The 55,184-nt window shown below is 70.1% G+C and carries 57 protein-coding genes, 1 other RNA gene and 1 pseudogene (2 of these 59 cut by a window edge); 28 read left to right on the top strand and 31 right to left on the bottom strand.

Going from position 1 to position 55,184, the window contains the following annotated elements:
- Both MFF58_RS14215 and MFF58_RS14210 read right to left on the bottom strand, forming a co-directional pair.
- A protein-coding gene (locus MFF58_RS14215) for a glutamate--cysteine ligase (RefSeq protein ID WP_238289014.1) crosses the window boundary here: on the bottom strand, positions 1–494 show its 5' end (the start). 874 nt of this gene lie to the left of the window's left edge; the window shows 494 of its 1,368 coding nt (coding positions 1–494); it begins with the start codon at positions 492–494; its stop codon lies beyond the left edge, outside the window.
- A gap of 293 nt (positions 495–787) precedes the next feature.
- The gene (locus tag MFF58_RS14210) at positions 788–1,540 is read right to left on the bottom strand and encodes a 16S rRNA (uracil(1498)-N(3))-methyltransferase (RefSeq protein WP_238289064.1); all 753 of its coding nucleotides are present in this window, start codon (positions 1,538–1,540) and stop codon (positions 788–790) included.
- A gap of 231 nt (positions 1,541–1,771) precedes the next feature.
- Here MFF58_RS14210 and MFF58_RS14205 point away from each other — a divergent pair, with 231 nt between their 5' ends.
- Positions 1,772–2,245, top strand: coding sequence for a hypothetical protein (locus MFF58_RS14205; RefSeq protein WP_238289013.1), 474 nt, complete (start codon positions 1,772–1,774; stop codon positions 2,243–2,245).
- An 88-nt stretch (positions 2,246–2,333) separates the two neighbouring features.
- Positions 2,334–3,281, top strand: coding sequence for a 4-hydroxybenzoate octaprenyltransferase (ubiA, locus tag MFF58_RS14200; RefSeq protein WP_238289011.1), 948 nt, complete (start codon positions 2,334–2,336; stop codon positions 3,279–3,281).
- A gap of 14 nt (positions 3,282–3,295) precedes the next feature.
- On the opposite strand, the gene MFF58_RS14195 is transcribed toward ubiA, so the two are convergent.
- Positions 3,296–3,751 (bottom strand): DUF6101 family protein, encoded by a 456-nt coding sequence (locus MFF58_RS14195; RefSeq protein WP_238289009.1) that lies wholly within the window; start codon positions 3,749–3,751, stop codon positions 3,296–3,298.
- 407 nt (positions 3,752–4,158) lie between these two features.
- On the opposite strand from MFF58_RS14195, the gene MFF58_RS14190 reads away from it, so the two are divergent.
- A complete protein-coding gene (locus MFF58_RS14190) occupies positions 4,159–4,974 on the top strand; it encodes an inositol monophosphatase family protein (protein ID WP_238289007.1) in 816 nt (271 codons plus the stop codon).
- A 31-nt stretch (positions 4,975–5,005) separates the two neighbouring features.
- Here the strand turns inward: MFF58_RS14190 and MFF58_RS14185 are convergent, their stop codons facing one another.
- Both MFF58_RS14185 and MFF58_RS14180 read right to left on the bottom strand, forming a co-directional pair.
- Complete coding sequence (locus tag MFF58_RS14185) at positions 5,006–5,242, bottom strand: AsnC family transcriptional regulator (RefSeq protein ID WP_238289005.1); 237 nt, start codon at positions 5,240–5,242, stop codon at positions 5,006–5,008.
- Between the two features lie 230 nt (positions 5,243–5,472).
- Positions 5,473–5,682, bottom strand: coding sequence for a cold-shock protein (locus tag MFF58_RS14180; protein ID WP_238289003.1), 210 nt, complete (start codon positions 5,680–5,682; stop codon positions 5,473–5,475).
- A gap of 316 nt (positions 5,683–5,998) precedes the next feature.
- On the opposite strand from MFF58_RS14180, the gene MFF58_RS14175 reads away from it, so the two are divergent.
- Positions 5,999–6,388: a hypothetical protein gene (locus MFF58_RS14175; RefSeq protein ID WP_238289001.1), complete on the top strand. Its 390-nt coding sequence runs from the start codon at positions 5,999–6,001 to the stop codon at positions 6,386–6,388.
- Positions 6,389–6,398: 10 nt separating this feature from the next.
- Here MFF58_RS14175 and MFF58_RS32465 read toward each other — a convergent pair whose 3' ends face one another.
- The 3 genes from MFF58_RS32465 to MFF58_RS14160 all read right to left on the bottom strand — a co-directional run bounded on the left by MFF58_RS32465 (position 6,399) and on the right by MFF58_RS14160 (position 10,339).
- On the bottom strand, positions 6,399–6,602 hold the full coding sequence (locus MFF58_RS32465; RefSeq protein WP_012322267.1) for a hypothetical protein: 204 nt from the start codon (positions 6,600–6,602) through the stop codon (positions 6,399–6,401).
- Between the two features lie 582 nt (positions 6,603–7,184).
- Positions 7,185–8,696, bottom strand: coding sequence for a calcineurin-like phosphoesterase C-terminal domain-containing protein (locus MFF58_RS14165; RefSeq protein ID WP_238288997.1), 1,512 nt, complete (start codon positions 8,694–8,696; stop codon positions 7,185–7,187).
- 344 nt (positions 8,697–9,040) lie between these two features.
- Entirely contained in the window at positions 9,041–10,339 is a 1,299-nt protein-coding gene (locus MFF58_RS14160; RefSeq protein ID WP_238288994.1) for a L,D-transpeptidase family protein, read from the bottom strand.
- 461 nt (positions 10,340–10,800) lie between these two features.
- Between MFF58_RS14160 and rcdA the strand changes: the two genes are divergently transcribed.
- Positions 10,801–11,331, top strand: a complete 531-nt coding sequence (rcdA, locus tag MFF58_RS14155) for a protease adaptor protein RcdA (RefSeq protein WP_238288991.1) — start codon at positions 10,801–10,803, stop codon at positions 11,329–11,331.
- 135 nt (positions 11,332–11,466) lie between these two features.
- Here rcdA and rpmE read toward each other — a convergent pair whose 3' ends face one another.
- Complete coding sequence (rpmE, locus tag MFF58_RS14150; RefSeq protein ID WP_012322259.1) at positions 11,467–11,715, bottom strand: 50S ribosomal protein L31; 249 nt, start codon at positions 11,713–11,715, stop codon at positions 11,467–11,469.
- A gap of 244 nt (positions 11,716–11,959) precedes the next feature.
- Between rpmE and MFF58_RS14145 the strand changes: the two genes are divergently transcribed.
- Entirely contained in the window at positions 11,960–13,801 is a 1,842-nt protein-coding gene (locus MFF58_RS14145) for an ABC transporter transmembrane domain-containing protein (RefSeq protein ID WP_238288976.1), read from the top strand.
- Positions 13,802–13,840: 39 nt separating this feature from the next.
- A complete protein-coding gene (locus MFF58_RS14140; RefSeq protein ID WP_238288974.1) occupies positions 13,841–14,863 on the top strand; it encodes a D-cysteine desulfhydrase family protein in 1,023 nt (340 codons plus the stop codon).
- 44 nt (positions 14,864–14,907) lie between these two features.
- Here the strand turns inward: MFF58_RS14140 and MFF58_RS14135 are convergent, their stop codons facing one another.
- From MFF58_RS14135 to MFF58_RS14105, 7 genes are all read right to left on the bottom strand, one after another.
- On the bottom strand, positions 14,908–15,219 hold the full coding sequence (locus MFF58_RS14135) for a methyl-accepting chemotaxis protein (protein WP_238288972.1): 312 nt from the start codon (positions 15,217–15,219) through the stop codon (positions 14,908–14,910).
- A 452-nt stretch (positions 15,220–15,671) separates the two neighbouring features.
- On the bottom strand, positions 15,672–16,685 hold the full coding sequence (locus MFF58_RS14130; RefSeq protein ID WP_238288969.1) for a peptidoglycan -binding protein: 1,014 nt from the start codon (positions 16,683–16,685) through the stop codon (positions 15,672–15,674).
- Complete coding sequence (locus tag MFF58_RS14125) at positions 16,685–17,659, bottom strand: MotA/TolQ/ExbB proton channel family protein (protein WP_238288967.1); 975 nt, start codon at positions 17,657–17,659, stop codon at positions 16,685–16,687. Before MFF58_RS14125 ends, MFF58_RS14130 begins: the two co-directional genes overlap by 1 nt.
- A gap of 201 nt (positions 17,660–17,860) precedes the next feature.
- On the bottom strand, positions 17,861–18,679 hold the full coding sequence (locus MFF58_RS14120) for a TIGR00282 family metallophosphoesterase (RefSeq protein WP_238288955.1): 819 nt from the start codon (positions 18,677–18,679) through the stop codon (positions 17,861–17,863).
- Between the two features lie 3 nt (positions 18,680–18,682).
- Positions 18,683–19,294: a 5-formyltetrahydrofolate cyclo-ligase gene (locus tag MFF58_RS14115; RefSeq protein ID WP_238288947.1), complete on the bottom strand. Its 612-nt coding sequence runs from the start codon at positions 19,292–19,294 to the stop codon at positions 18,683–18,685.
- Positions 19,284–19,440: non-coding RNA, 6S RNA (gene ssrS, locus MFF58_RS14110), on the bottom strand. Before ssrS ends, MFF58_RS14115 begins: the two co-directional genes overlap by 11 nt.
- 105 nt (positions 19,441–19,545) lie before the next feature.
- Positions 19,546–21,132, bottom strand: coding sequence for a glucosamine inositolphosphorylceramide transferase family protein (locus MFF58_RS14105; RefSeq protein ID WP_238288937.1), 1,587 nt, complete (start codon positions 21,130–21,132; stop codon positions 19,546–19,548).
- A gap of 306 nt (positions 21,133–21,438) precedes the next feature.
- On the opposite strand from MFF58_RS14105, the gene MFF58_RS14100 reads away from it, so the two are divergent.
- Both MFF58_RS14100 and MFF58_RS14095 read left to right on the top strand, forming a co-directional pair.
- Complete coding sequence (locus MFF58_RS14100; protein WP_238288935.1) at positions 21,439–23,496, top strand: GumC family protein; 2,058 nt, start codon at positions 21,439–21,441, stop codon at positions 23,494–23,496.
- Positions 23,493–24,797, top strand: a complete 1,305-nt coding sequence (locus MFF58_RS14095) for a VpsF family polysaccharide biosynthesis protein (RefSeq protein ID WP_238288933.1) — start codon at positions 23,493–23,495, stop codon at positions 24,795–24,797. Before MFF58_RS14100 ends, MFF58_RS14095 begins: the two co-directional genes overlap by 4 nt.
- Positions 24,798–24,804: 7 nt before the next feature.
- On the opposite strand, the gene MFF58_RS14090 is transcribed toward MFF58_RS14095, so the two are convergent.
- Both MFF58_RS14090 and MFF58_RS14085 read right to left on the bottom strand, forming a co-directional pair.
- Entirely contained in the window at positions 24,805–26,049 is a 1,245-nt protein-coding gene (locus tag MFF58_RS14090) for a glycoside hydrolase family 5 protein (RefSeq protein ID WP_238288919.1), read from the bottom strand.
- Positions 26,046–27,236 (bottom strand): DUF1972 domain-containing protein, encoded by a 1,191-nt coding sequence (locus tag MFF58_RS14085; RefSeq protein ID WP_238288916.1) that lies wholly within the window; start codon positions 27,234–27,236, stop codon positions 26,046–26,048. The genes MFF58_RS14090 and MFF58_RS14085 overlap by 4 nt, the downstream gene beginning before the upstream one ends.
- Positions 27,237–27,423: 187 nt before the next feature.
- Between MFF58_RS14085 and MFF58_RS14080 the strand changes: the two genes are divergently transcribed.
- From MFF58_RS14080 to MFF58_RS14070, 3 genes are all read left to right on the top strand, one after another.
- Entirely contained in the window at positions 27,424–28,611 is a 1,188-nt protein-coding gene (locus tag MFF58_RS14080; RefSeq protein WP_238288914.1) for a glycosyltransferase family 4 protein, read from the top strand.
- 237 nt (positions 28,612–28,848) lie between these two features.
- A complete protein-coding gene (locus tag MFF58_RS14075) occupies positions 28,849–29,838 on the top strand; it encodes a sterol desaturase family protein (protein WP_238288912.1) in 990 nt (329 codons plus the stop codon).
- A 5-nt stretch (positions 29,839–29,843) separates the two neighbouring features.
- Positions 29,844–30,971, top strand: a complete 1,128-nt coding sequence (locus tag MFF58_RS14070) for a GNAT family N-acetyltransferase (RefSeq protein ID WP_238289063.1) — start codon at positions 29,844–29,846, stop codon at positions 30,969–30,971.
- Between the two features lie 16 nt (positions 30,972–30,987).
- Here MFF58_RS14070 and MFF58_RS14065 read toward each other — a convergent pair whose 3' ends face one another.
- Positions 30,988–32,223 (bottom strand): MATE family efflux transporter, encoded by a 1,236-nt coding sequence (locus tag MFF58_RS14065; RefSeq protein WP_238288910.1) that lies wholly within the window; start codon positions 32,221–32,223, stop codon positions 30,988–30,990.
- A 245-nt stretch (positions 32,224–32,468) separates the two neighbouring features.
- Positions 32,469–33,638, bottom strand: a complete 1,170-nt coding sequence (locus MFF58_RS14060) for an aminotransferase class V-fold PLP-dependent enzyme (RefSeq protein ID WP_238288908.1) — start codon at positions 33,636–33,638, stop codon at positions 32,469–32,471.
- A 164-nt stretch (positions 33,639–33,802) separates the two neighbouring features.
- Between MFF58_RS14060 and MFF58_RS32575 the strand changes: the two are divergent.
- Positions 33,803–34,018 (top strand): annotated as a pseudogene (locus MFF58_RS32575) (molybdopterin molybdotransferase MoeA); the annotation flags it as partial.
- A gap of 43 nt (positions 34,019–34,061) precedes the next feature.
- Here the strand turns inward: MFF58_RS32575 and MFF58_RS32570 are convergent.
- A complete protein-coding gene (locus MFF58_RS32570) occupies positions 34,062–34,244 on the bottom strand; it encodes a hypothetical protein (RefSeq protein WP_238288906.1) in 183 nt (60 codons plus the stop codon).
- Positions 34,245–34,473: 229 nt separating this feature from the next.
- Here MFF58_RS32570 and MFF58_RS14050 point away from each other — a divergent pair, with 229 nt between their 5' ends.
- The 3 genes from MFF58_RS14050 (at position 34,474) to MFF58_RS14040 (ending at position 35,909) form a co-directional block, all read left to right on the top strand.
- The gene (locus MFF58_RS14050; RefSeq protein ID WP_238288904.1) at positions 34,474–34,677 is read left to right on the top strand and encodes a molybdopterin-binding protein; all 204 of its coding nucleotides are present in this window, start codon (positions 34,474–34,476) and stop codon (positions 34,675–34,677) included.
- A 15-nt stretch (positions 34,678–34,692) separates the two neighbouring features.
- Positions 34,693–34,974: a MoeA family protein gene (locus MFF58_RS14045; protein WP_238288896.1), complete on the top strand. Its 282-nt coding sequence runs from the start codon at positions 34,693–34,695 to the stop codon at positions 34,972–34,974.
- A gap of 62 nt (positions 34,975–35,036) precedes the next feature.
- Positions 35,037–35,909, top strand: a complete 873-nt coding sequence (locus MFF58_RS14040) for a 4-(cytidine 5'-diphospho)-2-C-methyl-D-erythritol kinase (RefSeq protein ID WP_238288895.1) — start codon at positions 35,037–35,039, stop codon at positions 35,907–35,909.
- A gap of 17 nt (positions 35,910–35,926) precedes the next feature.
- Here MFF58_RS14040 and MFF58_RS14035 read toward each other — a convergent pair whose 3' ends face one another.
- Positions 35,927–36,400, bottom strand: a complete 474-nt coding sequence (locus tag MFF58_RS14035) for a hypothetical protein (RefSeq protein WP_238288878.1) — start codon at positions 36,398–36,400, stop codon at positions 35,927–35,929.
- 14 nt (positions 36,401–36,414) lie between these two features.
- Positions 36,415–38,220 (bottom strand): chloride channel protein, encoded by a 1,806-nt coding sequence (locus MFF58_RS14030; protein ID WP_238288869.1) that lies wholly within the window; start codon positions 38,218–38,220, stop codon positions 36,415–36,417.
- A 137-nt stretch (positions 38,221–38,357) separates the two neighbouring features.
- On the opposite strand from MFF58_RS14030, the gene MFF58_RS14025 reads away from it, so the two are divergent.
- Positions 38,358–38,816 carry a MarR family winged helix-turn-helix transcriptional regulator gene (locus MFF58_RS14025; RefSeq protein ID WP_238289061.1) on the top strand — a complete coding sequence of 153 codons (459 nt, stop codon included), beginning with the start codon at positions 38,358–38,360 and terminating at the stop codon, positions 38,814–38,816.
- Between the two features lie 70 nt (positions 38,817–38,886).
- On the opposite strand, the gene MFF58_RS14020 is transcribed toward MFF58_RS14025, so the two are convergent.
- Positions 38,887–39,906, bottom strand: a complete 1,020-nt coding sequence (locus MFF58_RS14020; protein WP_238288868.1) for a polyprenyl synthetase family protein — start codon at positions 39,904–39,906, stop codon at positions 38,887–38,889.
- A 168-nt stretch (positions 39,907–40,074) separates the two neighbouring features.
- Here MFF58_RS14020 and MFF58_RS14015 point away from each other — a divergent pair, with 168 nt between their 5' ends.
- Positions 40,075–40,299: a putative signal transducing protein gene (locus tag MFF58_RS14015; RefSeq protein ID WP_238288866.1), complete on the top strand. Its 225-nt coding sequence runs from the start codon at positions 40,075–40,077 to the stop codon at positions 40,297–40,299.
- Positions 40,296–41,042 (top strand): tRNA1(Val) (adenine(37)-N6)-methyltransferase, encoded by a 747-nt coding sequence (locus MFF58_RS14010; protein ID WP_238288864.1) that lies wholly within the window; start codon positions 40,296–40,298, stop codon positions 41,040–41,042. Before MFF58_RS14015 ends, MFF58_RS14010 begins: the two co-directional genes overlap by 4 nt.
- Before the next feature lie 9 nt (positions 41,043–41,051).
- On the opposite strand, the gene MFF58_RS14005 is transcribed toward MFF58_RS14010, so the two are convergent.
- Positions 41,052–41,366: a hypothetical protein gene (locus MFF58_RS14005; RefSeq protein WP_238288863.1), complete on the bottom strand. Its 315-nt coding sequence runs from the start codon at positions 41,364–41,366 to the stop codon at positions 41,052–41,054.
- Positions 41,367–41,405: 39 nt separating this feature from the next.
- Entirely contained in the window at positions 41,406–42,077 is a 672-nt protein-coding gene (locus MFF58_RS14000; RefSeq protein ID WP_238288861.1) for a trna delta -isopentenylpyrophosphate transferase, read from the bottom strand.
- A 244-nt stretch (positions 42,078–42,321) separates the two neighbouring features.
- On the opposite strand from MFF58_RS14000, the gene MFF58_RS13995 reads away from it, so the two are divergent.
- The 3 genes from MFF58_RS13995 to MFF58_RS13985 are packed head-to-tail and all read left to right on the top strand — an operon-like array spanning position 42,322 to position 43,884.
- Positions 42,322–43,119, top strand: coding sequence for a heme ABC transporter permease (locus tag MFF58_RS13995; RefSeq protein ID WP_238288859.1), 798 nt, complete (start codon positions 42,322–42,324; stop codon positions 43,117–43,119).
- Between the two features lie 10 nt (positions 43,120–43,129).
- Positions 43,130–43,273 (top strand): heme exporter protein CcmD, encoded by a 144-nt coding sequence (gene ccmD / locus MFF58_RS13990; protein WP_238288857.1) that lies wholly within the window; start codon positions 43,130–43,132, stop codon positions 43,271–43,273.
- On the top strand, positions 43,270–43,884 hold the full coding sequence (locus MFF58_RS13985; protein WP_238288847.1) for a DsbE family thiol:disulfide interchange protein: 615 nt from the start codon (positions 43,270–43,272) through the stop codon (positions 43,882–43,884). Before ccmD ends, MFF58_RS13985 begins: the two co-directional genes overlap by 4 nt.
- Positions 43,885–43,970: 86 nt before the next feature.
- Here MFF58_RS13985 and MFF58_RS13980 read toward each other — a convergent pair whose 3' ends face one another.
- Positions 43,971–44,585, bottom strand: coding sequence for a septation protein A (locus MFF58_RS13980; RefSeq protein ID WP_238288844.1), 615 nt, complete (start codon positions 44,583–44,585; stop codon positions 43,971–43,973).
- 334 nt (positions 44,586–44,919) lie between these two features.
- A complete protein-coding gene (gene ftsY, locus MFF58_RS13975; RefSeq protein ID WP_238288842.1) occupies positions 44,920–46,320 on the bottom strand; it encodes a signal recognition particle-docking protein FtsY in 1,401 nt (466 codons plus the stop codon).
- Positions 46,321–46,377: 57 nt separating this feature from the next.
- Here ftsY and MFF58_RS13970 point away from each other — a divergent pair, with 57 nt between their 5' ends.
- Positions 46,378–47,052: an RluA family pseudouridine synthase gene (locus MFF58_RS13970; RefSeq protein ID WP_238288826.1), complete on the top strand. Its 675-nt coding sequence runs from the start codon at positions 46,378–46,380 to the stop codon at positions 47,050–47,052.
- Between the two features lie 264 nt (positions 47,053–47,316).
- Here MFF58_RS13970 and mtaB read toward each other — a convergent pair whose 3' ends face one another.
- On the bottom strand, positions 47,317–48,543 hold the full coding sequence (mtaB, locus tag MFF58_RS13965; RefSeq protein WP_238288823.1) for a tRNA (N(6)-L-threonylcarbamoyladenosine(37)-C(2))-methylthiotransferase MtaB: 1,227 nt from the start codon (positions 48,541–48,543) through the stop codon (positions 47,317–47,319).
- Entirely contained in the window at positions 48,543–49,430 is an 888-nt protein-coding gene (gene dapF / locus MFF58_RS13960) for a diaminopimelate epimerase (RefSeq protein WP_238288811.1), read from the bottom strand. The genes mtaB and dapF overlap by 1 nt, the downstream gene beginning before the upstream one ends.
- A gap of 197 nt (positions 49,431–49,627) precedes the next feature.
- Between dapF and MFF58_RS13955 the strand changes: the two genes are divergently transcribed.
- The gene (locus MFF58_RS13955; protein WP_238289059.1) at positions 49,628–50,371 is read left to right on the top strand and encodes a GyrI-like domain-containing protein; all 744 of its coding nucleotides are present in this window, start codon (positions 49,628–49,630) and stop codon (positions 50,369–50,371) included.
- Positions 50,372–50,571: 200 nt separating this feature from the next.
- Positions 50,572–51,333, top strand: coding sequence for an endonuclease III domain-containing protein (locus MFF58_RS13950; protein ID WP_238288795.1), 762 nt, complete (start codon positions 50,572–50,574; stop codon positions 51,331–51,333).
- A gap of 15 nt (positions 51,334–51,348) precedes the next feature.
- Here MFF58_RS13950 and MFF58_RS13945 read toward each other — a convergent pair whose 3' ends face one another.
- A complete protein-coding gene (locus MFF58_RS13945) occupies positions 51,349–53,100 on the bottom strand; it encodes a di-heme-cytochrome C peroxidase (RefSeq protein WP_283206437.1) in 1,752 nt (583 codons plus the stop codon).
- 276 nt (positions 53,101–53,376) lie between these two features.
- On the opposite strand from MFF58_RS13945, the gene trpS reads away from it, so the two are divergent.
- The 3 genes in view from trpS to tam are tightly spaced (at most 21 nt apart) and all read left to right on the top strand, a layout consistent with a single transcriptional unit that may run on beyond the window.
- The gene (trpS, locus tag MFF58_RS13940) at positions 53,377–54,441 is read left to right on the top strand and encodes a tryptophan--tRNA ligase (RefSeq protein WP_238288785.1); all 1,065 of its coding nucleotides are present in this window, start codon (positions 53,377–53,379) and stop codon (positions 54,439–54,441) included.
- Entirely contained in the window at positions 54,438–55,139 is a 702-nt protein-coding gene (locus MFF58_RS13935) for a haloacid dehalogenase type II (RefSeq protein WP_238288783.1), read from the top strand. Before trpS ends, MFF58_RS13935 begins: the two co-directional genes overlap by 4 nt.
- A 21-nt stretch (positions 55,140–55,160) precedes the next feature.
- Positions 55,161–55,184, top strand: partial view of a trans-aconitate 2-methyltransferase gene (gene tam, locus MFF58_RS13930; RefSeq protein ID WP_238288781.1) — the start only. Its footprint extends 756 nt past the window's final position; the window shows 24 of its 780 coding nt (coding positions 1–24); the start codon lies at positions 55,161–55,163; the stop codon falls past the right edge of the window.

Here is a 55,184-nt window from a genome sequence, read left to right as displayed (position 1 = left end):
TTCGGCATATAGCCCGCCATGATCCGGTAGCGGCTCTTGGGCATCACCGGAGTCTCGTCCCGGCGCCACCGGGGGCTCATGCCGAGAGTCAGGAAGCCGATGCCGAGCGGATCGGCCGCCCGCTTCGTCGCCGCCAAGTGGGTGGCGAGTTCGGCCGCCGTGGCGTGAACGTCCGGGAGCGCGGCGCCGGAGAGCTCGAACTGACCGCCCGGCTCGATCGAGATCGCCCCGCCCTCGTCCGCCGACAGGCCGATGATGTTGCCGAGATCGAGGATCGGCTCCCAGCCCGTCTCGCGGGCAAGTCCTTCGAGCAGGGCGCGGATGCCACGCTCGCCGTCATACGGCACGGGCGAGCGGTCGTCCCGGTAGAAGGGAATCTTCTCGTGCTCGGTGCCGATCGCGAAGCGTTCGCGCGGCTTCTCGCCTGCCGCGAACCACGCGATCAGTTCGGCGCGCGCGGTGAGCGGCGTGGAGTCGTTGCTGTCGCGCGCCATGCGCTGCCTGCCCGTGCGTCTGACCTAGAACCTGGAGTGAGAGCGCGCCGGATTGCTCCGGCGGATCCGTCCAGCCCCTCCCCGTCCTGCGAGCGGAGCCCGGACGGACACCCGCCCCCGACCCCGATCGGCGCGCGGCGCAGACGGCGTCCGTGCAGGGACATAATCGAGGCGCCCGGAACCCACAACGCGGCGCCGGCGGCCGGTACGCCGCATCACGTTCGATACCGGGCGACAATCGCCCGCGCCGGTACCTTCATGTGCGCGGGCACACATCGATCCGGGCGGCTCCATCAACGGCCGTCGCCCAGCACCGCCTGAACCAGAGCCAGCACCGCGACCGCCGCTGTGTCGGCCCGGAGGATCCGAGGCCCCAGGGAGATCGCCAGGGTGTTGGGCCGCGCCCGGATCAGCGCCCGCTCCTCCTCGGAGAAGCCGCCCTCCGGGCCGACCAGAACGGCGAGCGGCGGCGGCGCGCTCGGATCGGCCGCCTCACGCAGCGCCCGCACCGGATCGCGCACCGGCGCGTCCTCGTCGCAGAAGACGAGGACGCGCTCCGCGGTCAGACTCCCGAGGGCCCGGGGCAACCGCTCGGGTTCGGGACAATCCGGTATCGCCAGGATGCCGCATTGCTCGGCGGCCTCCACCGCGTTGGCGCGCAGGCGCTCCATGTTGACCCGCTCGCCTTGCGTGAACCGGGTGATCACCGGGCGGATCGTACCCGCGCCCATCTCCACCGCCTTCTGGGCGAGGTAATCCAGGCGTGCGCTCTTCAGGGGGGCGAACAGATAGTGCAGGTCGGGACGCGGGGTCTGCACCCGCATGCGTTCGGCAACCTGGAGGTCCGCGCTCTTTCGTCCGGTCTGGACGAGCCGGGCGCGCCACTCGCCGTCGCGGCCGTTGAACACCAGCACCGGATCGTCCGGCCCCTTCCGCAGAACGTTGAGGAGATAATTGGCCTGGGCACGGTCGAGCGGCAGGTTCACCCCGGCGGCGAGGTCGGCCGCGACGAACAGGCGTGGTGCGGTGAAGTCGTAGGCCGGCATGCCGGCGTGGTCGCGCGGGCGGGGCATCCTGTCAACGCGCCGCCGGCCGCGGGAAGTGTTGCCAAAAGATTACGATCCCGGGTTTTCCGCCGCGCAGGCATCACCGCTGCGCAGGCTCGGCCGGCTGCCGGCTTGCCGCTCGATTGACGCCACAATCCTGTGGCGAACCCAGCAGAACGGAATTGAGCCGGCCGCATGCGGATTCGGCAGGGGTGTCGAGGGAGTCGTGGAATGGCAAAGGTGAGCCTGGGTCTGGGGGCTGCGGTGCTGGTCGGCACCGTCCTGTTCGGGTCGGCGGCCTTCGCGCAGGGTGCAGCGCCGGAATGCGGCGCCATCCAGAAGACGCTGGCCGAGCGCAAGGCGCTGGTCGGCCGCGCCAATTCGGCCTCGCAGTCGAAGAAGAAGATGACGCCGCAGGAAGCCTGCGCCTTGTTCGGGAAGCTCCAGAGCAACGGGACCGAGGGCATCAAGTGGATCGCCGCCAACAAGGAATGGTGCTCGATCCCCGATTCGTTCGCGGAGGGCTTCAAGGCCGATCATCTGAAGGTCAGCGGCATCCGCACCAAGATCTGCAGCGTGGCGGCCCAGGCAACCAAGATGGAGGCGCAGGCCCGCGCCCAGGCGCAGAACGGCGGCGGCGGCGGTGGCCTGCTCGGCGGCCCGGGCTTGACGGGCAGCTTCAAGCTGCCGCAGGGCGCATTGTAAGCGCGTCCGGAAGGATCACGGATGCGGTGTGGCTCCCCTCTCCGCAGGGGAGCGGAATCCACGCGTGGGACGACCGGAACTCCGACCGATGGGCGGCACGGTGATCGATAACGGGCGACCCGCGGACGCGGTCACCGGGCACTGGGTCGACCGCCTCGCCCCGCGGAGCTGGCGCCCCTACCTGCGGCTCGCGCGCATCGACCGGCCGATCGGATGGTGGCTGCTGCTCCTGCCCTGCTGGTGGTCGGCGGCGCTCGCGGCGATCAAGGCTGACCAGCCCTTCCCCGACCCCTGGCACTGCCTCCTGTTCCTCATCGGGGCCGTCGCGATGCGGGGGGCGGGCTCCACCTACAACGACATCGCCGACCGTGACCTGGACGCGCAGGTCGAGCGCACACGGCTGCGGCCCCTGCCCTCCGGTCAGGTGCGACCGCGCCACGCGGCCCTCTTCCTGGTGGTTCAGGCCCTGATCGGGCTCACGGTGCTCCTGCAGTTCAATGGGGACGCGATCCTGATCGGGCTGTGCTCTCTGCTGCCGGTGGCGATCTACCCGTTCATGAAGCGCGTCATGCCGCTGCCGCAGGCCGTTCTCGGGCTGGCCTTCGCCTGGGGTGCGCTGATGGGCTGGGCGGCGGTGTTCGCCCGCCTCGACCCGCCGGCGCTGCTGCTCTACGCGGGCGCGCTCTGCTGGGTGATCGGGTACGACACGATCTACGCGGTACAGGACATCGAGGACGACGAGATCGCCGGCATCCGGTCCTCAGCCCGCCTGTTCGGCCGGAGCGTGCGGCCTGCCGTCGGCATCTGCTACGCCCTGGCGACGATCCTGATCGCGCTGGCGGCACGAGGCGCTGGGGCGGGGTTCGTGGGCTATCTCGGCGTTGCGGCCTTCGCGGCGCATCTCGCTTGGCAGACCCTGTCGCTGCGGGATCGCGACGGGCGCGGGGCGCTGGCCCTGTTCCGCTCGAATCGTGATGCCGGATTGATCCTGTTCGTCGGCCTGGCCGTGGACGCGGTGCTGCGTGGCCTGTCCTGAGATGCGATTGGGTTTCAGCTGCGCGCGATGATCTCGTTCTCGCCGCGGTGGATCTGCGGACGTGCCGGGAGACGGCCGGTCTTGCGGCGGGTGAGGAAGCGCGGACGCCGACGTCCGAGCCCGGCGTGACGCCGCCGCATGCGCACCTGCCCGAGGACGAGACGACCGATCTGCTGCGACACCGGGACGAGGACGCCGTCCTCCCGAACGATCATCCGCACCAGACCGGCGCGGGCCGCGATGTCGCGCCACACGGCCACCACGTCATCCTCGGGGAAGCTGCCGAGGCGATGCACTTCATCGCCCTCGGCATCGACGAGGATCAGGCTGAACCGGTCGGCCCCGGTGATCTCCGCATCCTCGGCCGCGTAGGCGAGCGCGATGCCGGCGGCCCGTCCTGCACCGGACATCCGGCCGATCACCGGCAGCGGAGAGGCGGTGAAGCAGAACGCGGCGTCGGCCCCATGCATCGGTCGTCCTGCGTGATCGTCGTCCGTGACCGGGTAAGTGTTCATCTGTCCGAGTCCCTGGAGCAAGTGGCAGCCCTTGTCGGGCCGTCCGTTATGCCAAGCAAAATCGCACCCGAACTCCTCCGCACCGCTTAAGAGCCGTCGTTAAGCGAATCTGGACAGCGCTGTCATTTGCGGAATGCTCAATGCTTCCTTGAATGCTCAACACTTCCTTGCGCAGACCGATCATTATCGATCGATCAACCAGGGCTCCTTGTGGCGCTGCGGGCGGCACCGTACAACGGGATGCCCGCGCGCGTTCCTCAAGCGCCCGGTTTCCCCAGCCCGAGGCGGTCCGGACGTCCGAGCGACCGGACGGTCGGCGCAACCAAGCCCTCACGGGCCTGACGGATCTCATGCGGAGCGCGATGCCAGAGCCTCTCACCGACGAAGCCGTGTCTGCCCTGATGCCGGAGCTGCGCGCCGTGATGCGCGAGGCGGCCGACATCGCGCGCCCGTTCTTCAGGCTCGGCGGACAGACCTCGGCGCGCATTTGGTCGAAGGCCGGCGGCTCGCCGGTGACCGAAGCGGACGTCGCGGTCGACGCCTTCCTCAAGGTCCGGCTGAGCGCCCTCGTGCCGAAGGCCGCGTGGTTGTCGGAGGAAACCGCCGATGATCCCGCGCGGATCGGCCACGATCTGGTCTGGATCGTCGACCCGATCGACGGCACTCGGGCTTTCCTGTCGGGCCACCCGGATTGGTCGATCGCGGTGGCGCTGCTGGCCGCCGGTCAGCCGCTGATCGGTTTCGTCCACGCACCCGTGGGCGACGCGGATTATGAGGCCGTCCGCGGTCGCGGAGCGACCCGGAACGGCAAGGCGATCCGGGTCGATGCGCGGGAGAAATTGGCCGGCGCCCGCATCACGGGGCCGAAGCCGATGCTCGACCGATTGGCCGAGGGCGTCGGGTCGGCCTCCGATTTCGAGGTGATCAAGCGGATACCATCCCTCGCCCTCCGGCTCGCCCGGGTCGCGGACGGCAGCGTCGATGTCGGGATGGTCTCCGGTCATGCCCGTGACTGGGATCTCGCCGCCGCGGACCTCGTCTTGCGCGAGGCCGGCGGCGTCGTATGCGGCTTCGACGGCGAGGCAACCCGCTACAATCGTGCCGACCCCGTACACGGCGAGCTGCTCGCCGCACCCTTGGCCCTGCGCGATCCCGTGCTCAAGGCCTGGGATCGCTGAGGACCGCTGTTCCGCTGATGAGCGGCGGCTCTCAGGCCGCCGTCGCGTCGTGGAGCTTCATCGCGGTGGGCGCGAGCCCGAGCCGCTCGGCGAGATGCCAGTGAAGCTCCCGCGGGGAGTGATAATTGTAGGACCGGTCGATCAGGTGACTGATGTCGGCCCGGGTCTGATCCCCGGTATTGGCCCGTGCCAGCTTGCCGACCCGGAAGGTCGGCGCATCGGTGACGGGCGAGCGGACGCCATGGCGCCGCGTGTATTCGAACAACATACGTAAGGTCTTTTCTTTTCTGAGCCGGACGTTGGCGCCGTCCGGTGTCGTTTCTGGAAATTGCCTCCGACGCTGTCACCGTGGACGATGTCGCCCGCCGGGAAGCGTCGGAAGGGGGAACCGCGTCACGCGGCCGGTTCAAAGTCCTTGTCGGCCTTCCCGTTGCGGGGGCGCCCGGTGCACGGTGGCACGGCGGGCGTTCAGCCAGGACCCTCAGCCTCGCAGGTCGATCAAGCCGCCTGTAGGTTGCCGGCGGCGTCCTTGCCGCTGCGCTTGTCGGTGAGGATCTCGTAAGTGACGCGCTGACCTTCGATCAGGTTGCGCATCCCGGCGCTCTCGACGGCCGAGATGTGAACGAACACGTCCTTGCCGCCGTCATCCGGCTGGATGAAGCCGTAGCCCTTGGTCTCGTTGAACCACTTCACAGTACCGGTATTCACGTAGTGTACCTCATTCGTCCATAGGCCATCCGCACGGCACGAGGGCCGCGTGATGCACCACGGTCTTTCTGGGTTGAGCCAGTGCGGCGGGGCGCGAGTCGCTGAACCTGAAGAGCGTCAGCCTCGGTGGGAAAGCCCCCCGAGGACGTATTTAAGCGTCGGCTGCGGCTGCAACAAGGCGCTGGCGGCGTATCTTCTGCGTCGCAGGTGGCCGGAGCCACACCGGCGGTGGGTCGCGCCCCCTGTGATTTCCGGCCGTCGCGATGCATATACGGAATGCGCTCAAGCGGTTAAGGCGTGTGGCTCTGGACGATACATGGCAGGCATCTCGGTCTCGCTGGACGGTGCGAACATCCAGCTCTCCTTCCAGAAGGATGATCAGGCGACGGCGGTGGTGATGGATGCCCGCGCCGCCCGCGCCCTGGTCCGCGCCGTCGGGCAGCTCCTCACCGCGATCGACGACACCGACGAGCCCGACATGGGCGAGGAGATGGGCGACGAGGAGGTGGCCATGCTCGACGTGACGTCGTCGGCCATCGAGATCGGCACCGACGACGAGGGGCAGGCCGTGGTCGCGCTTCAGGCCGGCGCGCTGCCGCCGTTCCAGCTGCGTCTCACCGACGAAGAGGCCCGCCACGTGGTGACGAGCCTCTCCGAAATCCTGAATGCGCCGCGCGACGTTCGCACGTCGCATGGCGGTCACTGATCGGCGCAGATTACATCCGCGTGCCGGGATCTGTCGGCGTACCCGGGAAGATGTCCGGCTCTGAACCGGGGCCGCCCGGCTCGCCGATCCCCGGATCGTTCACCGGATAGGGCGTGCGCGGGCCGGTGGGGCCGATATCCGGCTCTTCTTCGGGTGTCGGCGGCGGGGGCGGCAGATCGCCGGGCGTGGGCTCGGGAAGGCCGGGATTGGCCATGACGCGGCTCCTGATGGGTTGGGGATGGTGACCAACGGACCGCGCTTCCAGGGGTTCCGGGGCCGGCTCCCTGGCGTCTTCCCCGCCCCGGCCGCGGACGAAACGGCGCGTGTCGCCTCCCGCGGCCATGCTGGGCTCGGAGCTTGGCGGTACGCTTGGCCCGATCTCCCTGGAGCCACGATCCTGCCCCTCGCGATGGATGTCGTCTGAGAGGCCGGATCGATCCTCCCCCGCGCCACGCTGTCCGCGGATGGCGCAGGGGACACCGGCGCGGCACTGCTGCCACGCCGGAACAGGTTCCCGCTCCGGGATCAGGACCAGACCGGCAGGGGCGGGGAAACCGCCGTCGGTGCGGATCCGGAGGCCGAGGCAACCGAGGATCGTGCCCTGGCCTCGTTCAGTGCGATCCGCATCGAGGAGGTCAAGGCCGGCGGCCGCCGGCACGCCCGGACGGTCGCGGCCGACCAGAGCACCGTCACGCACCGCATATCCGACGACCGGGACGCCGTCCGCGCGAACGTCATCGAGGGGTTCGCGGAAGGCGGCCACGGTGTCCGCCTTCCGGCAGCCCGACCGGTTCCGTCAGCCGCGCCCCCGCTCGCCGGCGACCTCCAGCACGGCGCTGGCGCGGATCGGGCGGCCGTACTCGTCGACGCCTTCAACCGTGACGCGATGAACGCCCGGTGCGAGGTCGTCCGGCAGCCGCGCCGTCCAGATGTGGGACGACGGTATTGCCTGGACCCAGCCCTTCTTGGTCTCCGGGTAGCGCTGGAACAGCTCGGCGACGAACGGATCCAGGCGACGAGTCCGCGCCAGCGCCTGCGGGGCGCGGCCTCCGATCCGAAGCGTGAGGTGCGTTCGTGGACCGCCGTCGAAAACGTTGACCACCACAGTCGTATCGGCGAGCGCGTCCTGGGCGACCGACGGCCGCAGGCCCTGCAGGGGCCGGGTGTGACGGATCACCTCCACCGCGCCGGCGCGCGCCTCGCTCTCGAACAGGATGCGCATCGTCTCGTCCGGCTGACCCTGCGCCGGGACGTAGCGCGTGGTGTAGTCGTTGCCGCGGATCGACAGCACGTGGAAGCCGTTGGGCGTACCGTCGCGGCTGTCGGCCGATGGGATGCCGGTGCGCGTGTCCGGGCCGCTCCACCATGAGCCCGAGACGGCCGTGAGGACATGGTGGTGGTGGCCCTTGGCCGGATAGTGGTGCTCGGTGGTGTGGGTATGCCCGGCAAGGCTCAGGACCCTGCGCCCGCCCAGCAGATCGAGGAGCGCGGCCCGGTCGGTCGTCGTCCCGCGCGCGTCGTCCGGCGCCGTGTCGGTGAAGAGCGGGATGTGCATGGCGAGCACGATCAGGGCGTCCCGCGGGATCTCGGCCAGGAGGTTGCGGAGGAAGGCGAGGCCGCGCTCGCCGACCCGTCCGCGATAGGTGTTTGCGCCGAGGGGAACCGGCGGACCGAGCCACTCGACATTGTCGAGCAGGACGAACCACGCGCGCCCCTGCTGGAACGCGTAGGTCGGCGACCCGAACACCCGCTTCCAGGTCTCGCGGCTGTAGCGGGCATCCGGGGCCTGCATGTTGAGGTCGTGGTGGCCCGGCAGGCTGTACCAGGGCACGCCGATCTGGCCCACGATGCGGTTGGACCGGCCGTAGAGCGACAGGTCGTCGAACAAAACGTCGCCAGTGGTCAGGCCGAACGCCGCCGGGATCGCCATCGCGCGGGCGACGGCGGTATCCCGCACGTGGTCGAGCTCGGTGCGGCTCTCGGGCTGGGGATCGGTGAACAGGAGGACGTCGAACTCCGTCGGCTCCTCGGTCCGTGTCAGGGTGAAGTCGATCGAGGCCGGCAGCGGTCCGGTCGGGGCGACGCCCCGGTAGCGGAGACCCAGGTCGACCGGCGTTCCGCCGGGCTGATGGACGTAGGAGTGGCGCGGCACGTTGTCGACGTCGCGCGGCAGGGCGTAGTCCGGCGGCTTGATCACGAAGATCGCGCCGTCCCCCTCCAGCGGCAGGCGGTAGCGGCCCTGCGCGTCCGTGCGCACGACCTCGCGCCCGTTGGAGACCAGCACGCCGGGCAGCGGGACGCGGTCCACCCCGGCGAGGCCGGTCGCCCAGACGATCCCGGTGGCCTCCGCGGCCTCCTCCGCCGTCGCGCGCCCCGCGGGCCAGCCCTAGGCCGGCCAGGCCGGCTACGGTCTCCCGCCGGGTGAGGCGTCCGACTCCGGATGCGGTATCACGCGACATGGGCTGCTCCTGCAACGCAACGCAACGCGGCGTCCGGCTGGCGAGCCGATCGCGCTGTCGCCTGCGGCCAAGCAGATCTGTCTGACGGCCGGATGACAGAAGCGATCCGCAACGCGCGAGGCCCGCATCTCGGCGGAGATGCGGGCCTCGGAACGCTGCACCGGAGCGCGGCGCCGTCACGCGGCGGTGAGAATTACTCCTCGTCGCCGGGCTCGAAGCTCTGCGGCACAGGCTCGGCGCTCGCGACGGGAGTCGGGGCACCGATGGTCGACGGCACGTTCACGCCGTCGCGCTTGTAGATGTCGTCCCGGAACTGCACGAGGCCGTCCGGGGTCGACCACGCAGTGATGTAGGTCCAGTAGACTGGCACCGGCTGTGCGATGTTGGCGTCGATGCGCTTGCCGCTCTCGATCGCCTCCTCGACCTGCTGGCGACCCCAGCCGGGCGTGTCCTTGAGGAGCCAAGTGATGTACTCGCGCACGTTCTGGACGCGGACGCAGCCCGAGGAGATGAAGCGGAAATCGTCGCCGAACACACCCTTGGTGTTCGTGTCGTGCATGAACACGCCGTAGGGATTCGGGATGTTGATGCGCACGATGCCCATCGAATTGAAGTCGGCGCCCGAATCCTGCCGGTAGGTATAGCGCGTGCCCTCGTCGGAGAACCAGTTCACCGACTTCGGCGAGATCTCCTGGCCGTTCCCGAGAATGCGGATCTTGTTGTCCGTGAGGTAGTTCGGATCCTTCTGCATCTTCGGGATCAGGTCCTTCTTCACGATGGAAGCCGGGACCGTCCAGGTCGGGTTGAAATTGATCTGCGTCGCCTTGGTGTTCATGATTGGCGACTGGCGGTCGATTTTGCCTACGCCCGCGGCGTGGAGCGTGACGACCTGACCGTTCTCCACCGTCTCCACCAGCGCGGCGGGGATGTTGGTGATGACGAAGCGGCGGCCGAGATCACCCGAATAGGAGCGCAGGCGCACCACGTTGGTCTCCAGCTGACGCAGCCGCACGTCGGCGGTCACGTTCATGGCCTGCTGGGTGGCGAGGCTCATCGTACCGGTCTGGCTCAGGCCGTGGCGGGCCTGGAAGCGCTTCACGCCGGCTGCGACGTAGGAATCGTACACGCCCGAACCACCGGCCGCCTGATCGAGGTCGCCCGTAACGATGAGGCGCTGGCGGACGGCGGCCACGGCCGGGCCGCGTGAGCCGATCCGCAGATGCTCGGCACCGGAGACCGCGCGCCAGCCGCCGCGGGTGACGATGTCCTTGTAGCGATCGACCATCTGCTCGGTCGCCGTCACCGTCTGAGGCGAGAGGATCGGAACGGTCTCGCGCTGGACCTGCATGCCGGCGGGAGAGGCGTAGTCCTGCGCCCATTCGGCCTGGGCGTAATTGCCCTGGTCGCGCGCCTCGGCGGCGCCGAAGCCGAGCGTGCCGAGGGCGGCGACGCTCAACAGGGCGGTGAACCGGTTTTGTGCCTTCATGCGCATCGGTCGCTGGCTCTGGTCCGGAGTTCGTCAGATTGTGGCGGGGACGGCTTGTCTCCGCGCCACGGTGTCGGTCTGCCGTTAAGACTCCCTATCGAAGGGGCCGGAATATGGCACCGCGGTGCGCAAGCGCACGCGGCAGCGGGATCCGGCCGCTGGGCGACGGCCGCGCGCCACGACCTGTGGCAGGGATGCCATAGCGCGGCGGAGATCCCCCCGCGACGTGCCTCCCGCTCAGGACGGGCCGATGCGGCCAATCCAGCCCTATCGGGGCCTCGTCGCGGCGCAGTGGCATCCGCCTACAGCGGTCTTAAGTTGGCCGCAGGCGCGATATTAAGGTTAAAAAAGGATGAACCCTGATGTCGCCGCCGATCGGCGCTAGGATTGCTGCGTCGTCGGACAGCCAGGGACGCAGCGTCCCAGTTTCGCACGGACAGGGCCGTCGGACGGCACAGGAGAGGCAGATGAACGGCTTCGATGTCACGTTCCGGGACGACCGAGACTGGGTCGATTTCGGCAAGTCCTACGTCCACTCGGACGCCTTCAAGACGCTGTTCCGCGAAGGGATGACGCTCGTCGAAGAGACGGCCGCCTACCTCGACGGCGAAGGTCGCGACGAGTCCCGCCTCGTTTCCCGCGACGCGACGCTGAGCTACGCGACCGAGAGCATGCGCCTGACGACACTGCTGATGCAGATCGCCTCCTGGCTGCTCGTGCAGCGCGCCGTTGCCGAAGGCGAGATGACCCCGGCGGAGGCGCTCCTAGAGAAGCATCGCGTCAAGCTCGGCAGCTCCGAGCCGTCGAAGCCGCAGGATTTCAACCAGCTGCCGGTCCGCCTCCAGCAGTTGATCCAGCGGGCGAGGCGCCTTCACACCCGGATCCTGCACCTCGATTCGCTGATCACCGAGGATCGCCCGACGCCGGCGCCGGTGGAGAGCCCGGTGGCGCAGCAGCAGGGCCTGCTGCGGATGGCGTTCCGGATGGCCGACGGCTGAGGGCGCCGGCCCGGAAGCGAGCGGCCCGGAGGCGCGCCTCTCCGCCACACGGTGCCGCAACGAAAAACGGGCGGCCCCGGAGGGCCGCCCGTTCCGGCCGCGCCGTCCCGAGGGGCGGTGCGCTGTCTCGATCGCTCAGCGCTTGCCGAGGTTGCCGAACCGCGAGTTGAAGCGCGAGACGCGACCGCCGCGGTCCAGCATCTTCTGCTCACCGCCGGTCCAGGCCGGATGGGTCAGCGGGTCGATGTCGAGGTTGAGGGTATCGCCCTCTTTCCCATAGGTCGAACGGGTCTGGTACTCGGTACCGTCGGTCATCACGACCTTGATGAAGTGGTAGTCGGGGTGCTCGGTCCCCTTGGCCTTTGCGGCCGCGTCCTTCGCCATGACCTTTGGTCCCTGATCTGGCACGCCGGCGGGAAGCGCAGGAGGCGCCGCCCGGCCCGGAATGCGGAAGATATCACCGGTTGCACCGAACCGCTGGTTCGTGGCAACGGCACGTCCAAGCCGACCGTGGTGGCGGCCCGCGGCCATTGAACACACGCAATCGGATGAGCGGCGGCGTATACCGCAGGCTTTCTCCGGTCACAAGCGCCGCGGACCGGATGGGGGGACTGACACGTGAGGCGTGATGGCCCGTAAGACCAAGGCCGCCGAAGGTCGGCCCAAAGCCCCGCTGAGCGCGCTTCGGCCGCTGATGCCCTTTGCCCTGCGCTACCGGGGGCGGATCGCCGCCGGACTCGTCGCCCTCATCTGTGCCTCGGCCTCGACGCTGGTCGTGCCGATCGCCATGCGCCGCGTGATCGACCACGGCTTCACCGTCGACGGCTCGGAGGTGATCGACGCCTACTTCCTGGCCCTGCTCGGCGTGGTGGCGGCCTTCGCGCTGTCGAGCGCGGCGCGCGTCTACACGGTGGTGACGCTCGGCGAGCGCGTGGTGGCGGACCTGCGCAGCGCCGTCTTCGCCCGTCTGACGATCCTCGATCCCGCCTTCTTCGACCGCGCGCAGTCGGGGGAGATCGTCTCGCGTCTCACGGCCGACGCGACGCAGATCAAGTCGGCCTTCGGCGTCTCGGTCTCGATCCTGCTGCGGAACCTGTTCCTGTTCGTGGGCGCCACCGCCATGATGGTGATCACGAGCCCCCGCCTCTCCGTGATGGTGCTGGCGGCGATTCCGCTGATCGTGTTCCCGCTGATCATCTCGGGCCGGGGCGTGCGCCGGCGCTCCAGGGCCGCGCAGGACCGTCTGGCGGATGCGTCCGCCTACGCCGCCGAGGCGGTGGGAGCCGTGCGGATCATGCAGGCCTTCGGGCGCTCGGCCATGACGGAGGCCCGCTTCGCCGCGGCGTCCGAGGACGCCTACGCGGCGGCCCGCGATTCGATCCGGGCGCGGGCCCTGCTGACCGGCGTGGCGATCTTCCTGATCTCCGCCTCGGTGGTCGGGGTGATGTGGTACGGGGCGCAGGGCGTCCTCAACCACTCCATGAGCGGCGGCGAACTCTCGCAATTCGTGCTCTACGCCGTCTTCGGCGCCGGGGCGCTGGGCCAGCTCTCGGAGGTGTACGGCGACCTCGCGATGTCGGCCGGGGCCGCGGAGCGGCTCACCGAGATCCTCGCCACGGAGCCCGCGATCCGCGCGCCCTCCCCCGCGCTTCCGCTGCCGGTGCCCGCACGCGGCGCCGTGGAGTTCGAGGCCGTGCGCTTCGCCTATCCGACGCGACCCGGCCATGCCGCCCTGGACGGCCTGGCCTTCGCGGCGGCGCCCGGCGAGCGCATCGCCCTCGTCGGTCCCTCCGGGGCCGGCAAGACCACGGTCTTCCAGCTGCTGCTGCGTTTCTACGACCCGCAGGGCGGCCGGATCCGGGTGGATGGCGCCGACATCGCGCAGGTCGATCCGGAGGCCCTGCGCGCCCGCATCGCCCTGGTTCCGCAGGACCCGGTGGTGTTCTCCGGCAGCGTCACCGAGAACATCCGGTACGGGCGCCCCGACGCCGGCGAGGCGGAGGTGCGGCGCGCGGCCGAGCTTGCCAACGCGCACGGCTTCATCGCCGCCCTGCCGCAGGGTTACGCGACCCAGGTGGGTGAACGCGGCGTGACGCTGTCGGGCGGCCAGCGGCAGCGCATCGCCATCGCCCGCGCCATTCTGAAGGATGCACCGATCCTGCTGCTCGATGAGGCGACCTCGGCGCTCGACGCGGAATCCGAGCGCGCGGTGCAGGCCGCCCTCGACACGCTGATGCAGGGCCGCACCACTCTGGTGATCGCCCACCGCCTCGCCACGATCCGCGCGGCGGACCGGATCCTCGTCCTTGACGATGGTCGCATCGTCGAGACCGGGACCCACGAGAGCCTGCTGGCCCAGGGCGCGCTCTACGCGCAGCTCGCGAACCTGCAGTTCACCGACGCGCTGGACGAGACCGCGCGCGGGAAGGAGCCTCGTATCCGGGCCGAGCGGCTGCCGGCCGGGGAGTAGACCGGGACAGGGGCTCGGCCGCGGTGTAGAAGCGTCGGCATGCCGACCCTCGATCTCACGCGCTTCCCGCGCCTGCCGCTCCTGACGCTTCCGACACTGATCGAGCCGCTCGACGGGTTGACGCGCCACCTCGGTGGGGCGCTCAACGGCGTGCGGATCTTCGTGAAGCGCGACGACGTGGCGGGGATCGGGCTCGGCGGCAACAAGCTCCGCAAGCTGGAATACCTGCTGGGTGCAGCCCGCGCCGAGGGGGCCGACACGGTGGTAACCGTGGGAGCGATCCAGTCGAACCACGCCCGGCTCACCGCCGCGGCCGCGGCCCGGGCCGGTCTCGCCTGCGAGCTGTTCCTGACCCGGAGCGTTCCGCGCGAAGATCCGGACTACACCGGAAACGGCAACCGCCTGCTCGACGACGTGTTCGGCGCCAAGGTCCATGAACTGCCTGGAGATGCGGATTCCGTGGCTGCCGCCGAGGCGCGGGCGATCGAACTCCGCGGGACGGGCCGCGGCGTCTACGTCTTTCCGTCCGGCGGATCGAGCCCGACCGGCTGCCTCGGCTACGTGAATGCCGCGGCCGAGATCCTGGCGCAGGCGGAAGCGCTCGGCCTGGATTTCGCGCAGATCATCACCGCCAACGGCAGCGCCGGCACCCATGCCGGCTTGGTGGCGGGGCTCGCCGCCATGGACCTCGACCCCCGGCTCGCGAAGTCCTTCGCGGTGCTCGCCGAGGAGAGCCGCGCCCGGGCGGAGGTGCTGGAGAAGGCCAACGCCACCCTCGCGCTGATGGGGTTGGAGCGGCGCGTGACCCCGGACGACATCAACCTCGACGGGCGCCACCGCGGCTCCGGCTACGGCATTCCCACGGAGGGCATGCTGGAGGCGGTCCGCTTGATGGCCCGCCACGAGGGCCGGCTGCTCGATCCGGTCTACAGCGGCAAGGCCTTCGCGGGCCTGCTCCACGACGTGCGCGCCGGCCTCTATCCGAGCGGTGCGGCGGTGCTCTTCCTGATGACCGGGGGAACCCCGGGGGTGTTCGCCTACAAGGACGCCCTGGCGGGCTGACGCGCGGCCTTTCCGCAGGCGGCGCGCGCATCCGCGTCACGGCGTCAGGTCGTGGAGGCTTTCGCGCATTCTCCGGCGGCGGTGGCGTCCCGCGACCGCTCCGCGGCAGCCTGGATCAGACCGACCTGAGACACGAGCGTCTCCGTCGCACGCGACATCTGTCCGGCCAAGCTCCGCACCTCGGCGGCGGCGACTGCGAAGCCTCGTCCGGCCGCGTCGGCGCGGCTCGCCTTCATCGAGGCCCGAAGCGCCATCAGGCTCGTCTGCTCGGCGATCGAGGCCAGCAGGCCGGTCAGGTCCTCCCGCGTGCTGCGCTCCGGGACCGCCGCCGGCCCGAACGCCGTCAGCTGTCTCAACCCCTCCTCGAAAACCCGCATGGCCGCCGCGATCGCCTGCGCGTCTTCGGAGGCGTCCGCACGCGACCCGACGTATCGTTCCGGCTCACGATGCGCGGCTAGGCCGGCGTCAGGCGTCCACGGGCCCCTGGCGCTCTGGGACTGGTTGGATTTTGACATCGGCCGCATCCCTCTCAGAACGCCGGCACCATGCTTTCACAAAGATAATTCTTGGTTAATCCAGGCCCTCTCGGGCAATCCCTCAAGCTTGCGACGCGCCCGCGGATGATTTTCCAGACCAACCCCGCCTATTCCCGACCGTCATTTGCTCTGGACACCGTGATCTCAGAGCGAGATCCTGCACACCTTGAGGCCAAGCATCCCGATCATTCCGGAATACCTCGAAGCCATTCCGGCATCCGCGGCCTCGAGCTCGGGAGCCGCAATCCGCCGAGGGGCTGCCGTGGCTCGGCCTATCGTTCCGTGAGCTTCATCTCGATCCGCCGGTTGCGGCCATAGGCCTCCTCGGTGGCACCGGTATCCAGGGGCTGGAACTCGCCGAAGGCGCCGGCCAGGAGATGCTGCGGCGGGATGCCCTTCCCGGCGAGATACTGCACCACCGCGATGGCGCGGGCGGCCGAGAGCGCCCAGTTCGAGGGGAATTGCGGCGTGTTGATCGGGCGCGCGTCGGTGTGGCCGTCGACCCGCAGCACCCAGGGCAGATCCGCCGGGATCTCCCTGGCGAGATCGGAGATCGCGCCGGCAATCCGGTCGAGTTCAGGGCCGGCCTCGGGCTTCAGAGAGGCGGAGCCCCCCGGGAATAGGACCTCGGATTGCAGCACGAACCGATCGCCGACCACGCGGATGTCCGAGCGGTTGCCGAGGATCTGCCGGAGCCGTCCGAAGAAGTCCGAGCGGTACCGGGCGAGTTCCTGGACCTTCTGGGCCAGCGCCACGTTCAGACGGCTGCCGAGTTCCGCGATGCGCGCCTGGGACTCGCGATCACGGCTCTCGGAGGCGGCCAGCGCATCCTCCAGCGCCGCCAGTTGGCGGCGCATGGCGCTGATCTGCTCGTTCAGGAGATCGATCTGGGACAAAGCCCGCTTCGTGGCACCGCGCTCGACCTCCAGTTGCCTGTCGAGTGGGGCTGCCGCGCCCTGGCTGACGGTGGCGGCCTCGGCCTGGGACTTGGCCTGATCGCGCTCGCTCTCGACCCCGGCCAGCGTCGTGCGAAGGTTGCGAGCTTCATCCTCCTGGCTGCGGCGGTTCGAACGCTCCAGAGCCAGCAGATCGGTGAGGTCCGCGATCTGGCGATTGAGCTTGGCCAAGGTCTCGTCCCGACCGGTCAGCTCCTGGGACAGGAAGAACTGCCCGACGACGAACACCGTCAGGAGGAACACGACGGACAGCAGCAGCGTCGCCAGCGCGTCGACGTAGCCGGGCCAGACGTTGAGGCTGTGCCGGGAGCGCGCCGCCCTGGAAGCCATTAGACCCGCTCCCGCCCGAGCCGGTCGAGCACCTGTTTCAACTCGCGCTCGCGGCTCGCCTGCGCCTCGACCCAGTCGCGGATCATCTGCTGCTCGGCCCGCATGTGCTGGACGAGGCCCTGGATGCCCTCGGCGAGGTTGGTCATGGCCAGTGTGGCGGCGCGGCTGCTCCCGCCCTCCGCCACCATGGCGGTCAGGCGATCCACGGCCTCCTTCAACTCCATGGACCCGAGGCTCGGCCCGGCCGCCAGGGCCGGCGTCCCGGCGACGGTCTCGCCGGACATCAGCCAATCCTGGAGCTCGTTGTGGAACCGGGCATGGGCTTGGCCCGCCTGCAGTTCCAGGAAGCCGGTGATCAGAGACGAGGCGAGACCGAACAGGGAAGCCGAGAAGGCGAGGCCGATCCCCGACAACGGAACCGCCAAGCCGGATTTCAGCTCGTCGAACATCACGCCGGCATCGCCGCCGCCGCGCATGCCCTTGATCACGCCCCCCACCGCCGAGAGGGTGTCAATCAGGCCCCAGAAGGTGCCGAGGAGGCCGAGCAGGATGAGGATGCCGGCGATGTAGCGCAGGATCTCGCGCCCCTCGTCGAGGCGCGCCGCGATGGTGTCGAGATAGCCCGCGGTACCCGGCAGGGTCGCCCCGGCGGCGCGGGCGGTGATCATCGGTGCCATGGGCGCGAGCAGGGCCGGCGGCCGCTTGGCCTGAGCACCCCGCGCCACGGCGTTGACGTAGGTGGTTTCGCGGTAAAGCCGGATCACCTGTCCGAACGCGATCAGCACCGCGATCAGCAGCACGCCCAGGATGAGGCCGTTGAGCCCGGGATTGGCCAGGAAGGCCGGGGTGATCTGCTTGAACAGGATGAAGGCCAGGAAACCGACCAGGGTCAAAAAGACCAGCATCCGTCCGAGATAGATCCCGGGCCGTGCCAGCGGCGCTCTCCTGTCTTCGCCGGTATCGCGGGCGGCCATCGGTCGCTCTAGCCTGATCTCGAGGTGGGGTCGCCGGCGGCGCCCGTCGCGGTCACTGTGGGGTGGGGCCCGCACGCGATCAAGTCACGCACAGGCCACGGTGGAAGCGTTCCCCATCGCGTTGCGAACGGAAACGGGGCCAGCCCCGTCGACGACGCGTGCACCTCCACCGAACCCGCGTCCCCTGCGGTGGCGTGCGTGTCAGTCCCAGAAATGCGGCCGGCTCTCCTCGAGATGCGGCCCGAGACGGACCGCGGCGACCTGCGTGGCGAGGCCGCGCGCATCCAGCTCCACGGCGATACCGCTGAGGGTCCCCTCCCCGCCGGCAACCTCCCAGCGGGAGCCCGGCGTCTTCTGGATCATGCGGCGGATCGGCTCGTCCTTCTGCATGCCGATCACCGAATCGTAGTCGCCACACATGCCCGCATCCGACATGTAAGCGGTCCCACCCGGCAGGATCCGGTGGTCGGCGGTCGGGGTGTGCGTGTGGGTCCCGACCACGAGGCTCGCGCGACCGTCGAGGTAATGGCCGAAGGCCTGCTTCTCGCTGGTCGCCTCGGCGTGGACGTCGACCACCACGGCATCGGCGGCCGCGCCGAGGGGGCAGGCGTCGATCTCGCGCTCGACGGCGGCGAAGGGATCGTCCATGGCGTCGAGGAAGACCCGGCCCATCACGTTCACCACGAGCACGCGGGCGCCGTCCTGCGTCTCGATGACGGTCGCGCCGCGGCCGGGGGTTCCGGGCGGATAGTTCGCCGGCCGCACCAGCCGCGGCTGGCGCGCGATGAACACCAGAGCCTCGCGCTGGTCGAAGCTGTGGTTGCCGAGTGTCACGGCATCGGCGCCGGCCTGGATCAGCTCGTCGCAGATCGACTCGGAGATGCCGAAGCCGCCGGCCGCGTTCTCGCCGTTGACGACCACGCAGTCGAGGCGCCAGCGCTCGCGCAGGCGCGGCAGTTGCTCGCAGACCGCAATCCGGCCCGAACGCCCCACGACGTCGCCGAGGAAGAGCAGGCGCATCGGTCAGGCCGCTCCGGCGCAGCGGATCACACCGGCCTCGGTGATCACGAAGCGGAGTGGTTGGTCGTGCGGCTCGGCCGGCACCTGCGCCACTTCCTGGGCGGCGAAGCCGATACCGACGGTGAGGACGGGGTGGGTGCGCGACAACCGGCTGATCGCGCCGTCGTAGTAGCCGCGGCCGTAGCCGACGCGCTGTCCGGATCGGTCGAAGGCGGCGAGCGGCACGATCAGCGCGTCCGGCTCGACGGGCGGAAGCGACGGGTCGGGCTCACTGAGACCGAAGCGGCCGGCGACCAGCGCGTCCCCGGCGCGCCATTCCCGGAAGACGAGACCATCCGGCGTAACATGCGGCAGAGCCACCCGCTGGCCCCGGGCGAGCAGCCCCTTGGCGGCGGGACGTGGATCGGCCTCGCTGCGGATCGGCCAGAAGGCACCGATCAGCTGTGCCGCGGCGAGTTCCGGCAGCGCCAGGAGCGCGCCCACGATCGACGCGGAGGCGGATTGCCGGGTGGCCGGATCGAGGGCGTCGCGGGCGGCGAGAGCCGCGCGACGGAGATCCGCCTTTTGCGCGGCGCCAGCGGCGCTGGTGTGAAGATCAGGGGAGTGCGGAGCCACGTGAGCCGTTGGAGGATCGATCCCGGGAAACCTACAGCGTAGGTGGGCGCCGTGTTGGCCAGGTCCAGGGACGAGGCCAGGGACAGCTCCCGAGGGAGTCGATAAGGCCCCGGGGATAGTGCTCCTGACGAACTCTGCAGCCCCGCCTCCAACATGTAGCGGGCCGAGTGCGTTCCCGCCAGGGCCGCGCGAAATGAAAATGGCGCCGCCGTCGGTTCCAGCTCCTGCGCGACCGGCCGACGGAGGGCTGCTCAGTCCGGCTGCCGGAACCCGGTGCCCGGGACCGGCTCGGGCGGCCGGGCGGGCGGGCGCCGGAAGCGGGAGGGCACGCGGAGTCGGGGCGCGCGGGCGGACCCGTCGATGCATTCGATCCCGCCGCCGGCATTCACCGTGTGGAGGCGGCTGCCGGGCCACGTCGGGCCGGTCGTGACGCGGGCGGTGATGGACTGAGCGAAGCTCTCTTGATCGAGGCGGTCGATGCGGGCCAGCGCCAGGGCGCGGCCATACCCCTTGGCGCAATCCTGGACCGGGCGGATCAGCTGTCCGCCGCGCGCGACGATTCGGCCAGCGGGCCGCGCGAAGGATGGATCGACGAGCACGGGATTGGCAGGATGGGGTGTGTAGGGCCCCAGAAAGTCGGGCGCGGACCAGAGGTGGAGCGCGTCGTGGAAGGACCCCCATCCGGCCGGGGCATCGCGCTCCGCGTCGCGGACGGTGGCGAAGATCCACCAGCGGCCCCCATGCTCGACCAGCGTCGCATCGCTCGCCACCACCCCGGCAAGGAGCGTGGCCTCCTTGACCCAGCCTCCGGGGAAGCGCGTCGCGCGATAGAGGTCGACCGTGCCGGCCGCGGAGCTTTCCGGCACCATCCAGATGCTGCCCGCGCGCTCGAACACGAACGGATAGGAGAGGTGATGGGCCTCCTCCAGGACCGGAACGGGCGTCCCCTCGGGGCCGTCCGGGCCGAATCGAACCGTCGAGATGATCGCCTTGCCGGTCGCGTGCGGGAAATCCTCGACGAAGAGGTGCGTTGTGCCGTCGACGGCGATCGGAAAGGGATCGGCGTAGAAGCGCCGGCCATCATCCGGCAGGACGGTCCAGGTCGCTTCGGGAAGCCGCCCGAGGGTGATCAGGTCGGGTCCGTTCAGGGGGCGCCAGCCGCACCGCCAGTGGGGAGCGTTGTAGCAGATGCGATACAGGCGGTGGATGAGCGCACCGGCCAGCATGCGTGCCGCCCGCGCCCCGAGCGACGGGACCGTCAGGGCGCGGCCGCGGGCTGCCGTCCCGTCGCACCATGCGGCAGTCTGGCGCCGGCCACCGGGTCCGGTGAGCCGCTGCCGAAGGGTCGCCGTGACCAGAGTCACCGTGCGGGCCAGCGCGTCGTCGAAACTGGCGAGCACGATCCCCGGCCGGTCCGAACCGAGGCGGCCCTGGGCGAGAACGCTCCCGTCCTCGACCAGAGCGACCTGCGGCACTGCAGCCGCGAGCAGGCTCGCGAGCAGAGCCTCTTCGCCACGCCGTCCATCGAACGCGAGCTGCCAAGTCGCGGCCCCGGTGGGACGGTCGCCACAGAGGTCGAGCACGAGATCCGGCTTGGAGTCGTCACGGCGCCATGGGGCGAGTTCGGCGACGGGCAGGTCGTCCGAGCCCGTCGGCGACACGCCGTGGACCAGCGCCTCGAGCTTGAACAGCAGGTCCGCCGCGCTGGGCCAAGCCGCCGGTGCCGGTGCATCGTCGATGCTGACGGCGTGGATCCCGGGCAGGCCGGCGATCCGCCGCAGGAGAGCGGCATGCCAACGACGCGGTCGCGCCCCGTCGAGTCGAACTCTCACATGCATCGATGCGCGCTCCCGCTCGGGGCGGTGCTTCGTCGGTTAACGAACTCAGCTCCTATCTACTCCTCGAACCGTAACGGGAGTCATAACCCAACAGAGAGCGGCTCCGCATGGTTGGGATATTCACCATCCTCTCAGTAAACCACACGCTTTCTGGGAGCGATCGCAGTCTTGAGGGCTTGCCAAGTGCCTGCGCGACTCTTGCAGGGTGGATCGTGATCCGCCAACGGCTGATCCAGATCGAGACGACGGTGACCGATCGTGACACAGATGGACCATAACATCGCTGTCGCGACGTGGTTGGCTCCCGTGCAGACACAGCACACCGAACGGCCCGGCTCACGCCGGCAGGATACCACCGCCGAGGTCGGCGACCTGTGGCGTATCCTGTGGCGGCGCAAGGGACTCGTGTTCGGCACGGCCCTGCTGCTCGGCCTGGCAGTTCTGGCCTACGCGCTCATCACGCCGTCCCTCTACACGGCGGCCGGCCAGATCCTGATCGACCCGCGGGACCGGCAGGTCGTCTCCAACGACGTCAATCCGGGTGCGCTCTCCCCGGACGGCGGCATCGCGCAGGTCGAGAGCCAGGTGAAGGTGATCGAGTCGGATGCGGTGCTGGGGCGTGCCGTGGCCCAGGTGGGCCTGGATTCGGAGCCGGGCTTCGGGATTCCGCAGGACACCGCCCTCGCCCGGGGCTTGGCCGCGCTGCGAGGAATGATCACCGGTCCGCAGCCGGAGCGACGTGCCGATCCGCGCGGCCGGGCGCTCGACCAGCTGCGCCGCAAGCTCGCTGTGAAGCGCGCCGACAAGGTGTTCGTGATCGACGTGATCGTCACCACGACGGATCCCGATCTGTCGGCGCGCATCGTCAATGCAATCGCCAACGCCTATCTGGTGGACCAGACGGAAGCCCGCTCCGACGCCGCCAAGCGCGCCGCCGGCGATCTGCGCGGGCGCCTCGACGAGTTGCGCGGCGCCGTCAGCCTCGCGGACAAGAAGCTGGAGGATTACAAGGCACAGAACGGACTGATCACCTCCAGCGGGCGGCTCGTGAACGAGCAGCAGCTCACCGATTCGAACGCCCGGCTCGTCGCGGCCCGGGCCCGGACGGCGGAGGCCAAGGCGCGTCTGCAGGGCATTCGTGATGCGCGGGGCAACGCGATCGGGTCCGGCGCGATGCCGGAGGCGGTTCAGTCGGCGGCGATCGACCGCCTGCGCGGCCAATATGCCGAACTTGCCGCCAAGGAAGCCGACCTGCGCACCAACCTCGGCGAGCGCCACCCCTTCATCGCCGCCGTGCGCACGCAGATGCAGGACGTGCGCCGGCTGATCGACGCCGAGCTGAACCGCATCGCCGGCGCAGCCGAGACCGAGTACCAGCGGGCCCAGTCGAACGAGCGGACCCTGACGGCCGAGCTCGAGCGACTTCAGCGGCAATCCGCGTCCACCGCCAAGTCGTCCGTGCAGCTCCGGGAATTGGAGCGCGAGGTGGAGGCGTCGCGTTCGGTCTACAACAACTTCCTGGTGCGCGCCCGCGAGATCAAGGAGCAGACCAGCATCGACAGCTCGAACGCCCGGATCATCACCGCGGCCCGCCCCCCGCAGGATCCGAGCTGGCCGCCCCGGTTGATCCTGATCGCGGCTGCGCTCGCGGGCGGGCTCGGCCTGGGCGCCGGCCTCGCGCTGACCCGGGAATACCTCGCGCCCACGGTGCTGTCGCCGCGCCAACTGGAGTGGATCGCGAACGCGCCGGTCGTGGCGATCATTCCGGGCCTGCGGCCGCGGGGGGCCAACGCGGCCGCGGCGAGCTTCACCCTCGACCACCTCGCGGCGACCTCGAGCAGCGCTGGATCCTCGCTGGCGCTGCTGGTGACCTCGGGTGAATCCGACGAAGCCGAGCGGCGCGCCGTGATCCGGCTGCTCGCCTCCGTGGCGGTCGGCCGCGGTGACCGGGTGCTCCTGGTCGATGCGGACCTGCGCTCTGACGGATCGAGCGCCGGAGGGCTTCTCGATGTCCTTCGCGGCGAGCAGAGCCTGAACGCGGTGATCCAGACCGATACCAAGTCGGGCGCGCGGCGGATCGGCCTCGGCGACACGGAGAAGCCCCTCCGCGATGCCCTCACCCCCGACAACATCACGCGGTTCCTCGCCGGCGTGAAAGGACGGTTCGAGCTGGTGATCCTCGACGGCGGCGTGCTCACGGAAAACCTGCGGCTCGGCCCGCTGGCGACCGCCGCGGACCGGTTGCTGCTGGTCGCCTGCAACGGGGCCACGCGCCAGCGCGACCTCATCGAGCTGGTCGATACGTCGGAGGCCCTGGGTCGGCCGATCTCGGGCTCCCTGCTGCTGCGGAAGCGCAGCGCGTGAGAACCGTCCGGCAGCCGGCCCTCGGCTACCGCTACGGGACGCGGCAGCGGTCCGGCGGGCTGGCGCGCGCGGTCGCGCGGGTCGAGTCGCTCGCCTACGTCCTCTGGGTGCTGGTGCTCGTCGGGATCTCGGGCGGCCTCCTCTGGGCGTTGGGAATCAATTACGACGGGATCAGCGGCTCGGCGCCCTCCAAGATCCATCCGGCCACGTACCTGGCAGTGGTTCTGGTCGGCTGGACGCTGATGCGCGCCGGAAACCCGGTGATCCCAGTGGCGCAGGCTCTTAATCGCCGTCCGGCCTGCGTGTTGCTCGCGGTCTGCGGCGTGCTGCTCCTCGTCCTGATCGCCGCCCGCGGCGGGACCGGACTGGCCGGCTCGATCGACACGTTCGTGCTCGCCGGCCTCGTGCCGATTCTGCTCCTGGACCGCGATCCGGTGACCCTGGGTCGGCTGGAATCCGTATTCCACGGGGTGATGCTGGCAAATGCCCTGCTGGGGCTCTTCGAGCTCGCCAGCGGCCAGCGCTTCTTTCCGTTCCGCTTCGACGGCATGGCGTTCGAGACCGACACTCGTTCGGCGGCGCTCCAGGGCCATCCGCTCGCCAACGCCACGATGACTGCCTGTTACGTCCTGGCCCTCGCCCGGGGCGGCGGCCGGCTCGGGCCTGGCTCGCGCGCCGGCATGATCACCCTGCAACTCGTGGCCCTGGTGACGTTCGGCGGTCGCTCCGCCACCGTGACGACCCTGGTCCTCGGTACCGGCGTCGGCCTCGCCGCGCTCAACCGCACCCTGCGCGGGGGCCGGGTCCCGCTCGTTGGGGCCGCCTGCGCGTGCTTCGCCCTGACGATTCTGCCGGTCGCCGTGGCCGTTCTGGCCGCTGCGGGCTTCTTTGACACGCTGCTGAGCCGGTTCGTGTCCGACGGCGGCAGCGCCCAGGCGCGGGTCGACATGCTGGCGATCTTCGACGCGATCCCATTCCGTGAGCTTCTACTCGGCCCCGACATGCTCCAAGTCAGCACCCTGCGCCGGATCTACGGCCTGGAATGGGGCATCGAGAACTCGATCATCTCCGACGTGCTCTATCACGGCATTCTCGTGACTGCAGTCCTGGTGCTGGCCGTCGGGCTCTACCTCACCGAGATCGCCCGGTCCTGCCGCCGTGGGGTCTGGCTGCCGATCCTGACCTTCGTGATCCTGGTCAACACCTTCGAGGGGCTGGCCGGCAAGACGACGATGCTCGCCAAGTTCGCGCTGATGCTCATCCTGCTGTTCCCCCGGTCCCGGGCCGACGGGGAGGCCTGAGGACGGCTCAGCGCCGGCTCCTGAGCCCGAGCGCGGCCACGAGCGCGGGATCGGCCGTATGGGCCTCGTCCATCAGGCCGAGGCCGTCGAACAGGTTCCAGAACGACCACGCGAAGCCCGCGCGCTCCGCAGCCTCGCGCACGTCACGGATGTAGGCGGCCCGGTCGGGTGCGCGCGCCGCCGTGTAGCGGGCGTCGGTGCGCAGGGCACCGAACTCGCCCACCAGCACGTGCCCGGGCCGGATCCCGTAGAGATCGGCCCATGTCGAGACCGGAGCCATCGCGGCAACCAGATAGGCGGGCCCGGGCTGCGCCTCAAAATATTCCCGCAGCTTCCCTTCGATCATCGTGAGGTCGCGCGCCTTCTCGGCCCCAGAAACCGCACGGTCGGAATCCATCTGGGCCCGGACCGCAGCCAGGGTCTCCCGCAGGCTGCCGCCCGAGCCGGGCCAGGGCACCGCGTTGAGCCACCGGTAGAACGGCTCCTCGGTGAGCCACGGCGCACCCTGGTGGGAGAACAGGTACGGCTCGTAGAAGTGGAAGGTGTAGAGAAGCGGCGCATAACGCGCGAGGGGTGCGGGATCGAGCGCCGTGAGCCCAGCGACGAGGCTGCCGCAGGAGCCGGTTGCCACGAGGGTGAGCGACGGGGCGGCCGCGCGGGCCACGGCCAGGAGTTCGGCCTGTACGCGGTTCCACGCCTCGGCACCGCAGGCCTGCGGCGGCTCGTTAACGGGCTCCAGCGCCGTACGGTCGCTCCCCTTGCGGGCGCACAGGCGGGCCAGTTCGGCCACGAAATCCCGGTAGAGCGAGAACAGCGGCGCCCGATCTGAGCCGTAGAAGGCGTCCGGCGTGAAGTGGTGGGTTGCCGCATTGGCCTGAACGTTGAGCAGGACGCGCATCCCGGTCGCCAGGACCGCGTCGATTGCGGCCGACAGGCTGCCGAGGAGTTCGGCCCGCCGGTTGTTCGTGAAGGCCACGAAGGGACCGGGATCGATGGGCAGCCGGACGAAGTCGAAGCCGAGGCCCGCGAGCCGGCGCAGGTCTCCGTCGCTGGGAATCGGGCGGTCCGCCTGGAATGGCGGCCACGCGTAATCGATGCGCGGTGCCGGGAACTCGGTGGTGAGCGAGAACCACGGCCAGAGGGCGATGCCCCGGCGCAGCGACAGGGGCTCGGCGGCGGCGCGCGCCGGCCGTGCAAGCGCGCCCGCGGCGGCCAGTCCACCCGCCAGCAGCACCCGGCGGCTGGCCGTCACCAGCCCGTTCCGGCCGTGGCACGGTCCGGCGCCACCTCGGGGATGGCGGCGTCCCGTGCGGGTATCCGTGTCGGCGGATAGCCGCCGACCTGCCGCAGTGCATCCTCGTAGGCCGCCAGCACGTCGTCCCAGCGGAAGCGCTCGGCGCGTCGCCGGGACGCCTCCCGGGCGGCGGCGACCGCGGGCGCGTCGACGAGCACCCGTTCGATGACGGCGGCGCAGCTATTCGCATCCGAGAAGTAGAACTGCCCGTCGCCGGCCGTGCCGCGGTTGAACGGGTTGTCGTGCGCGATCACGGCGCTGCCGGCCCACAGGGCCTCGACCAGCGACGGGTTCGTGCCGCCCACCGTATGGCCATGGAGGTAGGCTCGCGCGTGCACCCGCAGAGCCTGCACCTGAGTGGCCTCGTAGATGGCACCCGGGAACAGGACCTCGTCCGAGGCGGCGTCCTCGACGGCGCGGTGATAGGGATTGCCCACGTTCATCGTGCCGAGGACGACGAGCCGCATGCCCCGGGGACGCCGCGAGAACGCCTCGACGATCGTCAGGATGTTGTTGTCCGGCTCGATGCGGGCGATCGAGACGAGGTAACGGTCGGGCTGCAGGCCGAGCGGCGGCGATCCGAGCCCCGCCGGCGGCGGGTCTCCGCCGTAGGCGATCGTCGCGATGGCCCGTCGCGGGCGCCGCCGGGCGAGGTGGTCGGCCATGATCGGATGGTCGGCCACGAGCCGCTGCGAGGACCAGGCCGCGATCCATTCGCTGACGTAGAAGTACGCCCGGACGGGCAGCGACCATTTCGGCCTGCGCCATTCGATCCCGTCCATGTTGGTCAGGATGCGTCCGCCGCGAGCCCGCAGGTAGGGAAGGAACGCGGCACCGTTATAGCCGAGCACGAGGCACACGCCGCCCCTTGCCGCCGCGTCGTGGACGCAGAACGCGTCGAAGGCGAGCGTCGCCGCCGGACCGCGCAGGCCGATTTCCACGGTGATCAACTCGATGCCGTTCCAGTCGCTCGACCGGATACGTTTCTCCACGCGCCCAACCTCGCTCTGGCAATAGACGCCGACATGCCAGCCCCGGGCGGCCAGATAAACGGCCAAGCGCTCCGCGAAAGTCTCAAAGCCGCCATGTGCTGCCGGAATTCCGCGCGTTCCGAGGATAAGCACTTCGAGTGCGCGGTCAGGCATCGTCCTTCCTTCCCATTTTGCTGATCCTATTGTAAGTCGTCGCAAGTAACCGGTCTATGAAATCAATTTTGCAACTTAAAGTTGCGAGTCAATTTTAGAACATATCACCATGGTAGATAAATCGATATTAAGCACGACTTGCGTCGCACCTGACGCTGGCAGCGTAGTATCGACGGCTGCGCACCCAATGGACGAGTTGAATACGTGCCTGCGCATCACCTGCGTGCATCAAGGCTTCGAGCTCTACGGGTCCGACCGTTGCTTCGTCGAGACCGTCCGCACGCTTCGTTCCGCCCAGCCGAACGCGCAGATCGATGTCATCCTGCCCCGGAACGGCCCGATCGTGGCAGCGCTGACGCCCTTCGCGAACCGCGTTCTGGTTGAGCCGCTCTGGATCTTGCGGCGGAAGAACTTGGCACGCCTCGTCACCCTCGACCTCCTGGCCCTGCCGTTCGCGGTGCTGCGCGCGTACCGGCGCCTGCGCGCCAGCGATCTGGTCTACATCAACACCACCGTCGTGGCGGATTATCTGCTGGCGTCACGCCTCAGCCCAGGACGCAGCATCGTGCACGTCCACGAGCTTCCGGAGGGCACGGTCCTGAAGGTCCTGCGCGCGCTGATTCGCTGGAGCGGCGCCAACGTGGTGTTCAACTCGCACGCCACGGAACGGGTCTACGCGCTGCCGGCGCGGGCAACCGCCCGGGTCGTCTATAACGGCATCGCCGGGCCGCTGGAGGCGAACGCTGCGGCCTACGACGGCAGCCGCCCGCTACGGGTGCTGATGCTCGGGCGGATCAGCGGGATCAAGGGCCAGGACGTTCTGGTCGAGGCCCTGGCCTCGCTGCCCGAGGCGGTGCGCCGCCAGATCGAACTGCGCATCGTCGGCAGCGCCTTCGAGGACGTGGGGCGTGAGCGCAGCCTGGCGGCGCGGATCGACGAGACGGGCCTGTCGGACCACGTGAGCCTCCAGCCGTTCGTATCCGACCCGGCGCCGCTCTATCGGTGGGCCGACGTGGTGACCATGCCGTCGCAGAAGCCGGAATCCCTGGGCCGGGTGGCGATCGAGGCCATGTCGTACGGCGTGCCACCCCTGGTCACAGCGATCGGCGGTCTGCCGGAGGTCGTGGAGGACGGCAAGACCGGCTGGGTCGTGCCGCCGGGCGGTCCGGAGCCCATCGCGGCGGCCCTCGAACGCATGGTCGCCGATCCGTCTCGATGGCGGGATTTCGGCCGGGCCGCGCGGGCGCGCTACGAGAGCGTGTTCTCGGAGGCGTCGGCGGCGGACGGCATCGCCGCCATGGTGCGCGCGACCCTAAGGGCCTCACGTCCGCCGGGGACCCCGAAGGTCGAGCGTTCGACGCGCGCCATCACTTGAAACCGACCGGCGATCCGTGAACGTATTCGGCACGGGGTGAATGGTTCGTTCGAAAGCGATAGTGACGTCGACGGCTCGCGGATCGAAGCCAGTTTTCGGTGGACAATTCCGTCGGCGCTAAGATCCGGGAAGGACGATTGGGAGATCTTTCCGCCTGCCGAGACGCATTGCGCCTCGGCGGCGCGTGCGCCTCGACGATGAGGATCAGGCCCGTCCCGGCAAGGGGAACGCGTATCCATGGATGTCGCTCACTTCATTTCGCGGATTGCCGAAAAGGTTTCAGCCGAGAACCTGCTCGCCGCTGGCCTGCTGTTCGCGACCGCGCTCGGTTGCGCGCTGATCGCGTACCTGCGTACGGCGGAGCGATACTCGTTCGCCGAATTTTTCGAGTTCGCGCTCCCGCCTGAGGTGATCACGCACCCGTCGGCGCGCGCCGACCTGTTGTTCTACGTCACCCGCAAGGCGATCATGCCGTTCCTGCTCATCCCAGCAGGCGTGACCTTCGTGGTGGCGGTCGGCTACGCCACGAACCGGCTGCTCGGCACGCTTTTCGGCATCGACCACCCGGTCTTCGGGTCGCCTGGGCCGGGGACCATCGTGGTGTTCACCGCCACGATGCTGCTGGCCTACGACCTGTCCTACTACCTGTATCACACGGCCCAGCACCGGTTCCCGTTCCTGTGGGAGCTCCATAAGGTGCACCACTCCGCGGAGGTCATGGTCGGCATCACGAAGGACCGGGTGCACCCCCTCGACGAGGTCATGAACCGCGCCTGGGACGGAGTGATCCCGGGGATCTGCTTCGGTATTTGGAGCCTGCTCGCTCTCAATCCGGTCGAGCTGACGGTGTTCGGCATCAACGTCTACATCATGCGCAACATTCTGATGATGGATTTCGTCCGTCACACGCACTTCAAAATTTCGTTCGGTCCACTCAACAACGTCGTGCTGTGCCCGCACTGGCACCAGCTCCACCATTCCACGGCGCCGCAGCATTACGACAAGAATTTCGGACTTCTGTTCTCGTTCTGGGACAGGATATTCGGGACGCTGTGCGTCCCCCATCCGAACGAGGACTTTAAATTTGGCCTCGTCGATCGGGATGTCGCCGATTATCAGTCCCTGTCGGGCCTCTATGTGCTGCCATTGAAGAAGATGGGCCGACGGATCAGCCGGCAGGTGCGGCGCCTGCGCGGCATTTCGGCTGAATCCCGGCCCGGCGCGTGACCGCAATGATCGAGCGCTTCGAGACGATCCGCACGCCCGAGCGGCTGGCGGAGGTGGAACAGCCCTGGACGGACCTGTGGACGCGCAGCGGCGCCCTCATCTTCCAGAGCCACGCCTGGATCACCGCATGGTGGTCGAGCGCCGCCGACCGGGACCGGCGCACCCTGGCCATCGTGCTTGCGTGGCGGGGCGAGGCCCTGATCGGGGTGATGCCGCTGGCCACGGTGCGCCGGAAGATCTTCCGGGTGCTCGAATGGGCCGCCAAGGATTGTTCGGATTTCGGGGACGCGCTTATGGCGCCGGATGCCGACCGGGGCTTGCTGCGCCGGATGTGGCGTCAGGCCGGGCGGGACGGCGGCTTCGATCTCGCCTACCTCAACCGGCTGCTGCCGGAAGCCGTGTCGCAAACCTTGCTCGATCCCGCGGGCGACGGGATCCGCTTGCACCTGAACCACCGCGACGAGGCGAACTGGCGCGTACGCGGCCCCTGGAAGAGCGGACAGGCCTGGTTCGACGCGCAATCGAAGAAGACCCGGCAGAATTATCGCCGCGGCCAAAAATTCATGGGCGAGCGGGGTCCGCTCACCTTCCGCCTTCTCAGCCCGGATGAGCCGGTCGCGCCGGTGCTCGAGCGACTGACCACCTTCAAGCGGGCTTGGCTCGCCACCCACGGGCTTGCCTCCACCGCATTCTACGACGAGGGCTCCCCAGCCCTGCCCGCCATGGTGCGGGTGCTCGCCGAGGCGGGGCTGCTCCACGTCTTCGTACTCGAGTGCGGCGGCGAGGTCGTGGCGGTGTCGGTCAACTTCGTCCAGGCCGGAGCCATGATGGCCTTCGTCACCACCTACGATCCCGCGGTGGAGCGCGGCTCACCCGGGATGGTGCTGATGATGGACTACATCATGTGGTCGATCGACCGGGGGCTTCACACCGTGGATTTCCTCTGCGGCGATGAGGGCTTCAAGGGGCGCTTCGGCACGCAGAACCTGACGCTGGCCTCGATGATCGGTGCGCGGACGCCCCTGGGCTTCGCGGCGCTCATCGCAGACCGCGCTCAGCACGCCCTGCGCCGCCGCTTCGGTCGGATGGCGCCGCGCGGAGATGTGGCGCCCACGGCGGAAGCCCCGGCTTAGGGCCGGGCGGCGTATCTCACGCCGCACCGGCGTTCCGGGACAGGCGCGAACTGCGCGTGGTCCTCCGGAACGCCTCCAGCGACCATGCGAGGGTGGCGAGTTCCGAGGCGAGGAGCCCCAGGAGCGCGGTGGCCGAGGGCAGCAGCAGCAGCAGCGCCGGGACCATGATCGCGAAGCCGAGTGCGGCGCTCGCCACAGCACCGGCGGTGATCGTCCGAAAGGCGGCCGAGGCTTCAAGATAGGTACGCGGGATCGCGTAGAGCAGCGACGCGGTCACGACGGCCCAGACGCCGAGGCCGATCCAGCCCATCGGCTCGCCGGCGAAACGGCCCTTGAACAGGATCTCTTCGATCAGGGGCAGGGCTTCCGCCATCATCGCGCCGTAGGCGATGCAGGCACCGCCGATCAGGGCCGTGTGCCGCAACACGAGCCGCCGCGCTGCCGGAACCTCGCCGTTCGCGAGTAGACTGCTGAGTTCCGGCAGGACCATGTTCATCAGCGCGCTCGTGGGGATGCGCAGCGGCGCATAGAGAACGAGCGTCGCGGCGATCGGCGCGTAGGCGGCCGGGCCGGCAAGAAGGCCGAACAGCAGGGTCAGGCCCTGACCCTGAACGGTCAGGCTGGTGACACCGGCCAGCGACCAAGCCAGGGTGCGCCAGATCGACCGGTATCGCGCCCTTGCTCGAGCATGGAGTGAGAACCGGAGCCGCTCGCGCAGCGCGCCGAAAGCTGCCGCGATGGCGATTGCATGCGCGAGGGCGATCGCCAAGAAGGCCTGATCGAGCAGCACGGTACCGTCACCGCTGAACCCGCGCGCCATGAACAGGGCGCCGCAGAGGGCGTAAACGAGGTCACTCAGTCCGGCGATCCGCGGGCGGCCTCGGGCGAGAAGGACGATCCGCAGGTAGCTGCGGAACGCATAGAGGCCGACGAACGCGCCGGCCGCCAGCGCGCCCAGGCCAATCACGGGAACCAGCGTCACGCTGACGCCGAGCGCCGAGATGCCGGAGACGAGCACGGCACCCGAGCCGAACATGACATCGTACCCCGTCGCCGCCGGCCGACCACGGCTCCGTGCGAGGTGAAGCGTCGCTGGGACTGCAACCAGCGCACGGATGTAGGTGATCCCGACAGCGCCCACCGCGAAGACGATCGCAAACAACCCGTAGTTGCGAGAATTAAGTTCGCGTACCAAGTGGATGTTGAGCGCGAAGTGGAACAGGCTCTGGATCAGCTCACCGGAAAGAATCACGGCGAAACGCCCGGAAAAACGGGCCTGAACGACGCCGGACAGCCGCGCGCGAAAGGAACGGCCGTGATCCGGCGCGCGAAGAAAATCGCCCGGAGGCGCTATGAAACTCGACATTTTGACGAAGGAAGCCTTCTTCAGGGCACCGCGCAGGCGGTATCGACGGCTGATCTAGGCGCGATGCCGGCGTCGACATCCGCACTTTGCCGACGCGTGCCGGCTTAGCAGCCGTGCATTTCCGTCGTGTCTCAGGGACGTCCGCCGAGCACATCCCGGAGGGCGGCGATGCAGCGTGCGATGTCGTCATCGTCGACCCAGACATGCGGACTGAGACGCAAGGCGTACGAGCGCTCGCTGGCGAACACCCGCTTCCGGGCGAGCCTGTCCACGAGACCGTTGGGTAACGCTCCGGACGAGCGCAGTCCCAGGATGTGGGGCGCCCGCAGGCCCCGAGCCGCAGCCAGGAGCCCGAGCGGCTCGGCATCCGTGGCAAGCCGGTCCGTCATTTCACGCAGCCGTGCCGCCACGGATCGCATATTCCAGCCGGCGATCAGTTCCAGGCTGGTCGCCGCCATGGCGAGGGCGACGGGATCGTTCAGTTCGCCCCGGTCGTAGCGGCGAGCGCCGTCGACCGGCGGACGGTTGCCGACATTCTCTTCGATGGCGCAGCCGTCCTGCCGGTGGGGCGCCGCGTACAGACAGGCGAATCCGTAGGGTCCCAATGCCCATTTGTAGGTGGGAAAGGCCAGGAAATCGGGTTGCCATCGGGCCACGTCCACCGGGAGAGCCCCCACAGCCTGCGTCGCGTCGATCACCAGGGCAGCGCCTGCGGCACGGACGGCTGGTGCAAGGCGGTCGAGATCGATCAGGCTTCCGTCGGTCCAGTGAAGGGGCGTCAGCGTGGCGAGTGAAAGCGGACCGGCACCCGGACGGTCGATGGCGGTCAGCAATGCCGCCGTCCAATCGCCGTCACCGGGACGTGCCACTTCCTCAACGGCGAGGTCATGGCGAACAGCGAGACGGTCGAAGGCAAAACGCAGGGACGGGAACTCGTCGGCCACCCGCAAGAGACGACCGCCGGGACGCGGATAAATGTTGTGCGCGGCGACGGCCATTGCGTGACTGACCGAGCCGACGATCGCGACGTCGTCCGCGCCGGCTCCGATGAGACCGGCCGCAGCGGCGCGGGCGCGTTCAGCGAGGGCCGGGATCGCCGAGCGGGAATGGTCCCAGGGCCGGCTCTTGACGAGGATGCCCGCTTCTCCGGCGGCGCGGACAACCCGCGGCAACGGCGACCACGCCGCCGCGTCAAGGTAGCTGACATCCGCCGGCACCTCGAACAGATGGCGCAGGCTAGGCAACGCGGCATCGGGCGACATGGTGGCGAGAGTGTAGAGGATGCGACCGGCCGAGGCCACGTGCCGGGCTTCATCGCCCGGCTCCGATGCCGCACTCCGGCGCTCCACAGCCTGCGAGGCCGCCCGTGCCGACCCGCCTGCACCAGCCCAATCCGGCGCCGCCATGGACCGTCTGAGCGCCGACTGCGTCGACGCGGCGCCCACACCTCTGCGGGGCCGACACTGTGGCGCTCATCCGGAAGCGATTGCCGGTGCTCGCCGGCATCGAAACGGTGCCGTTCGGGCAGGCGGATGGCCGCGTCCTCGCCGAGGTCGTTGTCGCCCCGCTCGATCTGCCACCCTTCGATAACGGGGTGATGGACGGCTACGCCGTGCGCGCGGCCGATTGCGCGGACGGCGGGGCAACCCACCTGCCTCTCTCCGGACGGATCCAGGCGGGCCGAACGCCAACGGCGGCGTGTTCCGGCGTCGCGGTGCGGATTTTCACCGGGGCTCCGATGCACCCGGCGCCGATGCCGTGGCCATGTAGGAGGCCGTGCGGGTCGAAGGCGGCAGCGTCACCTTGCCGCCCAAACTCGCTCCGGCACCAACCGTCGCCGGGCCGGTGAGGACATCGCGCACGGCATCATCGCGATCCGGGCCGGCACCCGGCTCGGTGTCCGCCACCTGGCGCTCGCGGCCGCCCTTGGACTTCCCGACCTGCGCCTGCGCGTCCCACTGAGGGCAGCACTGTTTACCACCGGCGACGAACTGACGCCCCCCGGGTCAACCCCTACCCCCCCGCCGACATCCACGACGTCAACCGGCCGATGCTCTTCGCTCCCGAAACGGCTCGGCGTCGAGGCTGCTGATCTCGGGATCCGGCGCGACGCGCCCGCCCCCTTGCGCGCGCGTGGTGGCAGCTGCCGCGGCGCACGACCTGATCGTCACCTCCGGCGGCGTCTCGGTGGGAGAGGAAGACCATGTCCGCGCCGCCGTGGAGGCTTCGAGCGGGCTGACCTTCTGGCGGCTGGCGATCAAGCCGGGCCGGCCGGTGGCGCTGGGACAGGTGGACGGCACGGCCTTCTTCGGCCTGCCGGGTAATCCGGTCACCGCCTAGGTTACCGCCCTGACGGTGCTGAAGCCGCTCGTCCTGCACCTGTCGGGCGTGCAGGACACCGCACCCGCACTCACCGTGCCGAGCGGCTTCGCTTGTGAGAAGCGTCCGGGTCGGCGCGAGTACCTTCGCGTGTGCCTGAGCCCAGATGACGCCGGACGGCCCGTCGCCGTCCTGGCGTCTGGCGGCGCCCTGTCGAGCCTCGCGACGAGCGAAGGGTTGGTCGAATTCGCCGAGGACCTGACGGCGATCCGCGTCGGCGACGCGCTGCCGTACAGACCGCATGCGGAGTTCGGCTGAGCTGTTTTTATCAGGCGCGAGTCTGTAGAGCCTCGACACCGCCCTTCTACGTCCGAGCCCCCGTGACCCTCCTCGCAGACCGCGCCCCCGCCAAGGTCAACCTGACGCTCCACATCCTCGGGCGCCGGGCGCGCGACGGCTATCACGCGTTGGAGAGCCTCGTGGTCTTCGCGGGCGTCGCCGACCGGCTGACCCTGGATCCCGGCGCGCCCCTCGGCCTCTCCGTCAGCGGCCCGACGGCCGGCCCGGCCGGCCCAACGGGTGACAACCTCGTCCTGCGCGCGGCGCGGGGGCTCGCCGCGCAGGTGCCGGATCTGCGCACCGGCGCGTTCCACCTCGTGAAGCGCCTGCCCGTGGCTGCCGGCATCGGCGGCGGATCCTCCGACGCCGCCGCGGCCCTACGCCTGCTCGCCCGCCTCAACGGACTTCCCTTCGATCACGCGGCCATCGTCGCGGTGGCGCGGGAAACCGGAGCCGACGTGCCGGTCTGCCTGGACCCGCGAGCCCGGATGATGCGCGGCGTCGGTGACGCGATAGGCCCGGTTCTCGGCCTCGCACCCCTGCCGGCGGTGCTGGTCAATCCCGGCGTTCCGGTCCCGACCGCGCCGGTGTTCAAGGCGCTCGGCCTCGTGCCCGGCCAGGATCTCGACGGTGCAGCCCATCCGGCGATCACCCCGGATCTCGACGGCGAAGCTCTGGTGGCCGCGATCACCCCGGCCCGCAACGATCTGGAAGCGCCGGCCCTCACGGTCGCGCCGGTGATCGGCGATACGCTCTCGGCGCTGCGTGCACAGGGCTGCCGGCTCGCGCGAATGTCGGGTTCCGGCGCGACGGTCTTCGCGCTGTTCGCGGACCGGCGCGGTGCCGTCAGGGCTGCCGCTGCCCTGCGTGCCGCTCACCCGGACTGGTGGGTTGCGCCGACTTTCCTGCGCTGAATGTCGGGCCGCGGCCCTCAGGCGGGCTCGGCCTCGTAGACCGTGACGACGCCGCCCGCCTGGGGAACCATCACGCGCCATCGCACCGCCTGCGGAAGCCCTTCCGCGTTGATCGCGCCGTGAAGTCCGCTCGCCGCATCGAAGGTCGCGAGCCGCCCGAACTCGTCGCGACCGCAGAGATAGTTGCCCGCCGCCGTGAGGTAGAGCGCGCCTGGGACGCGCCTGGGGGAAACGGATGCCGCAGGGTCAACCGCGCCGCTAGGCGCCACGAAGGCGGCCAACAGGACCACCACGGCGTCGACGGCAAGGTTCGACAGGAGCGGCAGGTCCCCGTCAGCCTTGCGACGCCGATTCAAGACGAGCACCTCGCGCCGCCCCTCACGCGAGACGACCAGCGCCAGATCCGTCCCATTAGGGCCGTCCAAGAGACAGAAGGCGCCTGGCCCGAGCCCACCGAGGAGGGACGTCAGATCCGGACCGCGATGCGCCATCGTCTTCCTCCTGATCACGCCCGGCGAACGAGCCGGCCCTTGCGGAAGAACGCATGACGTTCGGCCTCGCCGCGCACGACGGTGGCGCGAACCTGAAGCAGATCCTTGCGGGTCAGTAGCCCGACCAGCCGGCCGCTCTGTGGGTCGGTGACCGGCAGGCGGCCCTGCCCGGCGGCGAGCATCACGTCGATCGCGTGCGAGACGACGTCGCCCGGATGGACCACAGCGAGATCGGCGTCCGAGACGCGCTCGCCGAGACTGCCTTCCGCGGTGTCGCCATCGCGCTCCTCCAGGGCCCAGCCCAGCGCATCGCCGCGCGAGACCAGCCCTACGGGACGACCGCCGTCGTCAATGACTGGATAGGCGTGGTGGATACCCGTCTCAATGGCTGCGAGCGCCTCGGTCAGGGGCGAACCCGCATTCAGGGTCTCGACCGACCGGGTCATCACCGCTTCCACCCGAGCGAGATCGTACGGGTCGATCCCGTACTCGCGGGTGACATGCTGGCCACGCCGGGCGATCTTCTCGGTCAGGATCGAGCGCTTGAGGAGCAGCACGGTCACGGCGTAGGCCGCCATGGTGGCGGCTAGCAGAGGCGCCAGTGCAGCGACGTCGCCGGTGATCTCAACGGCGAACACCACGGCGGTCAGCGGAGCTGGCAGCGTGCCCCCGAGCATCGCCGCCATACCGATCAGCGCCCAGAAGCCATGGGCACCCGGCAGGAGGAGCCCAATCAACCACCCCACCGCGCCGCCGAGGATGAGCAGCGGCGCGAGCACGCCGCCGGACGTTCCCGAGGACAGAGCAGCGAGCCAGATCACCGCCTTCACGACGAGGATCATCACGACGGCACCGGTCAGCATGTGCCCGGAGAGCAGGTCGTGAATGACGTCGTAGCCGACGCCGAGTGCCCGGGGCTCCACGAGACCGCCGAGGCCGACCACGACGGCCCCCAGCGCCGGCCACCACATCCAGTGCAGAGGCAGCCGGCCGAAGCCGTCCTCCAGGGCATAGAGCGTGCGGGTGAGGAGGCCGGAAATCAGCCCGCAGGCGATGCCGAGTGCCGCGCAGGCAGGCAGCCCCCACCACGGAAGTGACGGATTGTCGGCGAAGGGAAAGAGCGGGCCGGCGCCGAAAAGCAGCGGCCGCCAACAGGTTGCCGTCACAGCTCCGACCGTCACGGGGACGAGGCTGCGCGGCCGCCACTCGAACAGCAGGACCTCTACGGCGAGCAGCACGGCCGCCACCGGCGTCCCGAAAATCGCCGTCATGCCGGCGGCGGCACCCGCCACCAGCAGGGTCTTCCGCTCGGCGGCGCTCAGGTGGAAGAACTGGGCGAACAGCGAGCCGACCGCGCCCCCGGTGACGATGATCGGCCCCTCGGCGCCGAACGGACCGCCGGTGCCGATCGCCACGGCCGACGAGAGCGGCTTGAGCACGGCCACCTTGGGCGACATCCGGCTGCCGCCGATCAGGATGGCTTCCATCGCCTCCGGGATCCCGTGGCCGCGGATCTTCTCCGAGCCGTAGCGCGCCATGGCACCGACGATCAGCGCGCCGACCACTGGGATCGCGACCGTCCACGGTCCCGGCGTAGCACCGGCCAGCGATGTCAGGCTCGCATCGAAACGCCCATACCAGACGAGGTTGGTTACGAGCCCGATCAGGGTAAGCAGCACCCAAGCCGTGGCGCTGGCGGCGCTTCCGGTGATGATCGCCAAGCCGGCCAGGGTCAGGACGCGCCGATCGGTGCTGAAATCCCCTAGGGCCCGCCGCCTCGGCCTGTCACCGCCGCGCGCGATCTCGATCCGGCCATCCATCCAGGTCTCCTCTCTGAGCAGAACCTGTCATTTATGTCGTGATCCGATATATTCTACCAGGGCCCGATAGGGCGACGTGCATGATCCTGGATCGGCGCTCACATAGAGGCATCCGGATAGCTCTCGTGGAGACGATCATGGCGGTAGACGATCCCGAGATCGATAAGCCCGAGCCCAACGAACCGGAGACGGGTGCGTTGACGCGGGAGCAGTACGCGGCCTTGGCGGATTTCCGGTTTCGGCTCCGGCGCTTCATGGCCTTCAGCGAGGCCGCGGCGGCGCGCGCCGGCCTGCCGCCGCAGCAGCATCAGGCCCTGTTGACCCTGGCGGGCCACGCCGGACGCGCGCCGGCAACCGTAGGGCTGCTCGCCGAGCAACTGCTCATCGCACCTCACAGCGCCGCCGAGTTGGTCACCCGGATGGTGGAAGGCGGATTGCTGACCAAGGTGCGCGTTGCCGAAGACCGGCGTCGGAGCGCGCTGTCGCTGACACCCCACGCCGAGGCATTGCTGCGGACGCTGACGGCCGCGCATCTGGAGGAACTGCGCGGATTGGCACCGGTCTTGGCCGACGTGCTGGCTTCGGCCACGCGATGACGGGCGTGCGGTACTCGGACCGAGACAGCTTCCGCGTTGGACACCGCAGCCGCGGAAGCCGCGATACGCCTCAGCGCGCCCGCGCTACGCAGAACTCCACCGCCCCGAGGAGCGCTGCCTTCACCGGACCATCGGGAAAGATGTCGAGGGCGGCACGCGCCTCGGCGCCGTAATAGTGGGCGCGGGCGACCGTCTCTTCCAGGGCGCCGTGGCGCTGTAGCAGGTCGAGGGCCGTCCCCAAATCGTCCTCTCCGATCTCGCCGTGCTGAAGGGTGCGCCGCCAGAATCCGCGCTCGCCCTCGCTGGCCCGTCGATGGGCCAGCACGATCGGCAGGGTGATCTTGCCCTCACGGAAATCGTCGCCGACGTTCTTGCCGAGCTCCGCCGAAGTGCCACCGTAATCCAGCACGTCGTCGATGAGCTGGAACGCGATCCCAAGGTTCATCCCGTAGGCGCGGGCAGCGGCCTGCTCGACCGCCGGCCGACCGGCGAGCACTGGCCCGACCTCGCAGGCCGCGGCGAACAGCTCGGCGGTCTTGCCGCGGATCACCGCGAGATAGGCGGCCTCGTCGGTCTCCAGGTTCTTGGCGTTGGTGAGCTGCATCACCTCGCCCTCTGCGATCACCGTTGCGGCGGCCGAGAGGATGTCGAGGGCTTTCAGCGAGCCGACCTCCACCATCATGCGGAAGGCTTGGCCGAGCAGGAAATCGCCTACCAGAACCGAAGCCTCGTTGCCCCACTTGATCCGGGCGGCGACGCGGCCGCGGCGCATGTCGCTCTCATCGACCACGTCGTCGTGCAGGAGCGTGGCGGTGTGCATGAACTCGACGCTGGCGGCGAGCTTGACGTCGCCGTCGGCCCCGCCCGCGTAGCCACAGAGCTGGGCACAGGCGAGGGTCAGGATCGGGCGAAGGCGCTTGCCACCGGACGCGATCAGGTGATTGGCGACTTCGGGGATCATCGCCACGTCGGATCCGGTCCGCGACAGGATCGTGGTGTTGACCCGCGCCATGCCGTCGGCCACCAGCGCGACGAGGTCGTTCAGCCCCGCCTCGGCCTCAGGCTTCGGGTTCTCGATGGAGAGGGCCATACCCAAAATCCGTGACCTCCAGAGCGGTCGCCCGTCGCGGGGCCGCCGATCCCTTCGCACGCGCCCCGCGCCGCCGCAACATCGTCGCCCAGCCGATATGGGATACCGGCAGCGCGGGTCTTCCGCGACGAAACCGCCGATCTACACGATGATGATCGAGGACGCGCGATGATCGAGTTGATCCGGGCCAACGATCTCGTGTTGATCGGGTTCGCGCGCTCTATTCTGGAGGCGGCCGAGATCCCGGTGCTGGTGGCGGACAGTCACATGAGCCTGCTGGAGGGCTCGATCGGCGCGTTCGGACAGCGGCTTCTGGTGCCGCGCGATCACGAGGCCCAGGCGCGGCGCCTCCTCGGCGATGCCGGGATCGCCCACGAACTGCGTCAGCCGTGACGACGGAGCCGGACGCCTTCCTGGGCGGGTTGCTGCGCCTGCACCAGCCGTCCCGGGGGGCGCATCGTGCCGGGACGGATGCAGTTCTGCTCGCGCGGCTGATGACGCTGCGCGCGCAGGATCGGCTCTGCGACGTCGGCGCCGGTACGGGTGCCGTGGGGCTCGCCTGCGCGGGACTGACGCCGGGGCTTCGACCGACCCTGATCGAGCGCGATCCCGCCCTGGCCGAGCTGGCCCGGATCAACGCCGCGCTGAACGGCATCGACGCGCCGGTCATCGTGGTCGACGTTCTCGCAGCGGCGGCGGATCGCCGCGCCGCCGGGCTCCAGCCGGACAGTTTCGATGCGGTGCTGACGAACCCTCCATACTTCACGGCCGAATCGCACCGCGCCTCGCCCCATCCGGGACGGGCGTCCGCCCACACCTTCGCGGAGGGCAGCCTGGAGACGTGGATCCGCGCCTGCACGGCGATCCTGCGGCCCGGCGGCCGCCTCGGGCTCGTCCACAGGGCCGATGCGCTGCCGGCCTGCCTGGAGGCCCTCAGGGGGCGTTACGGCGGGCTGGCGATCCGGCCGGTCCATGCCCGCGCCGACGCCCCGGCGATCCGCGTGCTGATCACCGCGATCCGGGGCAGCCGCGCGGCGGCGAGCCTGTGCCCGCCACTCGTGTTGCACGACCCCCACGGCGGATTCACCCCGGAGGCCCGGGCGCTCCATACCGGCGCGCCCTGGCCTCCGCCCTGAGGGGAGGCCTCACGCCGCGAGGGCGGCGGGCTCCTCCTCGCGGATGCCCAGGAACCGCTCGACCTCCGGCAGGTCCGGGAAGGCGAGGAATTCGGGGCGCAGCGGCTCCGGCAGGCCGTCGAAGTTGAGCCCCGGGAACGTGTCGGGGTGGGGGTAGAGCTGCCACGCCGAACCGGGCTCGACCGGCGGGAACAGGATCGCGACCTTCTCCGAGCCCAGGCGGACGATCCGGGTCGGGCTGTACGACAGCGTCTCGATGCTCCAGTTCCGCCGGACCTCCCGGCGGGCCTTCAGGGTGCGGCGGCTGCTCGTCGCGCGATGCATGGCGGTCTCCTGCGGTTGCGGAATGCGGTGCTGTGGGGATCAGGCCGCGCTGCGGCGGCCGCGCTTCGGCCAGCCGAGCGCGACGAGGCGCGCCTTGGCGTAGTCACGGACCTCGTCGCGGGTGCCGGACGGCATCGTCGCCAGGATGGCCTGGGTGGCGCCGTCCAGCATCAGGTCGGTGACCGCGTTGATCGTCTCGGCTTCGTCGATGCGGCGCTTGAGATCGCCTTCGGCCTCGGTGACCTCGTCGAAGGCGGCGGGCTCCTCGAAATCCTCGTCGACGGCCCGGACGGCGGGCTGGTGCGCCCGGAACTCGTCGGCCTCCTCCTCCGAATAGACGAGACCGTGCAATTCGATCAGCTTGAGGATGACCCGGTCCTTCCCCCGCTTCTCGGCCATGGCGTAGACGTAGGCCGCCTGCTTGCCCGAGACGCGGTAGTTCACGTTGACCAGCGCCTCGCCCATCGACCACTCGACCCGCTCGGTCCCGGGCTTCGCGCCGGGCAGGCGACCGGTCACCAGGATCACCGCCTCGTCGCGCTCGGCGCGGATGACGGTCGGCGGCTCGAACACGATCCCCGCCTGTGCGGCGATGCGCTCCAGGGTCTTGTGGTAGATCACGGCCGTGCCCTGGACGCGCCAGACGTTGCCCCCGAAGGGTTCGCCGTAGCGGACGAGGATGTCGGCGATCTGCTTGTCGGCGGTTCGCATGCGGGGCTCGTTCCGGCGGGAGAGGGCCGCGTCGTCCACAGCTTTCTCGGGCGACGCTCTTTTGTTCTCTTTTTGTTCGTATCTATATGCGCGATCGGCGTACCCTTCGCAAGGGGCGGACCGCCTTGCGGATGCGGCGTCGCGTCCTCGCGGGCTCCTGATCGGGCGCGCGCATGGCCCGCATTGTTGCTGCACCGCACCCTAAGGTAGACCCACGGTCACGATGTCCGAGACCGCAGTCGCGATGACCCCTTCCCTCTGGACCCGCCTGTCGAACCCGAGCCACTTCATGCGGTGGTCGGGCGCGCTCGTGCCCTGGCTCGCCGCCCTGTCGCTGGCGGGCCAGGGGATCGGCCTCTACCTGACCTTCTTCGCGGTCCCGCCCGACTACCAGCAGGGCGAGACCGTCCGGATCATGTACATCCATGTCCCTGCAGCGTGGCTCGGGGTCTTCTTCTACGGAGCCATGAGCCTCTCGGCGATCGGCACCCTGGTCTGGCGCCATCCCCTGGCCGATGTCGCCCAACGGGCCGCGGCGCCGATCGGGGCGGCGTTCACGCTGATCTGCCTCGTCACCGGTTCCCTCTGGGGCAAGCCCATGTGGGGGACCTACTGGGTCTGGGATGCGCGGCTGACCTCGATGCTGATCCTGCTGCTGATCTACTGCGGCATCATCGCGCTGTGGCGGACCATCGAGGATCCCAACCGAGCCGCCCGCGCGGTGGCAATCCTGACCCTCGTCGGCGCCGTGAACCTGCCGATCATCAAGTTCTCGGTGAACTGGTGGTCCACCCTCCACCAGCCGGCCTCGATCCTGCGGATGGGCGGCTCGACGATCGATCCGTCGATGCTCTACCCGCTGCTGATCATGATCGGCGCCGCGACCCTCGGGGGGTCGACCCTGCATCTCTACGCGATGCGCACCGAGATCATGCGGCGCCGGGTGCGGACGCTGACGATCCGCGAGGCCGAGCGCCTCGACCGCACCCAGCCCCGCATCACCCCGACGCCGGCCGCGATGCCGGTCGGCCAACCGGTCTAGGAGCGCCGCGATGGATCTGGGCTCCCACGGCGGCTTCATCCTGGCCGCCTACGCGTTCAGCGCGCTGGTGATGATCGCGCTCGTCGGCAACGCCCTGCGCGACCGGCGGGCGCAGCTCCGCGCCCTGCGGGGCTTCGGGGAGGAGCGGCGATGAACGCACCTTTCGACGACGCCACGGACTCGCCGCCTCCGGTCCGCCGATCGCTCCTGCTTATCGTGCCCGTCCTCGCCTTCGCGGCGCTCGCGGCCGTGATGTTCCTGCGCCTGCGCTCGGGGGCCGATCCGGCGGCCCTGCCCTCGGCGATGATCGGCAAGCCGGCCCCGAGCTTCGCGCTCCCCGCCGTCCCGGGACTGACAGCCGCGGGCGCCCCCGTTCCAGGCCTGTCGAGCGGCGACCTGAAGGGCCACATCACGGTGGTCAACGTGTTCGCCTCCTGGTGCGCCCCCTGTCAGGTGGAGCATCCGATGCTGATGCGGCTGGCGAAGGAGCCCGGCATCCGGCTGGTCGGCATCGACTACAAGGAACCGAGTCCCGAGGCGGGTCAGCGCTTCCTCGCCCGGCACGGCGTGCCGTTCAGCGCCGTGGGGGCCGACGCGAGCGGGCGCGCGGCGATCGATTTCGGCGTCTACGGCGTGCCCGAAACCTTCATCATCGGGCCGGACGGCGTGATCCGCGACAAGCTCGTCGGCATCCTCACGCCGGAGAATTTCGCGAGCGTCCTCGCCCGCATCCGCGCCGCCGGGAAGGTCGCGGCGGCGCAGTAGCCGCGGCGCGCCCGGCAGGGAAGGCCAAGCCTCCGGCCCGGGTGCCAAGCCTCCGGCAGGGGCCGCTACGCCCCCGGCAGGGCGCGCTACGCCTCCGGCTGCGGGGTCTTGCGCTCGTAGCGCGTGAGGAGCGGCGTCTGCGCCAGCGCGAACAGCACGGTGATCGGCATGATGCCGAACACCTTGAAGTTGACCCAAAAATCCTCCGTCTGCGTCCGCCACACGACCTCGTTGAGGGCGGCCAGGACGAAGAAGAACACGCCCCAGCGGAAGGTGAGCTTGCGCCAGCCCTCTTCGGTGAGGCTGAACATCGAGTCGAGCACCACCGACAGCAGCGAGCGCCCGAACAGGAGGCCGCCCAGCAGTACGGTGCCGAACAGCGAATTCACGATGGTCGGCTTGACCATGATGAAGGTCTTGTCCTGCAGGGCCAGCGTGAGGCCGCCGAACACCACCACCACCACGCCGGACACCAGGGGCATGATCGGCAAACGCCGGACCATCACGTAGTGGATCGTCAAGGCCACCACGGTCGCCGCGATGAACACGCCGGTCGCCACGAACAGCTTCTGGTCGGGTGCCACACCGAAGCGCTCGGAATAGGCGTTGCCCAGGAAGAACAGCACCAGCGGGCCGAGTTCCAGCGCCAGCTTCACGAGGGGCGGCAGGTGGCGCTGCGGGGGGACGGATTCGATCTGCATACGCTCGGTCGGCTCGGCTGCGGCGCTCACGGTAAACTGGGAGCGTCGAACGGGATTTGCGGGGGTGTGTGTAACGCGGAGCGCGCGATGTCCATCGTGATGGAGAATGCCGAGATCGGGGTGCCCCCGGCCGACCTCGCGGCGAACGCCCCGCAGCCGGCGCCGGATCAGCGACGGCAGAGACCGATCGGGCCCGCGCCAGCGGTGCCCCGCGCGTTCCGGACGACGGCGTCGCGCGCGACGGCCGGGTCGTGGCACGGGGTATCCCCGTCGACCACGCCCGCGCGCAGATCGCCGCAGAGGCCCGCCGCCGGGCCGGCGGGATGCGCGCCGCCTAATCCTTCTCCAGCCCGGCGATCGCCCGGGCGAAGTCCCTTGCCGCGAAGGGTTCCAGATCCTCCACCCCCTCGCCGACGCCGATGAAATGCACCGGCAGGCCGAACTTCGCGGCCAGCGCCACCAAGATGCCGCCCCGGGCGGTGCCGTCGAGCTTGGTCATCACCAGCCCGGAGACGGGTGCGGCCTGCGAGAACAGCTCCACCTGCGAGAGGGCGTTCTGGCCGACCGTGGCGTCGAGGACGAGGAGGGTCGCGTGCGGCGCCTCGGGATCCTGCTTGCGCAGCACGCGGACGATCTTCTCCAGCTCGTCCATCAGGCCGGCCTTGTTCTGGAGGCGGCCCGCCGTGTCGATCAGCAGCACGTCGGTCCCGGCGGCGGAGGCCTGCTTGAGGGCGTCGAAGGCGAGGCCCGCCGCGTCGGCACCCTGCGCGCCGCTGATCACCGGCGTGCCGGTGCGCGCGCCCCAGACCTTGAGCTGGTCGATCGCCGCCGCCCGGAACGTATCGCCCGCCGCCAGCATCACGGTGCGCCCCTCCGCCCGCAACTTCGAGGCGAGCTTGCCGAGCGTCGTGGTCTTGCCGGCGCCGTTGACGCCGACCGTCAGGATCACGAACGGCTTCTTGGCGGCGTCGATCGACAGCGGCACCGCCACGGGCTCCAGCGCCCGCTCGACCTCCGCGGCCAGGATCGCCCGCACCTCGTCCGGGGAGATGCCCTTCTCGTAGCGGCCCTTGCCGACGGCTTCCGAGACCCGCATGGCGGTTTCCAGGCCGAAATCGGCCTGGATCAGCGCATCCTCCAGATCCTCGAGGGTTGTGGCGTCGAGCTTGCGCTTGGTGAACAGGCCGGTGACGCGGTCGGACAGAGCCGACGAGGTCCGCTTCATCCCCGAGGTGAGACGGCCCCACCAGCCCTTGGCCTCCGGCTCGCGGTCCGGCCCGGCGCCCGCGTCGTGGGCGAGGGCCGCGGCGCTGTCGATGGGCTGGATATCGGGCTGGGTGTCGGGCTGGAAGTCCGGATCGATGGCGGGCGTGGCCTCGACCACCGGCTCCCGGTTGGCGTCCCCGGTATCGACCGGGTCGGCGCCGTGCGCGGGATCGTCGCCGGCGGTGCCGGTCGGCGGACGCTCGGGCTCGCCCGGGATGGGCAGCAGATCCGCGCCCTCGATCGCGTCCGGGACGGGCCCCCCGGCATCCTCCGGCGGCAGCGGGACGTGCGCCACGTCCTCCGCGGCGGTGGCGAAATCAGGCTCGCCCTCCGAAGGCGAGGCCGCCTCCGGCGGCAGTTCGGCCTCGGGCTTGTCTTCGGACTGATCCTCGGTCTGGTCCTCGGGCGCAGGCTGGCCTTTGCGCCCGAACAGGCGTCCGAACCAGCCGGGCTTCTCCTCGCTCGCCATGACTTCGCGTCCTCGCCCCACCTTGCCCCGCCGACACCGACCCTCTAGCCGATCCGGATGTCCAACGCCTTCGACATAGGCGCGCGCCTCCTCTACCGCGATGCCCTGCTGCTCGTCATCGACAAGCCGCCGGGTTTGCCGGTCCATCCCGGCCCGCGCGGTGGCGAGACGCTCACCGACCACCTCGACGCGCTCCGCTTCGGCCTGCCGCGCCGGCCGGAGGCGGCGCACCGGCTCGACCGCGACACCTCCGGCTGCCTCGCGCTCGGCCGCCACGCCAAGGCCCTGGCGCGTCTCGGCAAGCTGTTCTCCGGCAGCGCCGTCGACAAGACCTACTGGGCCCTCGTGGCGGGCGGCCCGGCCGAGGAGTCCGGCCGGATCGACCTGCCGCTGGCCCGGCGCTCGGACGATCCGCGCTCGTGGTGGATGAAGGCCGATCCGGCGGGCGACCCGTCCCTGACGCATTGGCGGGTGCTCGGCCGCGCCGACGGTCGGACCTGGCTGGAGCTGAAGCCGGTCACCGGCCGCACCCACCAGCTCCGGGTCCACTGCGCCGCCTCCGGCTGGCCGATCCTCGGCGACGCGATCTACGGCGGGGCGCCCCGCGGCAGCGCCCTGCACCTGCACGCGCGGACCTTGTCGATCCCGCTCTACCCGAAGCGCGACGCGATCACGGTGACGGCGCCGCCGCCGCCGCACATCGCGCAGGCCGTCGCGACGATGCCGGCGTGAGCCTCGGCGTCGTCCGGCGCGCGGCGACGCGAGGGGCGAAGCCCGAGACCCGCACGGGATCCCGAGCGGCTGATCGACAACCGCGCTCGAGCCGGGCGTCCCCGCATTCCCCGGGTCCGCAATCGCGGGCGACGTGGCTCGGAGGCGGGGCTCCGGACCGTTGCCGGCCCAGCCCCACGTTTTGAGCTGCCGGAGCGCAAAGCGGGCCTCCGGGGCGCCCTTCCCGGGATCGCGGACCGGAGAACCGCGTCGCCCCCGGGGGCGCTAGGCGCCGATGAGCCGCGCGCCGTCGTGGCCGGCGATGCCGACGTCGTGGAACGTCCCCGCCGCGACCGCGCCCGCCAGGCGGACCGCGGTGAAATCCGCGCTCCGCCCGATGCCGCCGCGCTCCGCCAGCACCGTCAGCCGTCGGCCGACCTGCGCGTCGAGGTGCCGCCGCAGGGCGTCGGCGCCGGCTGTGCGCAGGCGCGCCGCCCGCGCGCGGATCGCCTCGGGGGCCACCGGCGGCATGCGTGCGGCGGGCGTCCCGGGGCGCGGGGAATACGGGAAGACGTGCAGGTGCGTCAGGCCGCATTCCGCCACGAGATCGAGGGAGCGGCCGAACTGCGCCTCGGTCTCGGTCGGGAAACCCGCGATCAGGTCGGCGCCGAAGACCATGTCGGGCCGCAGCCGCCGCACGATCTCGCAGAAGCGGATCGCGTCGGCGCGCAGGTGCCGGCGCTTCATGCGCTTCAGGATCAGGTCGTCGCCCGCCTGGAGGGACAGGTGCAGGTGCGGCATCAGCCGCGGCTCCTCGGCGATGGCGGCCAGCAGCGCATCGTCGGCCTCGACGGAATCGATGGAGGACAGGCGCAGGCGCGGAAGGCCAGGCACCGCCCGGAGGATCGCCCGCACGAGGCCGCCGAGAGACAGGGGCGGCCCGGCGAGATCCCGGCCATAGGCCGTGAGGTCCACGCCGGTGAGGACCACCTCGCGCCCGCCCTGCGCCACGAGGGTCTCGATCTGCGCGATCACGTCGGAAGCCGGCACCGAGCGGGAGACGCCGCGGCCGAACGGGATGACGCAGAAGGTGCAGCGGTGGTCGCAGCCGTTCTGCACGGGCACGAAGGCCCGGGTGTGCCCGGCCACGGCCCCGATCCGCGTCGGATCGGCCCGACGTGCCGCCATCACGGCGCCCGGCCCGGTCGCGGCCGACGACCAGCCCTCCGGCCGCAGCTTCTCGGCGTTGCCGACGAGGCGCGCCACCTCGGGCATGGCCGCGTAGGCCGCCGTCTCGACCTCGGCGCCGCAGCCGGTGACGACGATCTCGGCGCCGGGGCGCTCGCGCGCGACCCGCCGGATCGCCTTGCGGGCCTGCCGCCCGGCCTCGGCCGTCACCGCGCAGGTGTTCACCACCACCCGGTCCCGCCCATCCGCCGCCGCATGGGCCCGCAGGGCCTCGGACTCGACGATGTTCAGCCGGCACCCGAACGTCAGGGTCTCGACCGCCATCAGGCGGTGCCGGTGAACAGCTCCGGCGCCAGGGTGCCCTCGGCGACGAGGGCGACCGGACCGGTCATCAGCACGTGGTCGTCGGCGCGCCACTCGACGAACAACTCGCCGCCGGGCAGCGCGACGGCGGCCTGCCGGCCGATCATCCGCAGCCGCGCGGCGGCCACCACGGTGGCGCAGGCGGCGGTGCCGCAGGCGAGCGTCAGCCCGGCGCCCCGTTCCCAGACGCGGAGGGTGATGGTCTCGCGCCCCGTCACCTGCGCCACCGAGATGTTGGCGCGCTCCGGAAAGAGCGGGTGGTTCTCCAGCATCGGGCCGATCCGGGCGAGATCGAAGCTGTCCGGATCCCGCTCCACGAAGAACACCGCGTGCGGGTTGCCCATATTCACGACGCCCGGCGAGTGCAGGGTCGGATCGTCGATCGGGCCGATCTGCAGCTCGATCCGCCGGGTATCGGGGAACGGCTCCGCCAGGGGGATCTCGTCCCAGGCGAGCCGCGGGCGGCCCATATCGACCGTGAAGGCCCGCTCCGAGACGCGGCGCACGCCGAGCACGCCCGCTTCGGTCTCCAGGGCAAGCCGCCCGCCCTCGGCCGGGCGGGCCATGGCCGGATCGTCGAGCATCGCGTAGGCGACGCAGCGGGTGCCGTTGCCGCAGGCGCCCGATTCCGAGCCGTCGGTGTTGTAGATCCGCATGAACGCGTCCGTGCCCGGGCTCACGGGATCGTGCAGGACCATCAGCTGGTCGAAGGCGGAGCCGGGATCCCGCGCGATGGCCCGCGCCTCCGCGGGCCGCACCCGCTCGGCGGAGCCGCGCAGGTCCAGCACCACGATCGCGTTGCCGGCGCCGTGCATCTTCAGGAAGCGTCTGTGGGCGAGTGCGCTCATGCGGTCCCGCGGCTTGGAAGGATCGGCCGGCTATATGGCAAAACCCGCCGCTGCGCGCGAGGGGAGCCTGCGGCGTGGCAGATGCGCCGCACCCGCAGCTCTCGTCCGCGGTGGTCTCGCGGGCCGTGCGGTTCGCCACTAGGTTAGGCCACGAGAGCCCGCGCGATCATCCGCTGGCCTCGACCGGAGCGCCCTACGTGATCCGCCTTCGCCCGTTCGTCGCCCTCTCGGCTGCACTCGTGCTCGCGTCCGGCAATCCAGTCGCCGCGCAACAACAGGCCGCCCCGCCGCCGTCCACGGCGCCGTCGCCGGCGCAGACCAACCCGCTGCCCACGACGACGGCGCCGAACCCGATCGCCGATCCGGGCAAGAGCCCGGCCCCGGCCCCCGAGCAGTCGATCGCCCCCCCGCCCGCGGGTCAGGCCGCGGTCGGGACGCCCGCGCGGCCGACTCTGATCGAGAAGCCCGGCGAACCGGGCGACGTCGACGAGGTCACGCTGCCGGCCAAGCCGGCCGCGATCCTGTCGGGCAAGACCAAGTGGGAGGAGGCCGTGCCGAACCTGAGGCAGGCCTTCGCGCGGATCGAGGCCGACCTCGCCAAGATCGGGGTCGCGCCGGCCGGCCGGCCCCTCGCCGTCTTCACCCGCACCGACGATGACGGCTTCGAGTTCGAGGCGATGATGCCGGTGGCGGCCGCCCCGAGTCCGGCTCCGACCGAGGCGGACGGACTGCGCTTCGGCACGACGCCCTCCGGCAAGGCCCTGCGCTTCGCCCACAAGGGCTCCTACGAGTCGATCGACAGCACCTACGAGACGCTGACTGCCTATCTCGATGCCAAGGACATCGTGGTGCAGGACCGGTTCGTCGAGGAATACGCGACCGACCTCAAGGACAACACCGACGACAACCTCGACGTCAACATCTACGCGCTGGTGAAGTAGGAGCCGGGCGATCGGCCGGCGACGCGGACCGAACCCGCGCCGTCGAACCGGCCGCGACCGCCGGCTCGTTCTTCCCCCCTCTTCGACGGGAGGGCGGAACGTGCGGCCTCCGACCGCGAGGCCGACGCGGCCGGATCGGACAGATCGCCGCTGCCCCGCGCCGCCAGGAACAGCGATGCGGGCTGGCGGATTCGCCCGATATGCCCGCCGCCGATTTCAGAACCGAAACCGTCCCGCGTCCCCGCCGCAAGGCGGTCCCCGCCGCCACGGATCCGGCCCTCGCCGAGAAGGCCCTCGCCGTCCACGCGCGGTTGTGCCCGGTCTACGGCTGCCCGATCCCGTACTTCCACAGTCTCGATCCGGTCAGCGAACTCGTCTCCTCGCTCCTGTCGCACCGGACCCGCAACGCCGAGTCCGGCCGGGCCTTCAAGGCCCTCCGCGCCCGGTTCCCCGACTGGGACACGGTGATCGACGCGGACGTGCCGGAGATCGAGGCCGCCATCGCGGGCGTGACCTGGCCGGAGTTGAAGGCGCCGCGGATCCGCGACGTGCTCCGGGCCGTGCGCGACCGCTGCGGGAGCCTCGACCTCGCCTTCCTGGCCGACATGGAGGTCGAGGCCGCGCGGGCGTGGCTGCAGGCCATCCCCGGCATCGGCCCGAAGACCAGCGCGGCGGTCCTGTCGTTCTCCACCCTGCGGATGCCGGCCTTGCCGGTGGACAGCCATCATCACCGGGTGGCGCAGCGCCTTGGGCTGATCGGCAAGCGGGTCGATGTCGGTCCCTCGCACCCAATCCTGCGGGCGCAGCTCCCCGCCGCGTGGAGCGCGCAGGATCTCTACGACAATCACGAGATCCTGATGCTGCACGGCCAGCAGGTCTGCCACCATCAGCGTCCGGCCTGCGGGCGCTGCGTCCTGGTCGACCTCTGCCCGAGCGCGCGGCTGCCCGTGCGGGAGCCGTGAGCCGACGTGCTGCGCCTAAAGTGACTTCAGATACTCGAGAAGGGCCCTCTTCTCGTCGGGCGTGAGATTCGTGCCGTAATCGTGCCCGCACCGGCTGTTGCCGGAATCGCGATCGGTGCAATCCGTCGTGTTCAACGTGTAGTCGAACTGCGTCTGGTCCTCGCCGAGGCCGACGGCCTCGGTATCGTAGTTCGACCCGATCCTGAAGGACGGGCGGCGGTCGTTCGGCTTCTTCAGGAGGTCCGCGAGGGTCGCCACGGACCCGTTGTGGAGATAGGGCGCGGCCGCCCAGATCCCTTCGAGCACGCGCGCCTCGTACGGATAGGTCCCGGCCGGGACGCCGGAGGTGCAGCTCGTATCACCCGCCCGGGGGAACGCATTGGCGAGAGACCGCAGTTGCTGCGGCAGCGCGAGCACGTTGAGGTGCGGCGGAGCCATCCCCGGCGGCGCTGCGGTCAGAAAGGGATTGAAGCTCTGGATGATCGAGCCGGCCACAGCGTTGGCGAGGATGCTGATGGCGCACTCGTTCTCGGCCTTGAGCGGCATCGACTGCACAAGGGGGATCTGCGCGCCGGTGAGGACCCCGCTCTTCGCCCGCCACTGCATGATCCCGTGCTCGCGGGAATCGGTGCCGACATCCTTGACCGGGGTGTGCCACGTCGCCGCTTCACCCGGCCAGCGGACACCCGGGTTCGGCCAATGGCAGCCTTTGCAGCCGCCCTCCGACTCCCCCCGCTCGAAGATCATCTTGCCCCGCTCAACCAGCGTCGCCTGCAGAGTCCAGGGCCAACGCGGCGGGCCGATCTTCTTAACCGCGTCCTCCAAGAGCCGCAGGCCGTTGAAGTTCGCCGAGTTGTCGCTGAGGTAATCGTATCTGAGCAGGACCTTGAACGGGTCCGGCCGGGGATGGAACCGGCCGAACACGCCGAGCACCTCGCCGAGATTCCGCGACAAGGCGAGACTGTCGTTGCCGTTCTCCGCGAAACCCGGCCACTGGGTCCGGTCCTGACGCGGCGCGTTCCAGAGGAAGGGATAGCGCGTCGGCGCATCAGCGACGCGGATGTTGTCCGGGATCATGGTGTTGGGCGGGACGCCGATATCCAGGCCCGTGACGCGGTTGAAGATCATCCCCACGGCGTCGAGCCGCGCAGGGCCCCAGGGGGTCTTGGGCAAGGCCCGCGTCATCAGCGTGTGATAGCGGTCGTACCAAGCCTTCACGAAGAAGGAGAGGTTCTGGACCGCGTCCGCGTCCTCGGCCGCCTTGCCGAGAACCGTCCGGGCGAAGGGCTGGAATGCCGCCTCCGACGCGACGACCGCGGCCATGGAGACATCCAGGTCGCTCAGGAGGCTCTGGAAGTCGGCGATGGCGGGCCCACCGTCGATCCGGTAGGCCTTGCCGTCGACCGTGATCTGACGGGTATGGCAGGCCGCACAGGTCATCCCGGCGATCTCGCCCCCGGCGGGGCCGGCGAAGGTGAATCCGACGGGCAGATCGTCACGGCTGTCGGGATTGGGCAGATAGCCGTAGCGCGACAGGCTTCCCGCGAGGAACGGCGTCCCGTCGGTCCGCTTCAGGGCTTTCAGCCACGCGAGTGGCATCAGCTCGGAGCCCTGACTCTGGAGGTAGAAGGCCCGCCGCACACGGTCGTCCCAGTCGGAGCCCTGATCGACAGAGATCGGCGGCGTGGATTGCGCCCGGGCAGCAGGCACCGACAGGAGGGGGAGGCAGGCCCAGACGGCCGTGAGGAGTCTGCGTGCCGACGACATCGATCCCCCGCGAATACAGTGGTCAGACAGCCGAATTCCGCGAATCAAATCAGTAAAACGGAATGTAACATCGGCTGGTTCGCGGCATCATCCGTTTGGATGGCGCGCAGCGACGGCGAGATGGGATCGGGAGGCCCGTGCTGCCGACGGCCGGCGCCCGTCCGGCGCACCGGCCGGTCAAGCGGCGCGCCTTGACCGGTCCGGCCTACGGGTGCGAGTAACCCCGCGCCCGGACGGCGCGGAGCCCCGGTCTATGCTTGCTCAGGATCGGCGCCGATGGCCGCGTTCACCGAATTGGTCTTCTCGGGCGTCCAGCCCACCGGCAACCTGCACCTCGGCAACTATCTCGGGGCGGTGAAGCGCTTCGTGGAGATGCAGGACCGCGACGCGCAGTGCCTGTACTGCGTGGTCGATCTGCACGCGATCACCGTCTGGCAGGACCCGGAGGCCCTGCGCGGCCAGATCCGCGAGGTCACGGCCGCCTTCCTCGCCGCCGGAATCGATCCGAAGCGCTCGATCGTGTTCAACCAGAGCCAGGTCCCGCAGCATGCCGAGCTCGCCTGGGTGTTCAACTGCGTCGCCCGCCTCGGCTGGCTGAACCGCATGACCCAGTTCAAGGAGAAGGCCGGCAAGGACCGGGAGAACGCCTCCATCGGCCTGTACGACTATCCCGTGCTGATGGCCGCCGACATCCTGGCCTACCGGGCGACCCACGTCCCCGTGGGCGAGGACCAGAAGCAGCACCTGGAGTTGACCCGGGACATCGCCCAGAAGTTCAACACGGACTTCGCCGGCTCGATCGCGGCGCACGGTCACGGCGACGCGTTCTTCCCGATCACGGAGCCGCTGATCGGCGGCCCGGCCGCCCGGGTCATGTCGCTGCGCGACGGCACCAAGAAGATGTCCAAGTCGGACCCGTCCGACAATTCCCGCATCAACCTCACGGACGATGCGGACGCCATCGCCCAGAAGATCCGGCGGGCCAAGACCGATCCGGAGCCCCTGCCCTCCGAGGTGGCGGGGCTGAAGGAGCGGCCGGAGGCGGACAACCTCGTGGGGATCTACGCGGCGCTCGCCGGCATCACCCGCGAAGAGGTGCTGCGCGACTTCGGCGGGGCGCAGTTCTCCGCCTTCAAGCCGGCGCTCGCCGACCTCGCGGTGACGAGCCTCGCGCCGATCGCCGGGGAGATGCGCCGGCTCACGGCCGATCCCGGCCACATCGACGCCGTGCTGGCCGATGGCTCCGCCCGGGCCGAGACCATCGCGGCGCAGACGCTGGACGCGGTCAAGGACATCGTCGGCTTCGTGCGGCGCGGTCCGAGCCTTCAGGCGGTGCGGTGACCGTCCGGGCGCTGGTCTTCGACGTCTTCGGGACGCTGGTGGACTGGCGCTCCGGCGTCGCCCGCGAGGCGGCGCGGCTGCTCGCGCCCCTCGCGCCAGACCTCGATGCCGGTGCCTTCGCGGATGCGTGGCGGGCCCGCTACAACCCGTCGATGGAGACGGTGCGCTCCGGCGCCCGGCCCTTCGTCGACCTCGACACGCTCCAGGCCGAGTCCCTGCCGGACGTGCTGGCACAGTTCGGCATCGCGGGCGTGTCCGAGGACCTCCGGCGGGAGCTGGTCCAGGCCTGGCACCGGCTCGACGCCTGGCCCGAGGTGCCGGACGCGCTGCGGCGGCTGCGGGCGAAGCACCTCCTGGCGCCGAACTCGAACGGGCATGTCCGGCTGATGGCCGACCTCGCCCGCCGCAACGGGCTGATCTTCGACGCGATCCTCGGAGCCGGCTATTCCCGCGACTACAAGCCGAAGCCCGCTCTCTACCGCGACGCGGTCGCGGCCCTCGGCTTCGCGCCCGCGGAGACCATGATGGTCGCGGCCCACTCGAACGACCTCGCGGCGGCGGCGGGTCACGGGCTCGCCACCGCCCACATCGCCCGGCCCCACGAGCACGGGCCGGCCGGCGGCGAGACCGCGCCGACGGTGCCGGTCACCCACGCGGCGCGGGACCTCGCGGATCTCGCCGACCGGCTCGGCTGCTGACCGCGACGACGGAGGGTTGCGATGGCCGATTGGAACCCCGCCCTC

The sequence above is a fragment of the Methylobacterium longum genome (genome assembly GCF_022179385.1).
In the GTDB taxonomy this organism is placed as follows: domain Bacteria; phylum Pseudomonadota; class Alphaproteobacteria; order Rhizobiales; family Beijerinckiaceae; genus Methylobacterium; species Methylobacterium longum.
Note: the sequence above shows the minus strand (reverse complement) of the source record. Positions and strands in the feature narration are given on the sequence as shown.

Coding starts and splice junctions, on each gene's coding strand:
- MFF58_RS14210 (WP_238289064.1), bottom strand. CDS start 1,540: ATGCCGGCCTACGACTTCACCGCACCACGCCTGTTCGTCGCGGCCGAC.
- MFF58_RS14205 (WP_238289013.1), top strand. CDS start 1,772: ATGGCAAAGGTGAGCCTGGGTCTGGGGGCTGCGGTGCTGGTCGGCACC.
- ubiA (WP_238289011.1), top strand. CDS start 2,334: ATGGGCGGCACGGTGATCGATAACGGGCGACCCGCGGACGCGGTCACC.
- MFF58_RS14195 (WP_238289009.1), bottom strand. CDS start 3,751: ATGCATGGGGCCGACGCCGCGTTCTGCTTCACCGCCTCTCCGCTGCCG.
- MFF58_RS14190 (WP_238289007.1), top strand. CDS start 4,159: ATGCCAGAGCCTCTCACCGACGAAGCCGTGTCTGCCCTGATGCCGGAG.
- MFF58_RS14185 (WP_238289005.1), bottom strand. CDS start 5,242: ATGTTGTTCGAATACACGCGGCGCCATGGCGTCCGCTCGCCCGTCACC.
- MFF58_RS14175 (WP_238289001.1), top strand. CDS start 5,999: ATGGCAGGCATCTCGGTCTCGCTGGACGGTGCGAACATCCAGCTCTCC.
- MFF58_RS32465 (WP_012322267.1), bottom strand. CDS start 6,602: ATGGCCAATCCCGGCCTTCCCGAGCCCACGCCCGGCGATCTGCCGCCC.
- MFF58_RS14160 (WP_238288994.1), bottom strand. CDS start 10,339: ATGCGCATGAAGGCACAAAACCGGTTCACCGCCCTGTTGAGCGTCGCC.
- rcdA (WP_238288991.1), top strand. CDS start 10,801: ATGAACGGCTTCGATGTCACGTTCCGGGACGACCGAGACTGGGTCGAT.
- rpmE (WP_012322259.1), bottom strand. CDS start 11,715: ATGGCGAAGGACGCGGCCGCAAAGGCCAAGGGGACCGAGCACCCCGAC.
- MFF58_RS14145 (WP_238288976.1), top strand. CDS start 11,960: ATGGCCCGTAAGACCAAGGCCGCCGAAGGTCGGCCCAAAGCCCCGCTG.
- MFF58_RS14140 (WP_238288974.1), top strand. CDS start 13,841: ATGCCGACCCTCGATCTCACGCGCTTCCCGCGCCTGCCGCTCCTGACG.
- MFF58_RS14130 (WP_238288969.1), bottom strand. CDS start 16,685: ATGGCTTCCAGGGCGGCGCGCTCCCGGCACAGCCTCAACGTCTGGCCC.
- MFF58_RS14125 (WP_238288967.1), bottom strand. CDS start 17,659: ATGGCCGCCCGCGATACCGGCGAAGACAGGAGAGCGCCGCTGGCACGG.
- MFF58_RS14120 (WP_238288955.1), bottom strand. CDS start 18,679: ATGCGCCTGCTCTTCCTCGGCGACGTCGTGGGGCGTTCGGGCCGGATT.
- MFF58_RS14105 (WP_238288937.1), bottom strand. CDS start 21,132: ATGCATGTGAGAGTTCGACTCGACGGGGCGCGACCGCGTCGTTGGCAT.
- MFF58_RS14085 (WP_238288916.1), bottom strand. CDS start 27,236: ATGCCTGACCGCGCACTCGAAGTGCTTATCCTCGGAACGCGCGGAATT.
- MFF58_RS14080 (WP_238288914.1), top strand. CDS start 27,424: ATGGACGAGTTGAATACGTGCCTGCGCATCACCTGCGTGCATCAAGGC.
- MFF58_RS14075 (WP_238288912.1), top strand. CDS start 28,849: ATGGATGTCGCTCACTTCATTTCGCGGATTGCCGAAAAGGTTTCAGCC.
- MFF58_RS14070 (WP_238289063.1), top strand. CDS start 29,844: ATGATCGAGCGCTTCGAGACGATCCGCACGCCCGAGCGGCTGGCGGAG.
- MFF58_RS14035 (WP_238288878.1), bottom strand. CDS start 36,400: ATGGCGCATCGCGGTCCGGATCTGACGTCCCTCCTCGGTGGGCTCGGG.
- MFF58_RS14030 (WP_238288869.1), bottom strand. CDS start 38,220: ATGGATGGCCGGATCGAGATCGCGCGCGGCGGTGACAGGCCGAGGCGG.
- MFF58_RS14025 (WP_238289061.1), top strand. CDS start 38,358: ATGGCGGTAGACGATCCCGAGATCGATAAGCCCGAGCCCAACGAACCG.
- MFF58_RS14020 (WP_238288868.1), bottom strand. CDS start 39,906: ATGGCCCTCTCCATCGAGAACCCGAAGCCTGAGGCCGAGGCGGGGCTG.
- MFF58_RS14015 (WP_238288866.1), top strand. CDS start 40,075: ATGATCGAGTTGATCCGGGCCAACGATCTCGTGTTGATCGGGTTCGCG.
- MFF58_RS14005 (WP_238288863.1), bottom strand. CDS start 41,366: ATGCATCGCGCGACGAGCAGCCGCCGCACCCTGAAGGCCCGCCGGGAG.
- MFF58_RS14000 (WP_238288861.1), bottom strand. CDS start 42,077: ATGCGAACCGCCGACAAGCAGATCGCCGACATCCTCGTCCGCTACGGC.
- MFF58_RS13995 (WP_238288859.1), top strand. CDS start 42,322: ATGACCCCTTCCCTCTGGACCCGCCTGTCGAACCCGAGCCACTTCATG.
- ccmD (WP_238288857.1), top strand. CDS start 43,130: ATGGATCTGGGCTCCCACGGCGGCTTCATCCTGGCCGCCTACGCGTTC.
- MFF58_RS13985 (WP_238288847.1), top strand. CDS start 43,270: ATGAACGCACCTTTCGACGACGCCACGGACTCGCCGCCTCCGGTCCGC.
- MFF58_RS13980 (WP_238288844.1), bottom strand. CDS start 44,585: ATGCAGATCGAATCCGTCCCCCCGCAGCGCCACCTGCCGCCCCTCGTG.
- ftsY (WP_238288842.1), bottom strand. CDS start 46,320: ATGGCGAGCGAGGAGAAGCCCGGCTGGTTCGGACGCCTGTTCGGGCGC.
- MFF58_RS13970 (WP_238288826.1), top strand. CDS start 46,378: ATGTCCAACGCCTTCGACATAGGCGCGCGCCTCCTCTACCGCGATGCC.
- mtaB (WP_238288823.1), bottom strand. CDS start 48,543: ATGGCGGTCGAGACCCTGACGTTCGGGTGCCGGCTGAACATCGTCGAG.
- dapF (WP_238288811.1), bottom strand. CDS start 49,430: ATGAGCGCACTCGCCCACAGACGCTTCCTGAAGATGCACGGCGCCGGC.
- MFF58_RS13950 (WP_238288795.1), top strand. CDS start 50,572: ATGCCCGCCGCCGATTTCAGAACCGAAACCGTCCCGCGTCCCCGCCGC.
- MFF58_RS13945 (WP_283206437.1), bottom strand. CDS start 53,100: ATGTCGTCGGCACGCAGACTCCTCACGGCCGTCTGGGCCTGCCTCCCC.
- trpS (WP_238288785.1), top strand. CDS start 53,377: ATGGCCGCGTTCACCGAATTGGTCTTCTCGGGCGTCCAGCCCACCGGC.